The 57255-nt window shown below is 67.7% G+C and carries 51 protein-coding genes and 2 tRNA genes (2 of these 53 running past the window's edge); 26 read left to right on the forward strand and 27 right to left on the reverse strand.

All coding sequences use genetic code 11. The features are described 5' to 3' along the window. The 5 genes in view from trpD to lexA are tightly spaced (at most 58 nt apart) and all read left to right on the forward strand, a layout consistent with a single transcriptional unit that may run on beyond the window. Positions 1-664, forward strand: partial view of an anthranilate phosphoribosyltransferase gene (gene trpD / locus ACLBWH_RS02560; RefSeq protein ID WP_447796535.1) — the 3' portion only. Its footprint begins 332 nt before the window's first position; 664 of the gene's 996 nt are visible here — the last part of the coding sequence; the start codon falls outside the window, past its left edge; the stop codon is at positions 662-664. Then, positions 661-1437, forward strand: coding sequence for an indole-3-glycerol phosphate synthase TrpC (gene trpC / locus ACLBWH_RS02565; protein WP_447796537.1), 777 nt, complete (start codon positions 661-663; stop codon positions 1435-1437). The genes trpD and trpC overlap by 4 nt, the downstream gene beginning before the upstream one ends. Continuing rightward, positions 1434-1901 carry a cyclic pyranopterin monophosphate synthase MoaC gene (gene moaC / locus ACLBWH_RS02570; RefSeq protein ID WP_447796539.1) on the forward strand — a complete coding sequence of 156 codons (468 nt, stop codon included), beginning with the start codon at positions 1434-1436 and terminating at the stop codon, positions 1899-1901. Before trpC ends, moaC begins: the two co-directional genes overlap by 4 nt. A gap of 4 nt (positions 1902-1905) precedes the next feature. Then, positions 1906-3087 carry a molybdopterin molybdotransferase MoeA gene (locus ACLBWH_RS02575; RefSeq protein ID WP_447796540.1) on the forward strand — a complete coding sequence of 394 codons (1182 nt, stop codon included), beginning with the start codon at positions 1906-1908 and terminating at the stop codon, positions 3085-3087. 58 nt (positions 3088-3145) lie between these two features. Beyond that, positions 3146-3835 carry a transcriptional repressor LexA gene (gene lexA, locus ACLBWH_RS02580; protein ID WP_322847824.1) on the forward strand — a complete coding sequence of 230 codons (690 nt, stop codon included), beginning with the start codon at positions 3146-3148 and terminating at the stop codon, positions 3833-3835. A 431-nt stretch (positions 3836-4266) separates the two neighbouring features. Here lexA and ACLBWH_RS02585 read toward each other — a convergent pair whose 3' ends face one another. Further along, a complete protein-coding gene (locus ACLBWH_RS02585) occupies positions 4267-5538 on the reverse strand; it encodes a methyltransferase family protein (protein WP_447796543.1) in 1272 nt (423 codons plus the stop codon). Positions 5539-5667: 129 nt separating this feature from the next. Here ACLBWH_RS02585 and ACLBWH_RS02590 point away from each other — a divergent pair. Next, positions 5668-5741 (forward strand) — tRNA-Gly (locus ACLBWH_RS02590). A gap of 54 nt (positions 5742-5795) precedes the next feature. Here the strand turns inward: ACLBWH_RS02590 and ACLBWH_RS02595 are convergent. From ACLBWH_RS02595 to ACLBWH_RS02610, 4 genes are all read right to left on the reverse strand, one after another. Further along, positions 5796-6581, reverse strand: coding sequence for an SDR family NAD(P)-dependent oxidoreductase (locus ACLBWH_RS02595; RefSeq protein WP_447796544.1), 786 nt, complete (start codon positions 6579-6581; stop codon positions 5796-5798). A gap of 27 nt (positions 6582-6608) precedes the next feature. Further along, positions 6609-7790, reverse strand: coding sequence for a zinc-dependent alcohol dehydrogenase (locus ACLBWH_RS02600; protein ID WP_447796545.1), 1182 nt, complete (start codon positions 7788-7790; stop codon positions 6609-6611). Continuing rightward, complete coding sequence (locus tag ACLBWH_RS02605; RefSeq protein WP_447796547.1) at positions 7787-8362, reverse strand: SRPBCC family protein; 576 nt, start codon at positions 8360-8362, stop codon at positions 7787-7789. The genes ACLBWH_RS02600 and ACLBWH_RS02605 overlap by 4 nt, the downstream gene beginning before the upstream one ends. Before the next feature lie 165 nt (positions 8363-8527). After that, positions 8528-8613 (reverse strand) — tRNA-Tyr (locus tag ACLBWH_RS02610). A 152-nt stretch (positions 8614-8765) separates the two neighbouring features. Here ACLBWH_RS02610 and ACLBWH_RS02615 point away from each other — a divergent pair. Together ACLBWH_RS02615 and rlmB are read left to right on the forward strand one after the other, a co-directional pair. Beyond that, positions 8766-10361 carry a M20/M25/M40 family metallo-hydrolase gene (locus tag ACLBWH_RS02615; protein ID WP_447796549.1) on the forward strand — a complete coding sequence of 532 codons (1596 nt, stop codon included), beginning with the start codon at positions 8766-8768 and terminating at the stop codon, positions 10359-10361. 33 nt (positions 10362-10394) lie between these two features. Further along, positions 10395-11138, forward strand: coding sequence for a 23S rRNA (guanosine(2251)-2'-O)-methyltransferase RlmB (gene rlmB / locus ACLBWH_RS02620; protein WP_447796551.1), 744 nt, complete (start codon positions 10395-10397; stop codon positions 11136-11138). Between the two features lie 147 nt (positions 11139-11285). Here the strand turns inward: rlmB and ACLBWH_RS02625 are convergent, their stop codons facing one another. Continuing rightward, a complete protein-coding gene (locus ACLBWH_RS02625) occupies positions 11286-11603 on the reverse strand; it encodes a 2Fe-2S iron-sulfur cluster-binding protein (protein ID WP_179508309.1) in 318 nt (105 codons plus the stop codon). Between the two features lie 57 nt (positions 11604-11660). On the opposite strand from ACLBWH_RS02625, the gene ACLBWH_RS02630 reads away from it, so the two are divergent. From ACLBWH_RS02630 to treA, 9 genes are all read left to right on the forward strand, one after another. Continuing rightward, a complete protein-coding gene (locus tag ACLBWH_RS02630) occupies positions 11661-12296 on the forward strand; it encodes a DNA-3-methyladenine glycosylase family protein (protein ID WP_447796553.1) in 636 nt (211 codons plus the stop codon). Positions 12297-12523: 227 nt separating this feature from the next. Then, positions 12524-13831, forward strand: a complete 1308-nt coding sequence (locus ACLBWH_RS02635) for an Nramp family divalent metal transporter (RefSeq protein ID WP_447796555.1) — start codon at positions 12524-12526, stop codon at positions 13829-13831. A 79-nt stretch (positions 13832-13910) separates the two neighbouring features. Continuing rightward, a complete protein-coding gene (locus ACLBWH_RS02640; RefSeq protein ID WP_447796557.1) occupies positions 13911-16343 on the forward strand; it encodes a glycogen/starch/alpha-glucan phosphorylase in 2433 nt (810 codons plus the stop codon). After that, positions 16340-18505 carry a 1,4-alpha-glucan branching protein GlgB gene (glgB, locus tag ACLBWH_RS02645; RefSeq protein ID WP_447796559.1) on the forward strand — a complete coding sequence of 722 codons (2166 nt, stop codon included), beginning with the start codon at positions 16340-16342 and terminating at the stop codon, positions 18503-18505. Before ACLBWH_RS02640 ends, glgB begins: the two co-directional genes overlap by 4 nt. 45 nt (positions 18506-18550) lie before the next feature. Continuing rightward, the gene (gene glgC / locus ACLBWH_RS02650) at positions 18551-19813 is read left to right on the forward strand and encodes a glucose-1-phosphate adenylyltransferase (protein WP_322849378.1); all 1263 of its coding nucleotides are present in this window, start codon (positions 18551-18553) and stop codon (positions 19811-19813) included. Further along, on the forward strand, positions 19810-21225 hold the full coding sequence (gene glgA, locus ACLBWH_RS02655; RefSeq protein WP_447796560.1) for a glycogen synthase GlgA: 1416 nt from the start codon (positions 19810-19812) through the stop codon (positions 21223-21225). The genes glgC and glgA overlap by 4 nt, the downstream gene beginning before the upstream one ends. Further along, a complete protein-coding gene (locus ACLBWH_RS02660; RefSeq protein ID WP_447796562.1) occupies positions 21222-22841 on the forward strand; it encodes an alpha-D-glucose phosphate-specific phosphoglucomutase in 1620 nt (539 codons plus the stop codon). Before glgA ends, ACLBWH_RS02660 begins: the two co-directional genes overlap by 4 nt. Then, positions 22838-24730 carry a glycogen debranching protein gene (locus ACLBWH_RS02665; RefSeq protein ID WP_447796564.1) on the forward strand — a complete coding sequence of 631 codons (1893 nt, stop codon included), beginning with the start codon at positions 22838-22840 and terminating at the stop codon, positions 24728-24730. The genes ACLBWH_RS02660 and ACLBWH_RS02665 overlap by 4 nt, the downstream gene beginning before the upstream one ends. Beyond that, positions 24727-26265 (forward strand): alpha,alpha-trehalase TreA, encoded by a 1539-nt coding sequence (gene treA / locus ACLBWH_RS02670; RefSeq protein WP_447796566.1) that lies wholly within the window; start codon positions 24727-24729, stop codon positions 26263-26265. Before ACLBWH_RS02665 ends, treA begins: the two co-directional genes overlap by 4 nt. A 3-nt stretch (positions 26266-26268) precedes the next feature. Here the strand turns inward: treA and cyoD are convergent, their stop codons facing one another. From cyoD to ACLBWH_RS02745, 15 genes are all read right to left on the reverse strand, one after another. Next, complete coding sequence (gene cyoD, locus ACLBWH_RS02675; protein ID WP_322849383.1) at positions 26269-26658, reverse strand: cytochrome o ubiquinol oxidase subunit IV; 390 nt, start codon at positions 26656-26658, stop codon at positions 26269-26271. After that, positions 26655-27278, reverse strand: coding sequence for a cytochrome o ubiquinol oxidase subunit III (gene cyoC, locus ACLBWH_RS02680; RefSeq protein WP_322849384.1), 624 nt, complete (start codon positions 27276-27278; stop codon positions 26655-26657). The genes cyoD and cyoC overlap by 4 nt, the downstream gene beginning before the upstream one ends. Then, a complete protein-coding gene (cyoB, locus tag ACLBWH_RS02685; RefSeq protein ID WP_447796568.1) occupies positions 27275-29281 on the reverse strand; it encodes a cytochrome o ubiquinol oxidase subunit I in 2007 nt (668 codons plus the stop codon). The genes cyoC and cyoB overlap by 4 nt, the downstream gene beginning before the upstream one ends. A gap of 2 nt (positions 29282-29283) precedes the next feature. After that, positions 29284-30177, reverse strand: a complete 894-nt coding sequence (cyoA, locus tag ACLBWH_RS02690) for a ubiquinol oxidase subunit II (protein ID WP_447796569.1) — start codon at positions 30175-30177, stop codon at positions 29284-29286. Between the two features lie 299 nt (positions 30178-30476). Next, positions 30477-30809 (reverse strand): GCN5-related N-acetyltransferase, encoded by a 333-nt coding sequence (locus ACLBWH_RS02695; protein ID WP_447796571.1) that lies wholly within the window; start codon positions 30807-30809, stop codon positions 30477-30479. A gap of 3 nt (positions 30810-30812) precedes the next feature. Further along, complete coding sequence (lpdA, locus tag ACLBWH_RS02700; protein WP_447796573.1) at positions 30813-32213, reverse strand: dihydrolipoyl dehydrogenase; 1401 nt, start codon at positions 32211-32213, stop codon at positions 30813-30815. 128 nt (positions 32214-32341) lie between these two features. Then, positions 32342-33586, reverse strand: coding sequence for a 2-oxoglutarate dehydrogenase complex dihydrolipoyllysine-residue succinyltransferase (odhB, locus tag ACLBWH_RS02705; protein ID WP_447796575.1), 1245 nt, complete (start codon positions 33584-33586; stop codon positions 32342-32344). A 47-nt stretch (positions 33587-33633) separates the two neighbouring features. After that, the gene (locus ACLBWH_RS02710; RefSeq protein ID WP_447796576.1) at positions 33634-36606 is read right to left on the reverse strand and encodes a 2-oxoglutarate dehydrogenase E1 component; all 2973 of its coding nucleotides are present in this window, start codon (positions 36604-36606) and stop codon (positions 33634-33636) included. Between the two features lie 156 nt (positions 36607-36762). Beyond that, complete coding sequence (gene sucD / locus ACLBWH_RS02715) at positions 36763-37647, reverse strand: succinate--CoA ligase subunit alpha (protein ID WP_293877422.1); 885 nt, start codon at positions 37645-37647, stop codon at positions 36763-36765. Between the two features lie 58 nt (positions 37648-37705). After that, the gene (locus ACLBWH_RS02720; RefSeq protein ID WP_447796578.1) at positions 37706-38002 is read right to left on the reverse strand and encodes a GIY-YIG nuclease family protein; all 297 of its coding nucleotides are present in this window, start codon (positions 38000-38002) and stop codon (positions 37706-37708) included. Between the two features lie 48 nt (positions 38003-38050). Beyond that, positions 38051-39013: a malate dehydrogenase gene (gene mdh / locus ACLBWH_RS02725; RefSeq protein WP_137899374.1), complete on the reverse strand. Its 963-nt coding sequence runs from the start codon at positions 39011-39013 to the stop codon at positions 38051-38053. 131 nt (positions 39014-39144) lie between these two features. Continuing rightward, positions 39145-40245, reverse strand: coding sequence for a cell division protein ZapE (gene zapE / locus ACLBWH_RS02730; RefSeq protein WP_322849392.1), 1101 nt, complete (start codon positions 40243-40245; stop codon positions 39145-39147). Positions 40246-40365: 120 nt separating this feature from the next. Beyond that, the gene (locus tag ACLBWH_RS02735; RefSeq protein ID WP_322849393.1) at positions 40366-40812 is read right to left on the reverse strand and encodes a PaaI family thioesterase; all 447 of its coding nucleotides are present in this window, start codon (positions 40810-40812) and stop codon (positions 40366-40368) included. 10 nt (positions 40813-40822) lie between these two features. Further along, on the reverse strand, positions 40823-41608 hold the full coding sequence (locus ACLBWH_RS02740; RefSeq protein ID WP_038659584.1) for a succinate dehydrogenase iron-sulfur subunit: 786 nt from the start codon (positions 41606-41608) through the stop codon (positions 40823-40825). 80 nt (positions 41609-41688) lie between these two features. Further along, entirely contained in the window at positions 41689-42270 is a 582-nt protein-coding gene (locus ACLBWH_RS02745; RefSeq protein ID WP_322849394.1) for a ClpP family protease, read from the reverse strand. Between the two features lie 99 nt (positions 42271-42369). Between ACLBWH_RS02745 and ACLBWH_RS02750 the strand changes: the two genes are divergently transcribed. Further along, positions 42370-43377: an SDR family oxidoreductase gene (locus ACLBWH_RS02750; protein WP_447796582.1), complete on the forward strand. Its 1008-nt coding sequence runs from the start codon at positions 42370-42372 to the stop codon at positions 43375-43377. Further along, on the forward strand, positions 43374-43610 hold the full coding sequence (locus ACLBWH_RS02755) for a hypothetical protein (protein WP_322849396.1): 237 nt from the start codon (positions 43374-43376) through the stop codon (positions 43608-43610). Before ACLBWH_RS02750 ends, ACLBWH_RS02755 begins: the two co-directional genes overlap by 4 nt. 4 nt (positions 43611-43614) lie before the next feature. Here the strand turns inward: ACLBWH_RS02755 and galA are convergent, their stop codons facing one another. After that, positions 43615-46080 (reverse strand): beta-galactosidase GalA, encoded by a 2466-nt coding sequence (gene galA, locus ACLBWH_RS02760; RefSeq protein WP_447796584.1) that lies wholly within the window; start codon positions 46078-46080, stop codon positions 43615-43617. 456 nt (positions 46081-46536) lie between these two features. Here galA and ACLBWH_RS02765 point away from each other — a divergent pair, with 456 nt between their 5' ends. Beyond that, positions 46537-46779, forward strand: a complete 243-nt coding sequence (locus ACLBWH_RS02765; RefSeq protein ID WP_179508589.1) for a hypothetical protein — start codon at positions 46537-46539, stop codon at positions 46777-46779. A 75-nt stretch (positions 46780-46854) separates the two neighbouring features. Here ACLBWH_RS02765 and ACLBWH_RS02770 read toward each other — a convergent pair whose 3' ends face one another. From ACLBWH_RS02770 to ACLBWH_RS02790, 5 genes are all read right to left on the reverse strand, one after another. Continuing rightward, positions 46855-47124, reverse strand: coding sequence for a hypothetical protein (locus ACLBWH_RS02770; protein ID WP_447796586.1), 270 nt, complete (start codon positions 47122-47124; stop codon positions 46855-46857). A 204-nt stretch (positions 47125-47328) separates the two neighbouring features. Beyond that, positions 47329-47910: an acyltransferase gene (locus tag ACLBWH_RS02775; RefSeq protein ID WP_447796588.1), complete on the reverse strand. Its 582-nt coding sequence runs from the start codon at positions 47908-47910 to the stop codon at positions 47329-47331. A 418-nt stretch (positions 47911-48328) separates the two neighbouring features. Continuing rightward, positions 48329-48928, reverse strand: a complete 600-nt coding sequence (locus ACLBWH_RS02780; RefSeq protein ID WP_447796590.1) for a hypothetical protein — start codon at positions 48926-48928, stop codon at positions 48329-48331. Positions 48929-48937: 9 nt separating this feature from the next. After that, positions 48938-50098 (reverse strand): M48 family metalloprotease, encoded by a 1161-nt coding sequence (locus ACLBWH_RS02785; protein ID WP_447796592.1) that lies wholly within the window; start codon positions 50096-50098, stop codon positions 48938-48940. Between the two features lies 1 nt (position 50099). Continuing rightward, positions 50100-50846, reverse strand: coding sequence for a hypothetical protein (locus tag ACLBWH_RS02790; RefSeq protein WP_447796704.1), 747 nt, complete (start codon positions 50844-50846; stop codon positions 50100-50102). 230 nt (positions 50847-51076) lie between these two features. On the opposite strand from ACLBWH_RS02790, the gene ACLBWH_RS02795 reads away from it, so the two are divergent. The 6 genes from ACLBWH_RS02795 to trpB form a co-directional block, all read left to right on the forward strand. Next, complete coding sequence (locus ACLBWH_RS02795) at positions 51077-51784, forward strand: endonuclease/exonuclease/phosphatase family protein (RefSeq protein ID WP_447796593.1); 708 nt, start codon at positions 51077-51079, stop codon at positions 51782-51784. Then, positions 51784-54078, forward strand: a complete 2295-nt coding sequence (locus ACLBWH_RS02800) for a patatin-like protein (RefSeq protein WP_447796595.1) — start codon at positions 51784-51786, stop codon at positions 54076-54078. The genes ACLBWH_RS02795 and ACLBWH_RS02800 overlap by 1 nt, the downstream gene beginning before the upstream one ends. A gap of 218 nt (positions 54079-54296) precedes the next feature. Beyond that, a complete protein-coding gene (locus ACLBWH_RS02805) occupies positions 54297-54641 on the forward strand; it encodes a lipopolysaccharide assembly protein LapA domain-containing protein (protein ID WP_322849405.1) in 345 nt (114 codons plus the stop codon). Next, on the forward strand, positions 54638-55309 hold the full coding sequence (pyrF, locus tag ACLBWH_RS02810; protein ID WP_322849406.1) for an orotidine-5'-phosphate decarboxylase: 672 nt from the start codon (positions 54638-54640) through the stop codon (positions 55307-55309). The genes ACLBWH_RS02805 and pyrF overlap by 4 nt, the downstream gene beginning before the upstream one ends. 183 nt (positions 55310-55492) lie before the next feature. Then, the gene (locus tag ACLBWH_RS02815; protein ID WP_322849407.1) at positions 55493-56128 is read left to right on the forward strand and encodes a phosphoribosylanthranilate isomerase; all 636 of its coding nucleotides are present in this window, start codon (positions 55493-55495) and stop codon (positions 56126-56128) included. Beyond that, positions 56125-57255: the 5' portion of a tryptophan synthase subunit beta gene (trpB, locus tag ACLBWH_RS02820; RefSeq protein WP_322849408.1), read on the forward strand. It continues 102 nt past the right edge of the window; the window shows 1131 of its 1233 coding nt (coding positions 1-1131); its start codon is at positions 56125-56127; its stop codon lies beyond the right edge, outside the window. Before ACLBWH_RS02815 ends, trpB begins: the two co-directional genes overlap by 4 nt.

A 57255-nucleotide genomic window follows, 5' to 3' on the forward strand; every position in this document is an offset into this window, starting at 1 on the left:
CGCGTCGTCCAAGGCCGGCGCCGCCGACACGCTGGAGGCGATCGGCCTCGACATGACCGTCGCCGGCGCCACCGCGGAGGGCAGCCTCGCCGATCTCGGCATCGCCTTCCTCTTTGCCGCCAACCATCATCCGGCGATGGCGCGGATCACCCCGATCCGCCGCCGCATCGGCAAGCGCACGATCTTCAACCTGATGGGGCCGCTCGCCAATCCGGCGCATGTCACGCATCAGCTGATCGGCATCGCCCGCCCCGATTACGCCGGCCTCTATGCCGAGGCGCTCGAACAGCTCGGCACGACCCGCGCCGCGGTGATCTCCGGCGAGGAGGGGCTCGACGAACTCTCCACCGCCGGCCCGAGCATCGCGGTCAACGTCGGCAGCGCGACGCTGCCGCGCACGATCGTGCCGGAGGATGCGGGCCTGCCGCGCCATCCGCTCGCCGCGATCCGCGGCGGCGACCCTACCTATAACGCCGCCGCGCTGCGCCGCCTGCTCGCCGGCGAGGCGGGCGCCTATCGCGACGCGGTGCTGCTCAACGCCGCCGCCGCACTGGTCGTCGCCGACCACAGCCCCCATCTCACCGCCGGCGCGCATGCCGCCGCGGCCGCGCTCGACGACGGCCGCGCGGGCGCGCTGCTCGACGCCTGGATCGCCTACCGATGACCATCCTCTCCCGCATCATCGAAACCAAACGTGCCGAGGTCGCCGCGCGCAAGGCGACGACCAGCCTCGCCGACCTCGACACGCGCATCGCCGCGGTGACGAAGCCGCGCGGCTTCCGCGCCGCGCTCGACGCCAAGCCGGGCCATGCGCTGATCGCCGAGATCAAGAAGGCGAGCCCGTCCAAGGGGTTGATCCGCGCCGATTTCGATCCCCCCGCCCACGCCCGCGCCTATCAGGCCGGCGGGGCCGCCTGCCTCTCGGTGCTCACCGACGAACAATGGTTCCAGGGTTCGGACGAGTATCTCATCGCCGCGCGCGCCGCCTGCGAGCTGCCGGTGATCCGCAAGGACTTCATGGTCGATCCGTGGCAGGCGACCGAGAGCCGCTCGATCGGCGCCGATGCGATCCTCATCATCGTCGCCGCGCTCGACGACAATCAGATGGCGGAAATCGAGGGCTCGGCGCTCGACTGCGGCATGGACGTGCTGGTCGAGGTCCACGACGCGCACGAGCTCGACCGCGCGCTCAAGCTCAAGTCGCGGCTGATCGGCGTCAACAACCGCGACCTGCGCGATTTCTCGGTCGATTTCGCCCGCACCTACGAACTGGTCGACAAGGCGCCCAAGGGCTGCACCTTTGTCGCCGAGAGCGGGCTGGAAACGCCTGCCGACCTCGATGCGATGGCCGAACATGGCGTGCGCTGCTTCCTGATCGGCGAGGCGCTGATGCGCGCCGACGATGTCGAGGCGGCGACGCGGGCGATGATCGGTTGACCCGCCTGACCCACCTCGACGCCGATGGCGCGGCGCATATGGTCGATGTCGGCGACAAGGCGGTGACCAGCCGCCACGCCGTCGCCACCGGCCGTATCGCGGTCGCGCCCGATGCGCTCGCCGCGATCCGCGACGGTGCGGCGAAGAAGGGCGACGTGCTCGCCGTCGCCCGCGTCGCCGGCATCATGGCGGCGAAGAAGACCGCCGAGCTGATCCCGCTCTGCCACCCCCTTCCCCTCACCCGCGTCACGGTCGATCTGGAGCTGGACGACACCGGCATCACCGCCACCGCGCTTGCCAAGACGGACGGCAAGACCGGCGTCGAGATGGAGGCGCTCACCGCCGTCTCGGTCGCGCTGCTGACCATCTACGACATGGCGAAAGCGATGGACCGCGGTATGACGATCTCGGGCATCCGCCTGCTCGAAAAGGCCGGCGGCAAGTCCGGCGACTGGCGCGCCTGACGCCATGGCCTTGCTGCCGATCGCCGAGGCGCAAGCCCGCCTGTTCGCCTCGGCGGCCCCGGTCGCCGTCGAGGACGTACCACTCGGCCAGGCCCACGGACGCTGGGCCGCCGCCGACGTCGCCGCCCACCGGACGCAGCCGGCGACCGATCTGTCGGCGATGGACGGCTATGCGATCCGCTTCGCCGACCTCCCCGGACCCTGGAGGCTGATCGGCGAAAGCGCCGCCGGCCGTCCCTTCGCAGGCCCGGTCGGTCCGGGCGAGACGGTCCGCATCTTCACCGGCGCGGCGATGCCCGCGGGCGCCGATACGGTGATGATCCAGGAGGAAGTCGCCGCCGACGGCACGACGATCCGGCTGACCGGCGAAGGTCCGCCGAGACTGGGCCGCAACACCCGCCGCCGCGGCCTCGACTTCACGACCGGCGACCGGCTGATCGCGCAGGGCGAGCGGCTCACGCCGGCGCGGATCGCGGTCGCGGCGACCGGCGGGGTGGCGATGATTGCCGTCCATCGCCGCGTGCGGGTCGCGATCTGCGCCACAGGCGACGAACTCGTCGAGCCCGGTCAGGGGAACACCCCCGACGCGCTGCCCGAATCGAACCGCGCGATGCTGGCGGCGCTGCTCGCCGACCTGCCGATCGATCTCGTCGACCTCGGCATCCTGCCCGACGATCTCGGCACGCTGCGCGACGTCTTCGCCGGCGTCGACGCCGACCTGCTCGTCACCACCGGCGGTGCCTCGGTCGGCGACCACGATCTCGTCCGCCCGGCGCTCGAAGCCGCCGGTGGCGCGATCGATTTCTGGCGGATCGCGCTGCGTCCCGGCAAGCCGATGATGGCGGGGCGGCTCGCCGACACCATCCTGCTCGGCCTGCCCGGCAATCCGGTGTCGGCCTTCGTCACCGCCTTGCTGTTCGTCAAACCGCTGATCGCGCATCTGGCCGGCGCCGCCGACCCGCTGCCGCGCACGACGATGACGATCCTCGGCGAAGACCTGCCCGCGAACGGTCCGCGCACCGACTATCTGCGCGCCGAGCTGCGCGATGGCCGGGCCTATGCCTCGACCATTCAGGACAGTTCGATGCTGCTCACGCTCGCCCGCTCGCACTGCCTGATCGTGCGGCCGATCGACGCACCCGCCGCCAGCGCGGGCGACTCGGCAGAAATCCTCGTCATCGCTTGACGGGCGCCATCCTGTTCCCTAGAAGTTCCGCGTCTGTTCCGACGGGGAAGGTCCGCTCATGCTCACGCGCAAGCAACACGAGCTCGTTTGCTTCATCAACGACCGGTTGGAAGAAACCGGCATCTCGCCTTCGTTCGAGGAGATGAAGGAAGCGCTCGACCTCAAATCCAAATCGGGCGTGCACCGCCTGATCAGCGCGCTCGAGGAACGGCATTTCATCCGCCGCCTGCCCAACCGCGCCCGCGCGCTCGAAGTGCTGCGCATGCCGGAACGCTCGGAGCGCAAGCCTGCACCGGCGACGCCCGCGCCCGCCCCGGCCCCCGCGAAGACCGGCAACGTCCGCGCCGCGGCGACGCCGGCGAACGACGTCATCGAGATCCCGCTGCACGGCCGCATCGCCGCCGGTGTCCCGATCGAGGCGTTCGAGGGGAGCTCGATGCTCGCGGTGCCCGCCGCCCTGCTCGGCTCGGGCGAACATTATGCGCTGGAAGTATCTGGCGATTCGATGGTCGAGGCGGGCATCCTCGACGGCGATTACGCGCTGATCCGGCGGACCGAGGTCGCCCGCGACGGCGAGATCGTCGTCGCGCTGATCGACGACAGCGAGGCGACGCTCAAATATTTCCGTCGCGAGGGCGCGATGGTCCGGCTCGACCCGGCCAACCGCGCCTACGAACCGCAGCGCTACGTGCCGTCGCACGTTCGCGTACAGGGCAAATTGTCGGGCATCCTGCGCCGCTACGATTGAGCCGGACGGGGGGCGAACGCCTTGCGGACGTGCCCTCCTGTATCCATCGGCTGCACCGAAGCATTACCCCCTTTCCGTCACCCCGGGCTCGACCGAGACCTCTGCGAAAGTCGTCCCAGTGCTCTTGCGAAAGCAGGAGCCCAGGGTTGCGCGCAGTTCCGGCTGTCACTCTGCTGGACCTAAGGCCGATCGACATTCAACTCGTGGACGATGCCAAGTCCTCCCCCGCCAGGGAGTGCCGGGTTGAACGGCCCCCGGCCGTTCAAGGTCATGCCGGGGGCATGACCGACCCGGCACTGTGGCGCGGCGAAGCCGTGACGGAGGGGGAGGTAAGCGACCACTCTTGTTGCGTGTCCTCCCCTCCGTCATGCCTCCGGCATGCCACCTCCCCCTTGCGGGGGAGGAATTCTAAGGCTGGCTATCGATCCGACCTAGCGCCCGACCAGCCAGCGGCCGAAGCGCGGTACGGCGCCGTGGCGGGTCATCCAGTCGCTATAGGCGCGGTAGACCGGATCGAGGCCGAGGTGGCGTTCCTCGGTGCGGGCGCGCCAATAATAGATGCCGGTGACCACGCCCATCAATGCGGTGGCGCGCACCGCGTCGATCAGGCTGCCGGTGGTGAGGATCGGCAGGGTCGACAGCCACCAGAACAGGTTCTTCGACAGATAGGCCGGATGGCGCGACCACGCGTAAGGCCCGTGCGTCAGGATGCCGCGGTGGGTCAGGTTGGAGAAGCGCGGCCCGAACGCGACCGTCGCCCAGGCGTAAACCGCGGTCAGCAGCGCGAGGATCGCACCCCATATCGCCGACACGGTCGGATGGCCGGCGAGCCAGAATGTCCAGTCCTGCGTCCCCGGATGATAGTCGAGAGGGCCGCCCGACTCCATCAGGATGAACGGCGGATAGCAGATCAGCGCGGCGGTCCATGCGGCGGCATAGGGGTTGGCGCTGCGGATGTGCGCGTCGAGCGGGCGCAGCGTCAGGACATAGCCGACGGTGGCGAAGCTGACGTCGATGACGAACATCAGCCCGATCAGCCATTGCACCAGCGCGACGGGATCGCGGAGGCTCGCCCGGTCGATGTGGATGAAGCCCGCCCAATTGCCGGGGAGCACCGCGAGCATGAAGGCGAGGAAGAACGCCTTGACCGTCCAGGCGCGGAGATGGCCGTAGATCGCCTCGGGTACGACGCCGGGCTGGCCGGTCAGCCACGCGCCGAGGTGCCAGGCGCCGTCACGCGGCTCGACGAGATATCGGTCGATCCAGAGCACATACGGCACGGCGAGGATCGCGACGATCGGCATGACCCAGCCGAAACACCACATGGCGAAGGCGAAATTGCCGTCCCAATAGAAGCGCCCGATGCCGTAGAGGAAGGCGATACCGCCCCAGGTGAGATACAGGCCAGCGAGCTTGGTCAGGCTGACGTCGCGGCGCTCCGCCAGCGGACGTGGATCGTGCCAGTCGATGCCGGTGCTGGCGCGACGATGCACCTTGTCGACCAGCAGCGACCAGCCGATCATGGGCAGCGCGCAGGCGACGAGCGCGACCAGCGCCGCATAGGGGCCATCCATGCCGATCGCGAGCGCCGCCGCCAGCCACGCGAACAGCCCGGCGATGCCAGCGAGCCCGACGCCATGACCGACGGCAGACGCGGGACGCTGGTCGGCCGATGCGGGGACCTGTTCGGGATCGTGCTCCATCCCGGCGACTTAGCGCGGCAACGGTAAGCAAGCCATGAACCACGACGGGATGCGATCTTGGGTCTTGACCCCGTATGCCGCGCGACGATAAGCCGCGGCTCGATCGACGCCCGCGGGCCGTCAGGTCGTGCGGGTATAGTACAATGGTAGTACAGCAGCCTTCCAAGCTGAATACACGGGTTCGATTCCCGTTACCCGCTCCACGCCCTTGAACGCCGACGGCTGCGGCCGATCACCGGCCACAGCCGCCGTCACGATCAATGGTCGGCGGTGCCGGGTTCCGCCATCTTGCGATGCTGTTCGGCGAGCACCGCATTGGGCGTGACATTGGCGACGGCCGACTGGATCTTGTTCTTCCAGCCGGACACGATCGCTGCTTTGCCTTCCATCAGCGCGTCCCAGCCGTCGGCGGCGACCTTGGCGGGATCGTCCTTCTTGGGATCGCTGCCGACATCGGTGTCGAGCATGTCGCCGCGCGCGAAGAATTCGGTGTCGGTCGGTCCCGGCATCAGATTGGTGAGCGTGACGCCATCGGCATCCTTGATCTCGTTCTGCAAGGCGGCGACGAAGCTGTCGAGGAACGCCTTGGTGCCGTTGTAGACCGCCTGGAACGCGCCGGGAATGTAACCCGCGATCGAACCGGTCACGAGCACTTTGCCGTCGTTGCGCGCGACCATGTCGCGCAGCACCTTCTGCAAGAGATAGGCGGTGCCGGTGATGTTGGTATCGACCACCGCGCGCCAATCCTCTACCGATTGGTCGAGGAAGGCATGGCCGAGACCGCGGCCGGCATTGGCGCAGAGCAGGTCGATCCGCCGCCCGCCTGCCGCTTCTAGCAGCCGATCGACGCCTTCCGGGGTCGACAGGTCCGCCTCGAGCGCCTGAACGTCATGCTCGTATTGGCGGAAGTCGGCCGCTGCCGCCTCGATCAGCGGCTCGTCGGCGACGACGAGGATGTCGTAGCCGTTGCGCGCGGCGAGCGAGGCCAGTTCGAAGCCGATGCCCGTCGAGGCACCGGTGATGATCGCGAATTTGTCAGCCATATGCGGTATCCTTGGATGGAAAGACGATCAGGCGACCATGCCGGGCTTCAGCACGATCTTGGTGGTTTCGTTCTGATGGTTCTTGAACAGGTCGTAGCCCTTGGGCGCGTCGGTCAGCGGCATGCGGTGCGAGATCAGGAACTCGGTGTCGATCTTGTCTTCCATAATCGCGTTGAGCAGCGCCGGCATATAATGCTGGACGTGGGTCTGGCCGGTCTTGAGCGTCAGCCCCTTCTCCATGAACGCGCCGAGCGGGAATTTGTCGACGAAGCCGCCATAGACCGCCGGCATCGAGACGCGGCCACCCTTGCGGCAGGCGATGATCGCCTGACGGATCGAATGCGGCCGATCGGTGCCGAGGAAGGTCGACGCCTTGATCTGGTCGATGATGTTGTCGACGAACATGCCGTGCGCCTCCAGCCCGACCGCGTCGATCACCGCATCGGGGCCGATGCCGCCGGTCATCTCCATCAGTGCCTCGTAGGTGGCGCTTTCCTCGAAGTTGATCGTCTCGGCGCCGAAGCGCTTGGCGAGTTCGAGGCGGTGGGGGAAATGGTCGATCGCGATGACGCGCTCGGCGCCCATCAGGAATGCCGATTGCACCGCGAACAGCCCGACCGGGCCGCAGCCCCAGACCGCCACCGTATCGCCCGGCTCGATCTGCGCATATTCGGCCGCCTGCCAGCCGGTCGGCAGGATGTCCGACAGGAACAGCACCTTGTCGTCGGAGACGCCGTCGGGGATGACGATCGGGCCGACGTCGCTGAACGGCACGCGGACATATTCCGCCTGGCCGCCGGCATAGCCGCCGGTCATATGGCTGTAGCCGAACAGGCCCGACATCTCGTGGCCGTACAGCTCCTGCGCGATGTCCTGATTGTCGGCGGGCAGACCGTTGGGGCAGGCCGAATATTGATGCTTGCCGCAATGGTAGCAGCTGCCGCAGGCGATGGTGAACGGCACCACGACACGCTGGCCCTTCTTCAGCGTCGACTTGGCGCCGACCTCGACCACTTCGCCCATGAATTCGTGGCCGAGGATGTCGCCGGCCTGCATCGTCGGGATATAGCCGTCGTAGAGGTGGAGATCGGAACCGCAGATCGCGGTCGAGGTGACCTTGATGATACAATCGCGATCGTTGACGATCTCGGGATCGTCGACCGTGTCGACGCGGACGTCATGCTTACCGTGCCATGCGAGCGCTTTCACAGGCCCATCTCCTCGAACTGCTTGGGGTTCATCGCGGGCGTGGCGATCTCGCCGGTCTCCATAAGCTGCTTGAAGCGGCGCAGGTCGCGGCGGGCCTGGATCGCAGGCTCGCGCTGGAACATCTTGGCGATAAGCTTGCCGACGACGCCGCCGGGCGGGTCATACGCGATCGTCGCGGTCACCACCGTGCCGCGCGGGCCGGCGTCGCGGAACTCGATGCGGCCCGAATTGGCGACGTCGGCGCCGGGTTCGGAGGTCCAGGCGATCAGCCGGTCCTGCTCTTCCTGCGTGATCCGCGCGTCCCATGCGACGGTCGCGCCGGCAGGTGCTTTGACCACCCAATGCGAAAGCTTGGCGTCGACGACATCGATCGACACCACATTCTCCATGAAATGCGGCAGGTTGGTGAAGTCGCGGAAAAAGTCGTAAAGTTCGCGCACGGGCCGGTTGATCGTCACCGATCGTCCGGCCACCGAACTGCCCTGCCCCTCGATCAGCGAGGCGGTGGTGGCGTCGGCAGCATCGCCGTGCTTGTAGGTCGTGGAGGGCGCGTCATCGCGTCGGTCGGTCATGCTGGTCTCCCTTCGCAAGACCGCTCCAACCCGTCGAGAGTCGCACCCGTTCCTATCGTTACGCGTGTGGATTCAAATAGATAAAGCTGATTTTACCACGCGGCGCAGGGCGTTTCCGATCGGCTGCGGCGCTGGGTGCAGGCCCTCCCCGCCGAAGCGGGGAGGTGGTGGACAGGGCTGGATTCGAACCAGCGTACGCTTGCACGGGCAGATTTACAGTCTGCTGCCTTTAACCACTCGGCCACCTGTCCAGATGGGCCGCTTCGCTGAAGCGAGGCGGCCTATTGGCGAAGCGAAACGCGGCTGTCAACGCGCCCGCGGCGGTTTTTCGCATCGCCCTCGCCGGCTTGCGCGAACCGCGACCGCCGCCTAGCACCGGCCGCAACGTTCGCCGGGGACCTTCATGCGCCACTTCCTGCTCGCCACCGCCGCCCTTTGCATCGCACTGCCCGCCGCGGCGCAGGACCGCGCCGGGCTTGCCGCGATTATCGATCAGGGCACCAACCACAGCCAGGTGGTGCAGACCGCGCAATATCTCACCGACGTGATCGGCCCGCGGCTCGCCAATTCGCCGGGCGCGCGCGCCGCCGAGGCCTGGACGCAGGGCAAGTTCCGCGAATGGGGGCTGCGCAACGTCCGCAAGGAAGGCTTTGCCTTCGGCCGCGGCTGGGGAATCGAGCGCGCCAGCGTGCGGATGGTGACGCCGCGCGCTGTCCAGCTCACCGCGATTCCCGTCGCCTGGACGCCGGGGACCAACGGCACGCTCACCGCGCCGGTGATCGTCGCGCCGATCGCGCGCGAACGCGACTTCGCGAAATATCGCGGTCAGCTCCGCGGCAAGATCGTGATGGTCACGCTGCCCCGCGCCGCCAAGGACCCGACCGAACCCGACTTCCGCCGCCTGACCGGCGACGACATCGCCAGGCTCGACCAGTTCCAGCAGCCCGATTACGACCCCGCCAACATCAATCGCCGCGCCAAGCGGCTCGATTACACCAAGAAGCTCGACGCCTTCCTGAAGGCGGAGGGCGCGGTGGCGATGGCGACGATGTCGTATCGCGACGGCAAGCTGGTGCATGGCGAGGGCTATCTGTTCGGCACCGGCGATACCGCGACGCTGCCCGCGGTGCAGATCGCGCAGGAGGATTATCTGCGGCTCGCCCGGCTCGCCAAGATCGGCCCGGCGCCGACGCTGGAGATCACCAGCGACGTCCGCTTCGACGACAGCGACGCCAACGCCTATAACGTCATCGCCGAGATCCCCGGCACCGACGCCAAGGCCGGCTATGTCATGGCCGGCGCGCATCTCGACAGCTGGGTGGCGGGCGACGGCGCGGCGGACAATGGCGCCGGATCGGCCGAGGTGATGGAGGCGGCGCGCATCCTCGCCGCGAGCGGCGTGCGGCCGAAGCGCACGATCCGCTTCGTGCTGTGGGGCGCGGAGGAGGAAGGCCTGCTCGGCAGCCTCGCTTATACCAAGGCGCATCTCGCCCGCCGCGGCGCGCCGGCGGACCAGCCGGCCGGCGTCGATTATGGCTTTGCCGATCGCTGGCCGATCGTGCCGCTGCCCGGCCACGGCGAACTCGCCGCCTATTTCAATATCGACAACGGTTCCGGCAAGCTGCGCGGCCTGTATGCCGAGAACAATCCGGCGGTGGTGCCGATCTTCCGCGAATGGCTCGCGCCGCTCGCGTCCATGGGCGCCGCAAACGTCGTCGCGCGGCAGACCGGCGGTACCGATCACGTGCTGCTGCAGCAGGTCGGCATCCCCGGCTTCCAGTTCGTCCAGGACCCGCTCGATTACGGCAGCCGCGTCCACCATTCGTCGGTCGACACGTTCGACCATCTGAAGCCCGAGGATCTGCGGCAGGGATCGATCGTCCTCGCCTCGGTCCTGCTTTCCGCCGCCAACGCCGACACGGCGCTGCCCCGGCCGCCGCTGCCGACGCAGCCGGTGGTCACTGACCCCTTTGCCTATAGCGATGCCAATGATGACTGATGCCATGACCTCAAATTCTGCGAGCGCCCGCTGATGGCGCGCCGTGGCCACCGCCCGTCGACGGGCACCGCCAACCGGCCCAAATTCTGGGGCCGGCATCCGGTGACGGCAGCGCTCGCCAACCCGAACCGCGTCGTGCGCAAATTGTGGGGGACGCGCGAGGCGCTCGCCTCGCTCGACATTCCGGCGTCGATGCCGGTGGTCTATGCCGATGTCGCCGATCTCGGCCGGCTGGTGCCCTCCGACGCGCCGCATCAGGGCCTCATCGCCGAGGTCGAGCCGCTCGAGGACAATTGGCTCGCCGATCTGCTGATCGAGGGCAAGGACGACCAAAGGCCGCTCGTGGTGCTCGATCAGGTCACCGATCCGCACAACGTCGGCGCGATCCTGCGCTCGGCGGCGGCGTTCGACGCGCTCGGCATCGTCACGCAGGACCGCCATGCGCCGCCCGAAAGCGGCACGGTCGCCCGCGCGGCGTCGGGGGCGCTGGAGACGGTGCCGTGGGTGCGCGTCGTCAACCTCGCACGCGCGCTGGAGGAGATCGCCGAGGCGGGGTTCTGGCGGATCGGGCTCACCGGCCATGCCGAACAGACGCTCGCCGAAGCTTTGGGGACGCAGCGCATCTGCATCGTACTCGGCGCCGAGGGCGAGGGCATGCGCCAGAATACCGAGGCGCATTGCGACGAACTCGCCAAGCTGCCGATCAGCGAGAAGGTGGAGAGCCTCAACGTGTCAAACGCCGCGGCGATCGCGCTGTACGCAGTGGCGGCGCGGTAGACGCATTTGCCTTGATCGTCATTCCCGCGAAGGCGGGAATCCCTACACGCTGACGCTGCGGCTCAAGCCGGGTCAGAGGGTATGGATCCCCGCCTTCGCGGGGATGACGGTAGGGAATTAGACTACGATCCTAAGGCGAGATACCGATCAATCCTCCCCCGCGATCGTCACCTTCAGGCCGTCGAGTGCCGGCGTCATCTGGATCTGGCACGACAGGCGCGAGGTCGCGTTGCGCTCGTCGCTCGAATCCAGCAGGTCGTCCTCGTCCGGCCCCATCGCCGGCAGCTTGTCGGCAAACGCCGGATCGACGTGGACGTGGCAGGTGGCGCAGCTGCAGCAGCCGCCGCATAGCGCCAGCAATTCGTCGATGCCGGCGTCGCGGATGACCTCCATCACCGACAAACCGGCCTCGCCGTTGATTTCGCGTTCTTCCCCCTCGCGCGTGACGACGATAAGCTTGGGCATGACAGTCTCCGATACAGTTGCCGACGGCCATGCCGCGCGTTGGGTCAAGGATCAAGCATGGGCCTGAGCGCCGAACAGATTCGCACGGCGATGGATGCACTTGCATTGACGGAGCCGGCCTTCGCCGCCGGCCTCGCCCGCGTCGGCTATCCGCCGCCGCGGTTGCGCGAGCGCGGCTATGCGACGCTGTTGCGCACGATCCTCGGCCAGCAGGTGAGCGTCGCGTCGGCTGCCGCGGTGTATCGCAAGCTCGAGACGTTGGTCGGCGATCCCGGCGATCCCCACACCATCCTCGCGGCGAGCGACGAGACGCTGCGCGCCGCCGGCCTGTCGCGACAGAAAGCGAGCTATGCGCGCAGCCTCGCCGAGGAGGTGACCAGCGGGCGGCTCGATCTCGATCATCTGCCCGCGGACGACGAAGAGGCGATCGCGCAGCTCGTCCGGGTCAAGGGGATCGGCCGGTGGTCGGCGGAAATCTATCTGCTGTTCGCCGAGGGGCGCGAGGATGTCTGGCCGGCGGGCGACCTTGCGGTGCAGATCGAGGTTGGGCGGCTGCTCGGCCATAACGACCGGCCATCGGAGAAACTGACGCGCGCGCTCGCCGAGGCATGGCGGCCGCATCGCGGCGCGCTGGCGATCTTCACTTGGCACCATTATGGTGCGGGTCCCGATGTGGACGCGGCGCCGGTTTAGCGCGGGTGGATGTCCAGCTTACGGACTGCGGTAATTCCTCCCCCGCCAGGGGGAGGAATTTTCTGCAAAGCCCCTGACGTCGCCACGTCCTCACACATGGCGGGGGTGTGGACGGGCGCAAGTGTCTGATCCGCCGCCTCTCCCTCGTCCGATAGTTGCAGCCGATTGATCCAGCCGGCGCGCTCGCACCTTGCCCGCGCGCGCCGCTTCCGCCACACACCGGCGCCATGACGCCACCCGCCTCTGCCCCAGCCGTGTCCCTCAGCGGCAGCCACCGCAGTATCGCGGTGCCGGTGGGCGGCGCGGGGTGGCGGCGGTTGGCGGCGTTCATGGGACCGGGGTTCCTCGTCGCGGTCGGCTATATGGACCCGGGTAATTGGGCGACCGACATCGCCGGCGGATCCGCCTTCGGCTATACCTTGCTGTCGGTCATCCTGCTGTCGAACCTGATGGCGATCGTGTTGCAGGCGCTGTCGGCGCGGCTGGGCATCGCCGCCGGGCTCGACCTCGCGCAGGCGTGCCGGGCCTATTATTCGAAGCCGGTGTCGATAATGCTCTGGCTGCTCGCCGAGATCGCGATCATCGCCTGCGACCTCGCCGAGGTGCTGGGCACCGCGATCGCGCTGCAATTGCTGTTCGGCATCCCGCTGGTCTGGGGCGTGATCGTCACCGCGCTCGACGTGTTCCTGATCCTCGCGCTGCAACGCTACGGCTTCCGCAAGATCGAGGCGTTCATCGTCGCGCTGCTGCTGATCATCGCCGGCTGCTTCGCGTTCGAGCTGTTCAGCGCGCGGCCCGACATGGGCGCGGTGCTGGCGGGCTTCGTGCCGTCGCCGGGGATCGTCACCGATCCCGCCAAACTCTATCTGGCGATCGGCATCCTCGGCGCGACGGTGATGCCGCACAATCTCTATCTCCATTCCTCGATCGTCCAGACCCGCGCGTTCGACCCGAGCGATGCCGGCAAGGCGGAGGCGGCGAAATGGGCGACGATGGACAGCACGGTCGCGCTCGGCCTCGCCTTCTTCATCAACGCCGCGATCCTGATCGTCGCCGCGGCGGTGTTCCATACCGCCGGCCGTACCGAGATCGCCGAGATCGACGAGGCCTATCGCCTGCTCGCGCCGATGATGGGCGTCGGCGCGGCGAGCATCGTGTTCGGCGTCGCGCTGCTCGCCTCGGGACAGAATTCCACCGTCACCGGGACGCTCGCCGGGCAGATCGTGATGGAGGGGTTCCTCAACCTGCGGCTGCCGGTGTGGCTGCGGCGGATGGTGACGCGGCTGCTCGCGATCGTGCCGGCGGTGTTCGTCGTCGGCCTGTCGGGCGACGGCGGCGCGACCAAGCTGCTGGTGCTGAGCCAGGTGGTGCTGAGCCTGCAATTGCCGTTCGCGGTCGTGCCGCTGGTGCTGTTCACCGGCCAGTCGCGGGTGATGGGGCGGTTCGTCAGCCCGTGGTGGCTGCGCACGCTCGCCTGGGGCATCGCGGCGATCATCATCGGGCTCAACCTGACCTTGCTCGTCGGCATGCTCTGACGCCGGATCGGCCGTTTTCGCGGGTGACTTTCGCGGACCGGCATCGTCTACTGCCTCCTCCTCTTGCTTCGGACATGCCGTGACAGACAGCCAAGCCGCCGCACCGACCGACCCCCGCCCCGCGCTCGCCTCGGCGATCGTCGACACGCTCGTCCACCGGATCGGCAAGGACGCGCAGGCGGCGCGGCCGCACGACTGGCTCGCCGCGACGATCCTGACCCTGCGCAACGAGATCATCGAACGCTGGATGGAATCGACCAAGGCGGCGCATGCCGCCGGAGCGAAGCGGGTCTATTACCTCAGCCTCGAATTCCTCATCGGCCGGCTGCTGCGCGACGCTTTGTCCAACCTGCGCCATAACGACGAGGTCGCCGACGCGCTCGCCAGCCTGGGCGTCGACCTCGCCGCGATCGAGGAGATCGAGCCCGATGCCGCGCTCGGCAACGGCGGGCTCGGGCGGCTGGCGGCGTGTTTCATGGAGAGCCTCGCCAGCCTCGACCTGCCCGCTTACGGTTATGGCATCCGCTATGTGAACGGCATGTTCCGCCAGCGGCTCGACGACGGCTGGCAGGTCGAGCTGCCGGAGAATTGGCTCGCGCACGGCAATCCCTGGGAGTTCGAGCGGCGCGAGAGCGCCTATTTCGTCGGCTTCGGCGGCGAGGTCACCGCGACCGCCGCGGGCCAGATCCACTGGTCGCCGGCCGAGGCGGTCGAGGCGGTCGCGGTCGACACGCCGATGGTCGGCTGGCGCGGCAAGCGCGTCAACACACTGCGATTGTGGAATGCGCGGGCGTTCGACCCGATCAAGCTCGACCGGTTCAACGCCGGCGATTTCGAGGGCGCGCTCGCCGGGCAGATGCGCGCCGAGACGCTGACCCGCGTGCTCTATCCCAACGACAGCACGCCGGCGGGGCAGGAATTGCGGTTGCGGCAGGAGTATTTCTTCTCCTCCGCATCGATCCAGGACATCGTCCGCCGGCACCTGCAATATTTCGGCGATATCCGCACTTTGTCCGACAAGGCGGCGATCCAGCTCAACGACACGCACCCGGCGGTCGCGGTCGCCGAACTGATGCGGTTGCTCACCGATTTCCACGAACTGTCGTTCGACGAGGCGTGGGACATCACCCGGGCGACCTTCGGCTATACCAACCACACGTTGCTGCCCGAGGCGCTGGAAAGCTGGCCGCTGCCGTTGTTCGAGCGGTTGCTGCCGCGGCACATGCAGATCGTCTATGCGATCAACGCTAGGCTGTTGCGCGAGGCGAGCAAGGTCGATGGCATCGACGGCCGTGCGATCGCCGCGATCAGCCTGATCGACGAGGGCGGCGAGCGGCGCGTCAGGATGGCGAACCTCGCCTTCGCCGGCAGCCACAGCGTCAACGGCGTGGCGGCATTGCACACCGAATTGATGAAGAAGACGGTGTTCGCCGATCTTCACACGCTCTATCCCGACCGCATCAACAACAAGACCAACGGCATCACCCCGCGCCGCTGGCTGCAGCAGTGCAACCCGGGCCTCACCGGCCTGCTGGTCGAGGCGATCGGCGAGGATTTCCGCGACGACGCCGCCAAGCTGACCGCACTCGCACCCTTCGCAAATGATTCATCGTTTCGGGAGCGTTTCGCCGCCGTTAAGCGTTCCAACAAGGTGACGCTCTCGACCTACATCAAGGACAGCATGGGGCTGGCGCTCGACCCCGATGCGATCTTCGATGTGCAGATCAAACGCATCCACGAATACAAGCGCCAGTTGCTCGGGATCGTCGAGGCGGTGGCGCTGTACGACCAGATCCGCAGCCATCCCGAGCGCAATTGGGTGCCGCGCGTCAAGCTGTTCGCCGGCAAGGCGGCGTCGAGCTATCACACCGCCAAGCTCGTCATCAAACTGGCGAACGACGTCGCCAAGCGGATCAACGCCGACCCCGCGGTCGGCGACCTGCTGAAGGTGGCTTTCATCCCCAATTACAACGTGAGCCTCGCCGAGCGGATCATCCCCGCCGCCGATCTGTCCGAGCAGATCTCGACCGCGGGCATGGAGGCGTCGGGCACCGGCAACATGAAGTTCGCGCTCAACGGCGCGCTGACCATCGGCACGCTGGACGGCGCCAATATCGAGATCAAGGATCATGTCGGCGACGACAATATCTTCATCTTCGGCCTCACCGCCGACGAGGTCGCCGAGAAGCGCGCGAGCGGCTATCGCGGCCGCGAGGTGATCGAGGGGTCGCGCGAGCTGGCGCAGGCGGTCAACGCGATCGCGTCGGGCGTATTCTCGCCCGACGATCCCGATCGCTACAAGGGGCTGATGGACGGTTTGTACGAGCATGACTGGTTCATGCTCGCCGCCGACTTCGACGCTTATGCCGCCGCGCAGCGACAGGTCGACGCACGCTGGAGCGATGCCGATGCCTGGGGCCGGTCGGCGGTGCTCAACGTCGCCAACATGGGCTGGTTCTCGTCGGACCGGACGATCGGGGAATATGCGAAACAGATCTGGGGTGTGATGTGAAACCGCCGCGTGGCGCCATCGCCGCATTGCTGGAAGGGCGCCACGACGATCCGTTCTCGTTGCTCGGCACGTTCGCCGGGCCGGAAGGGACGTTCGCGCGCGCCTGGATCCCCGGCGCCGAGACCGCGGAAGCGCATGATTTCGCCGGGACGCCGCTGGGCGCGCTGACCCGGATCGAGGATGCCGGCCTGTTCGAAGGTCCGATCGCCGGTGCGCCGCAACCGATCAGATACAAGGCGCAGGGGTTCGGTGCGGAATGGTGGGTGACCGATCCCTACAGCTTCGGGCCGGTGCTCGGCCCGACCGACGATTATCTGATCGCCGAGGGCTCGCATTTCCGCCTGTACGACAAGATGGGCGCGCATCTGATCGAGCATCAGGGCGCGAGCGGCATGCATTTCGCGGTATGGGCACCCAATGCGCGGCGCGTTTCGGTGGTCGGCGACTTCAACGACTGGAACGATACGCGCCACGTCATGCGCCGGCGCAGCGACATCGGCGTGTGGGAAATCTTCCTGCCCGACGTCGGGGCGGGTCGCAGCTACAAATTCGCGATCGTCGGACCCGACGGCACGTTGCAGCCGCTGAAGGCCGACCCCTTCGCCTTCGCCGCCGAACTGCGGCCGAAGACCGCATCGATCACCACCGCGCCGCCCGCGCACGTCTGGGGCGACGACGCGCATCGCGAGACCTGGGCGAAGGTCGATCCGCGCCGGGTGCCGGTCAGCATCTACGAGGTCCATGCGGGAAGCTGGGACAAGGATGCGAACGGCTGGTATGTGTCGTGGGACGCGCTCGCCGACCGGCTGATCCCCTATGTCGTCGACCTCGGCTTCACCCACATCGAGTTCATGCCGATCAGCGAGCATCCCTATGATCCGTCATGGGGCTATCAGACGACGGGGCTCTACGCGCCGTCGGCACGGTTCGGCGATGCGGACGGGTTCGCGCGCTTCGTCGACGGTGCGCATCGTGCCGGGATCGGCGTGCTGCTCGACTGGGTGCCGGCGCATTTCCCGGTCGACCCGCACGGCCTCACGCGCTTCGACGGCACCGCGCTGTACGAGCATGAGGACCCGCGGCTCGGCTTCCATCCCGACTGGAACACCGCGATCTACAATTTCGGGCGGCGCGAAGTGCGCTCGTTCCTCATCAACAACGCGCTGTTCTGGCCGGAACGCTATCATGTCGACGGCCTGCGCGTCGATGCGGTCGCCTCGATGCTCTACCGCGACTATAGCCGCGAGGCGGGCGAGTGGATCCCCAATGACGAGGGCGGCCGCGAGAATTGGGAGGCGGTGAGCTTCCTGCGCGAGATGAACCGCGCGGTCTACGGCAAGGAAGACGGCGTCTTCACCGTCGCCGAGGAATCGACGAGCTGGCCGGGCGTGTCGATGCCCGCGTTCGAGGAGGGGCCGCGCGAGGCGCTCGGCTTCGGCTTCAAGTGGAACATGGGCTGGATGCACGACACGCTCCAGTATTTCGCGCGCGAGCCGGTGCATCGCCGGCATCATCACGGCGAGATCACCTTCGGCTTCGTCTATGCCTTCGACGAGAATTTCGTGCTGCCGCTGAGCCACGACGAGGTCGTCCACGGCAAGGGATCGCTGCTGACCAAGATGGCGGGCGACGACTGGCAACAATTCGCCAATCTGCGCGCTTATTACGCGTTCATGTGGGGTTATCCGGGCAAGAAGCTGCTGTTCATGGGGCAGGAATTCGCACAGCGGCAGGAATGGAGCGAGGAGCGCGCGCTCGACTGGCATCTCGGCCAGTCCGCGGCGCATGGCGGCGTGCGCAGGCTGGTCCGCGATCTCAACCGCCTCTACCGCGATACCCCGGCGCTGCACGCGCGCGATTGCGAGCCGGAAGGGTTCGAATGGCTGATCGGCGACGATGCCGCAAATTCGGTGTTCGCCTGGCTGCGCAAGGCACCGGGCGAGCGACCGGTGGCGGTGATCGCCAACCTGACGCCGGTGGCGCGGGCGCCGTATCGCATCCCCCTGCCCCATGACGGACGTTGGCGGGAGATCATCAATTCCGACGCGCACGATTATTGGGGATCGGGCCTCGGCAATCTCGGCGGGGTCGAGGCCAAGGACGGCGCGGCGTGGGTGACGCTGCCGCCGCTGGCGACGGTCATGCTGCAATTCGACGGCTGAGCGCGCGACGCGCGCACCGATAACGACGATATTTGGAGGGAGCCGATGGTAGACAGACGAGGACAGCCGCTTTCGCGCGACGCGATGGCATACGTGCTGGCGGGCGGGCGCGGCAGCCGGTTGATGGAGCTGACCGACACGCGCGCCAAGCCCGCGGTGTATTTCGGCGGCAAGAGCCGGATCATCGACTTCGCGCTGTCGAATGCGATCAATTCGGGCATCCGCCGGATCGGCGTCGCGACGCAATACAAGGCGCATTCGTTGATCCGCCATCTCCAGCGCGGCTGGAACTTCCTGCGCCCGGAGCGCAACGAGAGCTTCGACATCCTGCCCGCCTCGCAGCGCGTGTCGGAGTTCCAATGGTATGAGGGTACCGCCGATGCGGTGTTCCAGAACATCGACATCATCGAGACGTATAACGTCGAGTATATGGTGATCCTGGCCGGGGATCACATCTACAAGATGGATTACGAGATCATGCTCCAGCAGCATTGCGACAGCGGTGCGGACGTGACCGTCGCCTGTATGGAGGTGCCGCGGATGGAGGCGGTGGCGTTCGGCGTGATGCACGTCGACGAGACCGACCGGATCATCGACTTCGTCGAGAAGCCCGCCGATCCCCCCGCGATCCCCGGCCAGCCCGATATCGCATTGGCCAGCCTCGGCATCTACGTCTTCCGCACCAAGTTCCTGATCGAGCAGCTCAAGCGCGACGCCGCGACCGAGGGTTCGGCACGCGACTTCGGCAAGGACATCATCCCCTATCTGGTCGAGCATGGCGTCGCGCAGGCGCATCGCTTCTCGAAGAGCTGCGTGCGGACCAGCGAGGAGCCGGCGGCCTATTGGCGCGACGTCGGCACGGTCGATGCCTATTGGGAGGCGAACATCGACCTCACCGATATCATCCCGCAGCTCGACGTCTACGATCACGAATGGCCTCTCTGGACCTATTCTGAGATCACCCCGCCGGCGAAGTTCGTCCATGACGAGGACGGGCGGCGCGGTTCGGCGGTGTCGAGCCTCGTGTCCGGCAATTGCATCGTCTCTGGCTCGGCGATCCACCGCAGCCTGTTGTCGACGGGCGTGCGGGCGCACAGCTTCTCGTCGCTCGACGAGGCGGTGGTCCTCCCCTATTGCCATATCGGCCGCAACGCGCGGTTGAGCCGCGTCGTGATCGACCGCGGCGTCGTCATCCCCGACGGGCTGGTCGTCGGCGAGGACCCCGAGCTGGATACGCGCCGGTTCCGGCGGACCGACAAGGGCATCTGCCTGATCACCCAGCCGATGATCGACCGCCTCGATCTGTGACGCTCTCCGTCCTCTCGGTCGCCTCGGAGGCGTTCCCGCTGGTCAAGACCGGCGGGCTCGCCGACGTGGTGGGCGCGCTGCCCGATGCGCTGGCGCCGCATGGCGTCGCGACGACGACGATGATCCCGGGCTATCCGGCGGTCGGCAAGGCGGTGAAGGGGGCGAAGGTCGTGCGGCGCTGGCGCGACCTGCTCGGCGTCGAGGCGCGGCTGCTCAGCGCGCGGATCGGCGAGCATCCGCTGCTGGTGCTCGACGCGCCGGCGCTGTTCGCGCGTCCGGGCGGGCTCTACGACAAGCCCGACGACTGGCAGCGCTTTGCGGCGCTGGCGCGGGCGGCGGCGGAGGTGGCGCAGGGCTATGACGTGCTCCACGCGCACGACTGGCAGGCGGCGCTGGCGCCGGCCTATCTGCGCTACCGGCGCACCGCACAAAGCCGTACCGCCAGCGTGATGACGGTCCACAACATCGCCTTCCAGGGCCAGTTCGGGGCGGAGGTGTTCGCCGGGCTGGATTTGCCGGACGAGGCCTATGCGATCGACGGCGTCGAATATTACGGCGGTGTCGGCTTCCTGAAGGCAGGGCTGGAGGCGGCCGATGCGATCACCACGGTCAGCCCGACCTATGCCGCGGAGGTCCGCGAGCCGCGGTTCGGCATGGGGCTGGAAGGGCTGATCGAGACGCGGCGCGACCGCGTGCACGGCATCGTCAACGGCATCGATCCCGCCGTGTGGAACCCCGAGACGGACACCGCCCTGCCGAGCCGCTTCACCGCGCGGGCGCTCGGCCGGCGCAAGGCGAACAAGCGCGCGGTCGAAAAGGTGTTCGGGCTCGACAAGGGCGACGGCCCGCTGTTCACCGTCATCAGCCGGCTGACGTGGCAGAAGGGCATGGACGTGCTCGTCACCTGCCTCGACGAACTGGTCGCCGGCGGCGCGCGGCTGGCACTGCTCGGCTCGGGCGATGCGCATCTGGAGGCGGCGCTGCTCGCCGCGACGGCGCGCTATCCGGGGCGGATCGCGGTGACGATCGGCTATGACGAGCCGCTGTCGCACCTGTTGCAGGGCGGCGCGGACGCGATCCTGATCCCGTCGCGCTTCGAGCCGTGCGGGCTGACGCAGCTCTACGGCCTCGCCTACGGCTGCGTGCCCGTCGTCGCGCGCACCGGCGGGCTCGCCGACACGGTGATCGACGCCAACGAGGCGGCGCTCGCCGCCGGCGTCGCCACCGGCTTCCAGCACGGCGAGGCGAGCCATCATTCGCTCGGCCACGCGATCCGCCGCGCCATTGCCGCTTACGCGCGCCCCGATCTATGGTGCGCGATCCAGCGCAACGGGATGCGCGCCGATTTCTCCTGGTCGGAAAGCGGCCGCCGCTATGCCGACCTCTACAAGAGCCTGACAGGAACCGCATGATCCGTACCGTCGCCAGCCAAGCCTATTCCGACCAGAAGCCCGGCACGTCCGGTTTGCGCAAGAAGGTCACCGTCTTTCAGCAGCCCGATTATGCCGAGAACTTCGTCCAGGCGGTGTTCGACGTGATCGACGGCAAGGACGGCGCGACTTTGGTGATCGGCGGCGACGGCCGCTTCCTCAACCGCGAGGTGATCCAGAAGGCGATCCGCATCGCCGCGGCGAACGGCTTCGGCCGCGTCGTCGTCGGGCGCGGCGGGCTGCTGTCGACCCCGGCGGCGAGCAACATGATCCGCATCCGCAAGGCGCTGGGCGGGCTGGTGCTGTCGGCGAGCCACAATCCCGGTGGGCCGACCGAGGATTTCGGGATCAAATACAATATCGCCAACGGCGGTCCGGCGCCCGAACAGGTCACCGAGGCGCTGTACGAGCGGACGAAGACGATCGATCGCTGGCTGACGGTCGATGCTGACGACCTCGATCTCGATACCTTGGGCGAGGTGACGGTCGGCGACATGACGGTCGAGGTGGTCGACCCGGTCGCGGATTATGCCGCGCTGATGGAGCAACTGTTCGACTTCGACGCGATCCGCGCCGCCAAGCTGACGATGGCGTTCGATGCGATGAGCGCGATCACCGGGCCCTATGCGACCGAGATCCTGGAGAAGCGGCTCGGCTTCGCGGCGGGCACGGTGCGCAACGGCGAGCCGCTGGAGGATTTCGGCGGGCATCACCCCGACCCCAATCTCGTCCACGCGCACGAATTGTACGAGACGATGATGGCGGCGGATGCGCCGGATTTCGGCGCGGCGTCGGACGGCGACGGCGACCGCAATCTCATCATCGGGCGGGCCCGGTTCGTGACGCCGTCGGACAGCCTTGCGATGCTCGCGGCGAACGCGCATCTCGCGCCGGGCTACAAGGCCGGCCTCAAGGGGATCGCGCGGTCGATGCCGACCAGCGCCGCGGCGGATCGCGTCGCGGAGAAGCTGGGCCTGCCGATCTTCGAGACGCCGACGGGGTGGAAGTTCTTCGGCAACCTGCTCGACGCCGGCATGGCGACGATCTGCGGCGAGGAGAGCGCGGGCACCGGATCGGATCACGTCCGCGAGAAGGACGGGCTGTGGGCGGTGCTGCTGTGGCTCAACATCCTCAGCGTTCGCGGCGAGTCGGTCGACGCGATCGCACGCGATCACTGGGCGACCTATGGCCGCAACTATTACGCCCGCCACGATTACGAGGGCGTCGAAAGCGCGCGCGCCGATGCGCTGATGGCCGAGCTGCGCGGCAAGCTCGGCACGCTGGCGGGGACGGAGGTCGCCGGGCTGAGAATCGCGGCGGCGGACGATTTCGCCTATACCGATCCGACCGACGGCTCGGTGAGCCGCAACCAGGGCGTGCGCATCCTGTTCGAGGGCGGCAGCCGCGTGGTGTTCCGCCTGTCGGGCACCGGCACCAGCGGCGCGACGTTGCGGGTGTATCTGGAGCGCTACGAGCCCGCGGGCGGCGATCTCGATCGCGAGACCGGCGAGATGCTGGCGGATATCGTCGCGGCGGCGGATGCGATCGCCGGCATCGTGCAGCACACCGGACGGACCGAGCCGGACGTCATCACGTGAGCGACGCGCCCGCGCTGGGCGCGATCTTGTACGATGGCGGAGTCCGGTTCGCGGTGCGCTCGGCGACGGCGGTGACGCTGTGCCTGCGGGTCGGCGCGGTCGAGCGGCGGGTGGCGATGGCCGGTGCCGACGGCATCTGGTCGGTGGACGTGCCGGGGATCGAGGCCGGCCAGCGCTACGGGTTCCGGGCGGCGGCCGATCCCGCCAAGCTGCTGGTCGATCCCTATGCCATCGAGCTGGACCAGGCGTTCATTTATGATCCGCAGCTCGGTCAGCCGGGAACCGAGACGGGCGTGCTGGTGCCTTGGGGCGTGGTGGTCTCGTCCGATTCCGCGCGCCGTACCCCGGCGGAGGCCGGGGTCCAGTTGGGGGACGGCAGCGACTTGCCACCGAGGCCTTCCCAACTGGGCCCCGGCCTCCGCCGGGGTTTCGAAGGGGATGAGGCCGGCGCCCTCCCCCCGCCGCTCTTCACGCCCGGCGGCTTGATCTACGAGCTCAACGTCCGCGGGTTCACGATGCTGCATCCCGAGGTGCCGGAGGCGCAGCGGGGGACGATCGCGGCGCTCGCGCATCCCGCAGTAATCGAGCATCTGCAACGGCTGCGGGTGAGCGCGATCGAGCTGATGCCGATCGTCGCATGGATCGATGAGCGGCATCTCCCGCCGCTCGGGCTGCGCAACGCCTGGGGCTATAATCCGGTGGTGCCGATGGCGATCGATCCGCGGCTGGCGCCGGGCGGGATCGCCGAGCTGCGCGAGACCGTCGCGGCGCTGCGTGCGGCGGGGATCGGCGTGATCCTCGACCTCGTCTTCAATCACACCGGCGAGAGCGATGTTTACGGGCCGACCCTGTCGCTGCGCGGTTTGGACGAGCGGCTGTATCATGCGCATGCCGACGACGGCACGCTGATCAACGACACCGGCACCGGCAACACGCTCGATTGCTCGCGACCCGAAGTGCGCGCGCTGATCCTCGCCAGCCTGCGGCATTTCGCGCGGCTCGGGGTCGACGGCTTCCGGTTCGATCTGGCGCCGGTGCTGGCGCGCGGGCCGGGGTTCGATCCGCACGCGCCGATCTTCGCCGAGATCGCCGCCGACCCCTTGCTCGCGAGCCGCATCATGATCGCCGAGCCGTGGGACATCGGGCCGGACGGGTATCAGCTCGGGCGTTTTCCGGCGCACTGGCTCGAATGGAACGACCGCTATCGCGACGATGTCCGGCGCTTCTGGAAAGGCGACGGCGATGCGGGCGCGCTGGCGACGCGGCTCGCCGGATCGGACGACGTGTTCGGCGGCGGCGACACGCGCAGCGTCAATTTCATCGCGGCGCACGACGGCTTCACGCTCGCCGATACCGTCGCCTATGCCGAGCGGCACAATCACGCCAACGGCGAGGACAATCGCGACGGCCACGGCGACAACCATAGCTGGAACAACGGCGTCGAAGGGCCGAGCGACGATCCCGCCGTCGTCGCCCGTCGCGATGCCGACCGGCGCGCCTTGCTGGCGACGCTGTTCGCGTCGCGCGGCACGATCCTGCTGACCGCGGGCGATGAATTCGGGCGGACGCAGGGGGGCAACAACAACGCTTATGCGCAGGACAATGCGATCGGCTGGGTGGATTGGGCCGGGCGCGATCGGGCGCTGGAGGATTTCGCCTGCGCGCTGGCGGCATTCCGCGCGGCGGCGGGTCTGGATCGCGTCGCGCCCTATGACGTGCCCGACTGGCGGCGGCTGGACGGTGCACCGATGCGGCAGGATGATTGGGCCGGCGCCGACGGCTTCGCGCTGCGCTTGCCCGACGGCGAGCGGCGCGTCACATTGCGGGTCGATCGCCGGGCGCGGCGCGTGACGCTGGGCCATGGCACGCTGTTGGAGAGTCGCGCATGATCCGTCCCTTGATGCTGTCGCTCGCCGGCCTGCTCGTCGCCGCCGCACCGCTGTCGCCGGCGCAGCGCTTCGGTCCGCTGTTCCGCGACGTGCAGATGCGGCAGGTCTTTCCGGATTCGAAGACCTTCGCCGATGCCGAGCCGCGGCGGGGCGATGCTGCGATCCTCGCCGATTATCGTCGCTGCGACTGCAAGGACGATGCCGCGCTGAAGGCGTTCGTGCTCGCCAATTTCACCTTGCCGGTGACGCCGGCGGCGCCGCCGCCGTCGCGCAAGCTGGGGCTCGCCGAGCATATCGACGTGCTGTGGCCGCAACTGACGCGGACGCTGCCGACCGTGCCGGCGGGATCGTCGGCGCTGCCGCTGCCCAAGCGCTTCGTGGTGCCGGGCGGGCGATTCCGCGAGATGTATTATTGGGATAGCTGGTTCACGATGCTCGGGCTGCAAGTGTCCGGGCGGCAGGATCTGGTCGAGGACATGGTCGCCGACTTCGGCAGCCTGATCGATCGCTACGGCCGCATCCCCAACGGCACGCGCAGCTATTATCTCAGCCGCTCGCAGCCGCCGTTCTTCTACCTGATCGCCGGCCTGTCGAAGGACACCGCGACGCTGGCGCAGCGCACGGCATGGATGCGCGCCGAGCATGATTTCTGGATGGCGGGGGCCGCCGGGCTGCGGCCGGGCGGCGAGAACGCGCGCGTGGTGCGACTGACGGACGGGTCGCTGCTCAACCGCTATTGGGACGAGCGCGACGATCCCCGCGACGAGAGCTATCGCGAGGATGCGTCGCTGGTCGCGGCGACGCCGGGGCGCGATGCGAAGGCGATGTACCGCGACCTGCGCGCCGGCGCGGAGAGCGGCTGGGACTTCAGCTCGCGTTGGCTCGGCGACGGGCGGACCCTGGCGACGATCCGGACGACGCGGATCGTGCCGGTCGATCTCAACAGCCTGATGTACGGGATGGAGCGCAGCATCGCCGACAATTGCCGCCTGCTCAAGGATGCCGGCTGCGCCGCTACGTATGCGGCGGCGGCGGATGCGCGGGCGAAGGCGATCGCGGCGCATCTGTGGAACGCCGCGGGCTATTATGCCGATTACGACCTCGACGCGCGCCGCGTCGCCGACGGTCGGACCGCGGCGATGGCTTACCCCCTGTTCGTCGGCCTCGCTTCGGCGGAGCGGGCGAAGGCGACCGCGCAGGCGCTCGCGCCGCTGGTCGGCGAAGGCGGGCTCGGTACGACCGCGGTCAAGACCGGGCAGCAATGGGACGAGCCCAACGGCTGGGCGCCGCTGCAATGGATCGCGATCCAGGGCCTGCGCCGCTATCGCGAGGATGTGCTGGCGAAGCGGATCGCGACCAACTGGCTGGCGACGGTCAGCCGCGAATATGCGGCGAGCGGCAAGCTGCTCGAAAAGTACAATGTCGTCGAGCGGCTGCCGGGTGGCGGCGGCGAATATCCGCTGCAGGACGGCTTCGGCTGGACCAACGGCGTGACGCGCGCGCTGCTCGCGGCGGGGGATGCCCCGCCGCGCTAGGCGCTACATCGGCGGCATGTCCGCCGGCATCAGATTGTGGTCGAGGTGCGCCATGATCCAGATCGAGCCGATCAGCACCAGCCCGACGATCAGCACGCCGAATGCCAGAGCAAGCACGTTGTTGGTATTGTCCGGCCCGCTGGTGACGTGGAGGAAGAACACGAGGTGGACGCCCATCTGCGCGATCGCCAGCGCGATCAATGCCACCGGAATGCCGGGACCGTAGATCACCCCGCTATGCACCGCCGCGAACGAGGCGATGCTGAGCACCGCTGCCAGTACGAAGCCGGCGACATAGGTCATCACCTTGGCGCGGATGTCGCCCGTTTCGCTGCTGCCCTCACCGGGCGCGCGATCGTCGTCCAGGTCGCTCCTGTCGCTCCGGTCGCTCATCGCGCCACTCCCAGCAGATAGACGGTGGTGAACAGCGCCACCCAGATGATGTCGAGCGCGTGCCAGAACAGGCTGAAACAGGCGATGCGGCGGACGATCTCGTCGCGAAAGCCCTTGGCCTGCACCTGCGCCATCATCGTCGTCAGCCAGACGAGGCCGAGCGTGACGTGCAGGCCGTGGCAGCCGACGAGCGCGAAGAAGGCGGACAGGAAGGCGCTGCGCTGCGGCCCGTTGCCCTCGCCGATGAGATGCAGGAACTCATAGGCTTCGAGGCCGAGGAAGCCGGCGCCGAGCAACGCAGTCGCCGCCATCGCGATCTGGAACCAGGCGCGGTTCTTCGCTTCCACCGCGATCCCCGCCATGCCGCAGGCGAAGCTGGAGGCGAGCAGCAAGGCCGTCTCGGCGCCGACCAGCGGCAGCTCGACGATGTCGCGCGCTGCGGGGCCGCCGGCCGTCGCCTTGGCCAGCACCGCATATGCGGCGAAGAAGCCGGCGAACATGATGAAATCGGTGAGCAAGAAGATCCAGAAGCCGTAGGCGACGACGATCCGCTTGGGCGCGGGACCGCGTTCGCTGGGCGCCGTCTCGCCGCGGCCGAGCTTGTGCGGATCGCCGCTCATGCCGGCTGGTCCGCGGGGATGTCGAGCAATTCCGCCTTGGCGGCGCGGCGATCGCGATCGAGCCGTTCGGCCTCCGCGGCGCTGATCTCGGTTTCGTTCTCGTCGCGCCACGCGAAGACGACGAAGGTCGCCCAGGCACCGAGGAAGCCCAGTCCGAACAGCCACCAGATATGCCAGACCGCGGCAAAGCCGAGCGCGGTGGTGAAGAAGGCGGTGACGACGCCGGTCGGCGAGTTGCGCGGCATGTGGAACGCCTCATAGTTCGGCCGCTCCGACAGTTCGCGGTTCTCGCGCGCGGTCGACTTGATGCCCCAATAGGCTTCCTCGCCCTTCACGTCGGGCAGGACCGCGAAATTGAACGGCGGCGGCGGCGAGGTGGTGATCCATTCCAAACTGCGGCCGTCCCACGGATCGCCGCTGGTGTCGGCGAGGTCCTTGCGGTTGCGGATCGAGACGTAGAGCTGGATCACCTGGCACGCCATGCCGCCGGCGATCATCAGCGCACCGAAGGCGGCGGCGATCAGCCACGGCTGCCAGCCCGGCACGTCGTAATGCTGCATCCGCCGCGTCATCCCCATCAGCCCGAGCACGTAGAGCGGCATGAAGGCGACGTAGAAGCCGATCACCCACAACCAGAAGGCGCGCTTGCCCCAGCGTTCGTCGAGCGTGAAGCCGAAGGCCTTGGGAAACCAGTAATTGTAGCCGGCAAAGGCGCCGAACAGCACGCCGCCGATGATCACGTTGTGGAAGTGCGCGACGAGGAACAAGGAATTGTGCAGCACGAAATCGGCGGGCGGCACGGCGAGCAGCACGCCGGTCATGCCGCCGATCACGAAGGTGATCATGAACGCCACCGCCCACATCATCGGCACGTGGAAACGGATTCGGCCGCCGTACATCGTGAATAGCCAGTTGAAGACCTTCACCCCGGTCGGCACCGCGATGATCATCGTCGTCACGCCGAAGAAGCCGTTGACGTCGGCGCCCGCACCCATCGTGAAGAAGTGATGCAGCCAGACGATGAACGACAGGATGCAGATCACCATCGTCGCGACGACCATCGACCGATAACCGAACAACGGCTTGCTCGAAAAGGTCGAAACGACCTCGCTAAAAACGCCGAACGCCGGCAAGATCAGGATATAGACCTCCGGGTGTCCCCATGCCCAGATGAGATTGACGAACATCATCTGGTTGCCGCCGGCATCGTTGGTGAAGAAGTGGAAGCCAAGATAGCGGTCGAGCAGCAGCATCGCGAGCGTCGCGGTAAGGATCGGGAAGGCGGCGACGATCAGCAGGTTGGAGGCGAGGCTCGTCCAGCAGAACATCGGCATGCGGGTATAGCCCATACCCGGCGCGCGCATCTTGAGGATGGTGGTGACGAGGTTGACCCCCGACAGCAAGGTGCCGACGCCCGAAATCTGTAGCGCCCACAGATAGTAATCGACGCCGACGCCGGGCGAGAAGCGCAGCTCTGACAAGGGCGGATAGGCGAGCCAGCCGGTCTTGGCGAATTCGCCGATGACGAGGCTGAGGTTGATGAGCAAGGCGCCGCTCGCGGTCAGCCAGAAGCTGACGTTGTTGAGGGTCGGGAAGGCGACGTCGCGCACGCCGAGTTGCAACGGCACGACGAAGTTCATGAGGCCGATGACGAACGGCATCGCCACGAAGAAGATCATGATCGTGCCGTGCGCGGAGAAGATCTGGTCGTAATGTTCGGGCGGCAGATAACCGGGATTGCCGTAGGCGATCGCCTGCTGGCTGCGCATCATCGCCGCATCGACGAAGCCGCGCATCAGCATCAGCAACGCGAAGATGCAATACATGACGCCGATCCGCTTGTGATCGACCGAGGTGATCCACTCGTTCCAGATATAGGGCACGTGACCGGCGCGCCACGTCCAGACCAGCACCGCGAGGATGCCGCTGCCGACGACAGCCGCGGCGATCAGCGGGATCGGCTGGTCCCAGGGGATCGAATGCCAATTGAGCTTGCCGAACATGCTCAATTCTCCCGCCCGCCGTTGTCGACTTCATGCACCGGCGCGCCCGCTTCCCGCACGGCGGCGGCGAAGAAGCCCGCCGGGACGCTGCCGTAAGCGAAGGGCTTCACATTGCCCCGCTGACGCGCGAGCGCGTGATAGCTGTCGCCGTTTAGTGCAGGCCCCCGCCCCTTCGTCCCCGCCGCCCAAGCCGCGAATTGCTGCGGCGGTACGGCGTCGACGACGAAGTCCATGTCCGAAAACCCCTCGCCGCTATAATGCGCGGACAGGCCGGGGAATTGGCCGGGCTTGTCCGCCATCAGGTTCAGCTTCGCCTCCATGCCCGACATCGCGTAGATCTGGCTGCCCAGCCGCGGCACGAAGAAGCTGTTCATCACCGTCGCGGAGGTGATGCGGAAGTCGATTGGCGTGCCGGCGGGGACGATCACGCGGTCGACGGTGGCGATGCCCTGTTCGGGATAGACGAACAGCCATTTCCAATCGAGCGCGACGACCTGGATGACGATCGGCTTCTGCTTCGACGCGAGCGGGCGGCGCGGGTCGAGTTCGTGCGCTGCGATCCAGCCCATCCCGCCGAGGAAGATGATGACGAGCAACGGCACCGACCAGACGAGCAGTTCGAGCTTGCCGGAATAGGCGAAATCGGGGCGGCGTTTGGCGCGGGCATTGCCGGCGCGGAACCACCAGGCGAAGGCGATCGTCGCGACGATCACCGGGACGACGATACCGAGCATCACCGCAAGCGAATTGATCAGCAGCGTCTTCTCGCCAGCGGCCACCGGGCCGGCGGGATCGAGCAGCGCGGGCGCGCAACCGCTCAACCCGAGCGCGGTCGAGGCGATGGCGATCGGTTTCAACATGCGGTCGACGGCAAGCAGATCATCGGGTCCCTTCACGGAGCCGTTGTGACGGTTCTCCTTGATGGGGCCAACGGATGGGGGTGCGGGTGGTTTCGTCGGGTGACGAACTATTGCCGGTGGCGGATGTGTGGAAGATTTCTGCGCCCCGCCCACGGTGCTCCTGCGAAAGCAGGAGCCCAGGAGTCTTGGGCGCCGTAAGACGTTGTATTGCTTGGCCCTAGGCTCCTGCTTTCGCAGGAGCACAGTGCTGGTTACCGGAGAGGCAGACGTTCGCCGACGTGCGAACCAATGCGGGGTGACGGAGTGGCTCAAGACGCACGTTCGCGCCGTCACGCTTACAGCATCGGTGGAGCCGCAGCCTTCTTCTCGCGCCGCCACGCCAGCGACTGGCGGTTCAATGCGGCGAGGTCGACCGTTCCGTCGATCGCCCCCTGCCCGAGCGACACCGCACGCTCCAGCAGGTCCGCCGCGATGAACCGATATGCCGGGCGCGCGCGGACGGCGTCATACCACACCCCGCCGACCGCGGCGTCGAGCAGGATGCGCTGGAAACAATGATCGGCGCGCACCGGCCACGAACGAAGACCCGCGAGACCGGGCAGGGTCTCGCGGGTCAGCGTCAGCCATGCGGCTTCGAGCGCGGCGCGGTGGGTATCCGCGCCCGCCATCGATCAGATGTGGATCGGCTTGCCGGTCACCGCCATCGCCGCTTCCTTCATCGCCTCGGAATGCGTTGGGTGGGCGTGGCAGGTGTAGGCGATATCCTCCGACGTCGCGCCGAACTCCATCGCCTGCGCGGCCTGCGCGATCATCGTGCCGGCGACGCTGGCGATCGCCCAGACGCCGACGACGCGATCGGTCTTGGCGTCGGCGATGATCTTCACGAAGCCGTCGGGCTCGTGATTGGTCTTGGCGCGGCTGTTGGCCATCATCGGGAACTTGCCGACCTTGATCTCGCCCTTCGCCTTGGCGGCTTCCTCGGTGAGGCCGACGCCGGCGAATTCGGGCAGCGTGTAGACGACGCTCGGGATGATGTCGTGATTCACGATGCCGGTCAGGCCGGCGATGTTCTCGGCGACCGCAATGCCTTCGTCCTCGGCCTTGTGCGCGAGCATCAGGCCCGGCGCGACGTCGCCGATCGCCCAGATGCCGGGCACGCTGGTGGCGAAATCATGGTCGATCTCGACCTGGCCACGCGCGTTGACCGAAAGGCCGGCGGCTTCGAGGTTGAGGCCGTCGGTATTCGGCTTGCGACCGATCGCGAGCAGCACCACGTCGGCCTCGATCGTCTGCGCCTCGCCGCCGGCGGCAGGCTCGACGGTCAGCGTCGCGGCATCGCCGTTGACCGCGACGCCGGTGACCTTGGTCGACAGCTTGAATTCGAAACCCTGCTTCTTGAAGATCTTCTGCGCTTCCTTGCGGACGTCGCCGTCGAAGCCGGGCAGGATCTGGTCGAGATATTCGACGACGGTGACCTTCGCACCGAGCCGGCGCCAGACGCTGCCGAGCTCTAGGCCGATCACGCCGCCACCGATGACGACGAGATGCTGCGGCACCTTGGCGAGTTCCAGCGCGCCGGTGCTGTCGACGATCACCTTCTGGTCGACGGTGACGCCGGGCAGCGGCGTGACAGACGAGCCGGTGGCGATGACGATGTTCTTGGCGCGGACGGCCTTACCGTCGATCTCGACGCTGTCCTTGCCGGTGAAGCTGGCGCGACCCTTGAGCCATTCGACCTTGTTCTTCTTGAACAGATATTCGATGCCGCCGGTCAGCTGGTTGACCGCATCGCGGCGCTGGCCGTGCATCGTGTCGAGATCGAGCTCGGCGGTGACCTTAATGCCCATCTTGGCCATCGTACCGTTCGAGGCGGCATCGAAGAATTCGGACGCGTGCAGCATCGCCTTCGACGGAATGCAGCCGACGTTGAGGCAGGTGCCGCCGAGCGTCTCGCGGCTCTCGGCGCAGGCGGTCTTGAGCCCGAGCTGCGCGGCGCGGATCGCGGCGACATAGCCGCCGGGGCCGGCACCGATCACGAGGACGTCATAGTCGTATTGCTGTTCGTCAGCCATTTCAGGTCTCCTCCCCGGCGCAGGCCGGGGTCCAGTTGGGGGACATATGGGAAGAGCGTGGCGCTTCGTCACCGCCGCCTTCCCAACTGGGCCCCGGCTTTCGCCGGGGTGAGTTGGTGTTCGGCCTCTTACAGGTCGATCAGGATGCGGGTCGGGTCCTCGATCGCGTTCTTGAGCGCGACGAGGAAGGTCACCGCCTCGCGGCCGTCGATCAGGCGGTGATCGTAGGACAAAGCGAGGTACATCATCGGGCGCACGACGACCTGGCCGCCGACCACCACGGGGCGCTCCTCGATGCGATGCAGGCCGAGCACCGCCGCCTGCGGCGGGTTGATGATCGGGGTCGACATCAGCGAGCCGAACACGCCGCCGTTGGAGATGGTGAAGGTACCGCCCTTCATCTCGTCCATCTTGAGCGTGCCGTCCTTGGCGCGGCGGCCGAAGTCGCCGATCGTCTTCTCGATGCCGGCGACGGTCAGGTCCTGCGCGTCGCGGATCACCGGCACGACAAGGCCGTTCGGCGCGCTGACCGCGACCGAGATATCGGCATAATCGTGATAGACGATCTCGTCGCCCTCGATCGAGGCGTTGACCGACGGGATGTCCTTCAGCGCCATCGTCGCGGCCTTCACGAAGAAGCCCATGAAGCCGAGGCGGACGCCGTGCTTCTTCTCGAAGAGATCCTTGTACTTGGCGCGCGCCTCGATCACCGCGGTCATGTCGACGTCGTTGAACGTCGTCAGCATCGCGGCGGTGTTCTGCGCTTCCTTGAGGCGCTTGGCGATCGTCTGGCGCAGGCGCGTCATCTTGACGCGCTCTTCCTTGCGACCGCCCGTGGCGGCAGCGGCGGGGACCGGCGCGGCGGCGGGGGCCTGCGTCGCGGGCTTCGACGCGGCGGCGGCGGCGACGTCTTCCTTGGTGATGCGGCCGTCCTTGCCGGTGCCGGTGATCGACGACGGATCGAGGCCATATTCGAGCACCGCACGACGCACCGACGGCGACAGCGCCGCGGGCGAATCGCTCGACGCTTCAGGCTGCGCGGCGGGCGCCGGCGCGGCGGTCGGTGCCGGCGCGGCGGCGGGAGCCGGAGCCGCCGCGGGAGCGGGCGTGGCTGCCGGAGCGGCGGCCGCGCCGTCACCCGCCTCGATCGTCGCGAGCATCGCGCCGACCTCGACCGTGTCGCCGACCTTGACCGCATGCTGGCCCATCACCCCGGCGACCGGCGAGGGCACCTCGACCGAGACCTTGTCGGTTTCGAGGCTGGCGATCGGCTCGTCGACCTTGACGGGGTCGCCGGGCTGCTTGAGCCATTCGCCGACGGTGGCTTCGGTGATCGATTCACCCAGAACGGGCACGGTAACTTCGGTTGCCATCTCTTGCATCCTTCTCCCCGCGGAGGGGTCTCAATCGGGGAACGTTGTTAGCTGCTGGGGGACTGGGTCGGCCGGGCGGTCGTCGTCGAACCCTCGCTGCGGGTGCGGCGGATTTCCTCGCGGACGTTGTGGCCGAGCGCATCGGCGACCAGCGCACCCTGTTCGGCGGTGTGACGCTTCATCAGGCCGGTCGCCGGCGAGGCGGAGGCCTGACGGCCGGCATAGCGCGGCCGCTTGACCGCGCAATCGGCGGCCTTGAGCGATTCCTCGATCAGCGGCTCGACGAAGAACCAATAGCCGTTGTTCTTCGGCTCTTCCTGCGCCCAGACGACATCCTCGAGCTGCGGCATCCGCGCGATCCGGCGGGCGAGCGCGTCGCCGGGGAACGGATAGAGCTGCTCGACGCGAACGATCTGCGTCCCGGTATCGCCGGCGGCGTTGCGCGCCTCGATCAGATCGTAGGCGACCTTGCCGGTGCACAGCACCAGCCGCTTCGTCTCGGCATCCGCCGCACCGTTGGTGTCGGACAGGATGCGCTTGAAGTGGCTGTCGCCCTGGAAGTCGGCCGCAGCCGACACCGCCAATTTGTGGCGGAGCAGCGACTTGGGCGTCATCACGATGAGCGGTTTACGGAAGTTGCGATGCATCTGCCGGCGCAGCAGGTGGAAATAGTTCGCCGGCGTGGTGCAATTGGCGACCTGGATATTATCCTGCGCGCACGACTGGAGGAAGCGCTCGGGACGTGCCGAGCTATGCTCGGGCCCCTGCCCTTCGTAGCCGTGCGGCAGCAGCATCACGAGGCCGTTGGCGCGCAGCCATTTGGATTCGCCGCTGGTGATGAACTGGTCGATCATGATCTGCGCGCCGTTGACGAAATCGCCGAACTGCGCCTCCCACATCACCAGCGTCTTCGGGTCGGCGAGCGCATAGCCATATTCGAAACCGAGCACGCCATATTCGGAGAGCGGGCTGTCGAGCACTTCGAACCGGCCGTGCTCGACGGTGGTCAGCGGTACGTATTTATGCTCGTCGGTCTGGTCGACCCAGACGGCGTGGCGCTGCGAGAAGGTGCCGCGGCCCGAATCCTGACCCGACAGGCGGACGCCATAGCCCTCCGACAGCAGCGAGCCGAAGGCCAAGGCCTCACCCGTCGCCCAGTCGAAATTCTCGCCGGTCTTGAACATCTGGCGTTTGGCATCGATCACGCGCGACAGCGTCTTGTGGATCTGGATGCCCTCCGGCACCGTCGTCAGCGTGCGGCCGAGCGCGTCGAACAGCTTGAGCTCGATCCCCGTCTCGACGTTGCGGCGCTCGCTGCCGCCGTCGGTCGGCGCCGACAGGCCCGACCAGCGGCCGGCGAACCAGTCCGCCTTGTTCGGCTTGTAGCTCGCGCCCGCCTCGAACTCGCCTTCCAGCAGGGTGGTGAACTGGTGGACCTTGTCGTCCAGCCACGCCTGGTCGATCACGCCTTCGGAGATCAGGCGCTTGGCGTAGATCTCGCTGACGCCCGGGTGCTGGCGGATGACATTGTACATCAGCGGCTGGGTGAAGCCGGGCTCGTCGCCTTCGTTATGGCCGAAGCGGCGGTAGCACCACATGTCGATGACGATGTCGCGGTGGAACTTCTGGCGGAATTCGATCGCCATCTTGGTGGCGAAGGTCACCGCCTCGGGATCGTCACCGTTGACGTGGAAGACTGGCGCCTGCACGCCCTTCGCCACGTCGGACGGATAGGGCGACGAGCGCGCGAATTGCGGCGACGTCGTGAAGCCGACCTGGTTGTTGATGATGAAGTGAACGCAGCCGCCGGTGTTGTAGCCGCGGATGCCCGAGAAGCCGAGGCATTCCCAGACGATCCCCTGCCCCGCGAACGCCGCGTCGCCGTGGATCAGCACCGGCAGCGAGGCCACGTGATCGGTCAGGTCGTTGGCCAGCGTCTGAATCGCGCGGGTCTTGCCGAGCACGACCGGATCGGCCGCCTCGAGGTGCGACGGATTGGCGACCAGCGACATATGCACCTTGTGACCGTCGAACTCGCGGTCGGTGGAGGTGCCGAGGTGATATTTGACGTCGCCCGACCCGCCGATCTCGTCGGGGTTGGCCGAGCCGCCGGCAAATTCGTGGAAGATGACGCGCAGCGGCTTCGCCATGACGTTGGCGAGGACGTTGAGCCGGCCGCGATGCGCCATGCCGAACACCATCTCACGCACGCCGGCCTGGCCGCCGTATTTGATGACGCTTTCGAGCGCCGGGATCATGCTCTCGCCGCCGTCGAGGCCGAAGCGCTTGGTCCCGACATACTTCTTGCCGAGGAACTTCTCCCACTGCTCGGCCTCGATGACCTTGCTGAGGATGGCGCGCTTGCCGTCGGTGCTGAACTCGATCGCCTTGTCCTTGCCCTCCATGCGGTCCTGCAGGAAGCGGCGCTCCTCGACGTCGACGATATGCATATATTCGAGGCCGACGTTGCCGCAATAATTGCGGCGCAGCGTGTCGACCAGCTCGCGCACGGTCGCCCATTCGAAGCCGAGCGTGCCGCCGAGGTAGATCGGCCGGTCGAGATCGGCATCGGTGAAGCCGTGATATTCGGTACGCAGATCCTCGGGCATGTCGCGATTCGACCGGCCGAGCGGATCGAGGTTGGCGGCGAGATGGCCGCGAACGCGATAGGTGCGGACCAGCATCTGCGCGCGGATCGCGTCGCCTGCCGCCTTGATAACGTCGTCCTTGGACGGGGCGGCCGCAGGCGCCGCGACGGGCTTGCCGCCCTTGGCGGGCTTGGGCGCCGGCTCCATCTGCGTCGGGTCGAGGCCCGCGGTCAGGTCGTCGGTGGTCGATAAAGGCCAGCGCTTGTTGGTCCAACTCGGGCCACCGGTGCCCGCCTCGAGACCCTCGAAGAAGCCACGCCAGCCGAGATCGACCGACGATTGGTCGGCCTGATATTTGGCGTAGAGCGCTTCGATGAACGCAGGCGACACGCCGGATGCGATGTCGCTGAAATCCTGACCTTCGTAGCCCATGGTCTTCTTCCTTTACCCTTCTCCCATCGGGAGAAGGAGGGGCCCGCCCGCGTCAGCGGGTGGGAGGATGAGGGCGAGTGTGGCACGTCGCCCTCACCCTTCCGCCGTCCTTCGGACGGCTCCCTCCCTCTCCCGGCGGGAGAGGGAGATATCGTGTCAGCCGTTCAGCACTTCCAGCAGCGTCGAGCCCAATTCCGACGGGCTCGCCGCGACCTTGATGCCGGCGGCTTCCATTGCCGCGATCTTGCTCTCGGCGTCGCCCTTGCCGCCCGACACAATCGCGCCGGCGTGGCCCATGCGACGGCCCGGAGGCGCGGTGCGGCCCGCGATGAAGCCGGCCATCGGCTTCTTGCGGCCACGCTTGGCCTCGTCGATCAGGAACTGCGCGGCCTGCTCCTCGGCATCGCCGCCGATCTCGCCGATCATGATGATCGACTGGGTCGCCTCGTCGGCGAGGAACAGTTCGAGCACATCGATGAAATTGGTGCCGTTGACCGGATCGCCGCCGATGCCGACCGCGGTGGTCTGGCCGAGCCCGGCGTTCGAGGTCTGGAACACCGCCTCATAGGTCAGCGTGCCCGAGCGCGACACGACGCCGACCGACCCCTGCTTGAAGATCGAGCCCGGCATGATGCCGATCTTGCATTCGCCCGGCGTCAGCACGCCCGGGCAGTTCGGCCCGATCAGCCGCGACTTGGAGCCCGACAGCGCGCGCTTGACGCGGACCATGTCGAGCACCGGGATACCTTCGGTGATCGCGACGATCAGCGGGATCTCGGCATCGATCGCCTCGAGGATCGAATCGGCCGCGAAGGGCGGCGGCACGTAGATCACCGACGCATCCGCGCCGGTCTTCGACTTGGCTTCGGCGACGGTGTTGTAGACCGGCAGGCCGAGATGCTCGGTCCCACCCTTGCCCGGCGTCACGCCGCCGACCATCTGCGTGCCATATTCCAGCGCCGCCTTGGTGTGGAAGCTGCCGGTTTCGCCGGTCATGCCCTGGGTGATGACCTTGGTGTTCTTGTTGACGAGGATGCTCATCTAGGTTCTCTTCCTCATTGTTCCCCGGCGAAGGCCGGGGCCCAGTTGGGAAAGCGGATCAGTTTGGCGACAGCGTTTCGAACAGATCATCCCAACTCGGGTTCATCCCTTCGATCTCTTTCACCTTCCAGGCCCGTTTCCATTCCTTCATCTGCAGTTCGCGCTGGCGAGCAGCTTCGATGCTGTCGTGTGCCTCGTACCATACGAGCCACTTGCAACCGTATCTTTTGGTGAACCCCTCGACGATCCCTTCGCGATGCTCCCAAACCCGTTTGGGGAGATCGCTGGTCACGCCGATGTAGATGGTGCCGTAGCGCCCGCTTGCCATGATGTAGACGTAGCCGGGCTTATCCACCTTGGGGTTCTCCCAACTGGACCCCGGCCTTCGCCGGGGAACAGCCTGTTAGTTCAGCGAGCTATCGATGCCCTTGCACGCCTCGAGCAGTTCCTTGACCGCATCGACCGAGACGGTGAGGTTCGCCTTCGCTTCGTCGTCGAGCGCGATCTCGACGATCTGCTCGACGCCGCCGGCACCGATCACCACCGGCACGCCGACATAGAGGTCGTTCACGCCATATTGGCCGTCGACATAGGCCGCCGCGGGCAGGACGCGCTTCTGGTCGTAGAGATAGGCCTCGGCCATCGCGATGCCGCTGGTCGCCGGGGCGTAATAGGCCGAGCCGGTCTTGAGCAGGCCCACGATCTCGCCGCCGCCGCCCCGCGTGCGCTTGACGATCGCGTCGATCTTGTCTTGCGTCGAGCGACCCATCTTGATCAGGTCGGGAACCGGGATGCCCGAGACGGTCGAATAGGAGATGACCGGGACCATCGTGTCGCCATGGCCGCCGAGCACGAAGCTGGTGACGTCCTTGACCGAAACCTGGAACTCGTCGGCGAGGAAGTGGCTGAAGCGTGCCGAGTCGAGCACGCCGGCCATGCCGACCACCTTGTTGTGCGGCAGACCCGAGAATTCGCGCAGCGCCCAGACCATCGCGTCGAGCGGGTTGGTGATGCAGATCACGAAGGCGTCGGGGGCGTTGGCCTTGATGCCCTCGCCGACCGCCTTCATCACCTTGAGGTTGATGCCGAGCAGATCGTCGCGGCTCATGCCGGGCTTGCGCGCGACACCGGCGGTGACGATGATGACGTCGGCGCCGGCGATGTCGGCATAATCGTTCGAGCCGGTGATCTTGGCATCGAAGCCTTCGACCGGGCCGCACTGGCTGAGGTCGAGCGCCTTGCCCTGCGGCACGCCTTCGACGACGTCGAACAGCACGATGTCGCCAAGACCCTTCAAAGCCGCGAGGTGCGCGAGCGTGCCGCCGATGTTACCGGCGCCGATCAGCGCGATCTTCTTGCGAGCCATCCAATCCATCTCCGTTGGCCCCAATTCGGGGCGGGGCGTGATTGGCCACGCCGACTACGCCCGTTTTGCGCGCCCGGCAACCGATAAACGCCATCGGTTAAGAGTTTATATGATAATGGTTCGCAACTGCATTAAGCTGCGCCATGGCCCTGCGCGAGGTAGTCCTCGGAGCGCATTTCCTCCAGCCGACTGACCGTCCGCTGGAATTCGAACCTGCCGTCGCCTGCCGGATACAGCGCATCCGGCTCGGCATCGGCAGCGGCGAGCAGCTTGACCTTATGCTCGTATAGCGCGTCGATCAGCGCGACGAAGCGCGCCGCCTCGTTGCGGTTCTCCGGGCCGAGCCGCGGGATGCCGACAAGGATCACCGTATGATAACGGCGCGCCACCGCGATATAGTCGGCAGCACCGCGCGCCTCGCCGCACAGCTTCTTGAACGAGAAGACGGCGACGCCTTTCAACGTCTTTGGGACGTGGAGCGTGCGGCCCTGTATTGCGATATCCTCCGACGGGATCGGCTCGGTCACCTCGTGATCGGTCAGGCGGAAGAAGGCGGCGGAGAGGTTCCGCGTCGCCTCCGCGCCGTTGGGGACGAGCCAGGTGTTCTGCTGACCCAGCCGGTCGCGGCGATAATCGATCGGGCCGTTCAGGGTCACCACATCGAGGCGGCTTTCGATCAGCGCGATGAAGGGCAGGAAATGCTCGCGGTTGAGCCCGTTCTTGTAGAGATCGGCGGGTGCGCGGTTGGAGGTGGTGACCATCGTCACGCCGGCTTCGAGCAAGGCGGTGAACAGGCGGCTGAGGATCATCGCGTCGGGCGAGTTGGTGACCATCATCTCGTCGAAGGCGAGCAGCCGCGTCTCCTCGGCGAGCGCGGCGGCGACGGGGGCGATGGGGTCGCCGGCCTCCTTGCGGCGCTCGATCGCGATGCGGCCGTGCACTTCGAGCATGAACTCCGAGAAATGCACGCGGCGCTTCTTGCCGACGGCGACGTTGGCGAAGAACAGGTCCATCATCATCGACTTGCCGCGGCCGACATCGCCGAACATGTACACGCCGCGCGGCGTGCCGCCGCCGCGCCCGGTGAGGCGGCCGAACAGGCTCTTCTTGCGCGGCGCTTCGAGCGCGGCGGCGAGTTCGTCGAGGCGGGTGGCGGCGGCGCGCTGCTCGGCGTCGGGGCGAAGCTCCCCGGCGGCGACGAGCGCGTCATAGGCGTTGAGGACTTTGGTCATGCGATGTTCCTGCGGCGCCGTGGGGCGCCCTATCCTGCAATTATAGGCGTGGCGCCCCCGCCCTCGCCGATCGCGAGGGGAGAGATGCCGAGGGCGGGTGCGATCGGTGAATGGTCGGGGTCAGGCGGCGGCCTTGCGCAGCGTGCCGGTGAAGCTCGCGATCGTTCGCGCCTCCTGCACGACGAGCCCGCGCAGGAAGAGCATCCGGCCGGTTTCACGCAGCAACTCGATGCGCGCTTCCAGCGGCACGTCGATCGCGCCGCCATCGATGAACTGCGCCGACAGATCGACCGTCACAGCGCCGCCTGCCCCGAGTACGCCGAACGCGCGCGACGCGGCGAACAGCGCGACATCCATGAAGCCGAGCAGTGCGCCGCCGTGGACGTTGTCGCGCATATTGGAATGGTATCGCCTGGGCAGCATGCGGACGCGGGCGATCTCGCCCTCGACGCGGACATGCAGCGGCTCGATGAAGGCGTTGAAGCGGGACACGTCCCGGACCTGCCAGCGCGTCCAGCCGGGCAGGTCCGGGTCGTCGTCATCGACGAAGGCCGGGGACTCCGTCACGCCCCCCGCCTTACAGGATGCGCTCGGCTTCCATCTTCTTGATCTCGGCGATCGCCTTGGCGGGGTTGAGACCCTTCGGGCAGGTGTTCGCACAGTTCATGATCGTGTGGCAGCGATACAGGCGGAACGGATCCTCGAGCTGGTCGAGCCGCTCGCCGGTCATCTCGTCGCGGCTGTCGGCGAGCCAGCGATAGGCCTGGAGCAGGATCGCCGGCCCCAGGAACTTGTCGGCGTTCCACCAATAGCTCGGGCAGGACGTCGAGCAGCAGGCACACAGGATGCACTCGTAGAGGCCATCGAGCTTCGCGCGATCCTCCGGCGACTGCAACCGCTCCTTGCCCGAGGGGGGCGGGCTGACCGTCTGCATCCACGGCTTGATCGAGCTGTATTGCGCGTAGAAATGCGTGAAGTCGGGGACGAGGTCCTTGATGACGTCCATCGCCGGAAGCGGCGTGATCTTCACCTCGCCCTTCACGTCCTCGATCGCGGTGGTGCAGGCGAGACCGTTGCGGCCGTCGATGTTCATCGAACACGAACCGCAGATGCCCTCGCGGCACGACCGCCGGAAGGTAAGCGAGGAATCCTGCTCCGCCTTCATCTTGATCAGCGCGTCGAGCACCATCGGACCGCATTCGTCGAGGTTGATCTCGAACGTGTCGTAACGCGGGTTCTCGGCGGTATCGGGATCGTAGCGATAGACCTTGAAGGTCTTGATGCGCTGCGCGTCACCGGTCGCTTTATGAACCTTGCCCTTCGCCTTGACCTTGCTGTTCTTGGGCAGGGTGAACTCGGCCATCGCCGCAACGCTCCTCTATATGCTGCGTTGCGGCTATGCCTTTCGTCGGGCGAGTGCAACCCCCGAGAGATAGGTCGCGATCAGATCACATCAAGAACAAGACCGCGCTGCCGCGCCTCCTCGGCCTCGATATACCAATTGGATGGCGCCTTGCTGCGCAGCTCGTCCAGCGTCACCGACGAGCCGCGGACGATCTCGCGGAAGCCCTCTTCCTGGATCTTGATCGACTCCTCGATCTCGTGGAGCTTGGCCTTGAGCACCGCAGGCAAGGTGGTGAGCGGGCCGGAGAGCTGGACCGTGCTGGTCATCAGCCGCTCGTGCAGCATCAGCCGGGTGCCGCGGGTGAGGAAGCGCTTCTCGACCGGGAAGGCCGCCATGAAGGTGGCGCCGGCGGAATAGACCGCGACCTTGCCGAGGAACAAGGTCTCGCGGCCGGTGTAATCGCGCAGCAACTGGATGTCGTCGCCCATCGCGCGGCCCATCTCGGGGTCGCCGCCGAGCGTCGTGATCGAGACGACGAGCGGTCCGTCCTGCGGCGCTTCGGCGAGCTGCGTCTTGAAGCGGGCGTACATCATGTCGTCCACGGTGCCGTGGAGCTGGATGTGCGGGAAGGCGAGCAAAGGGTATTTGCTGGCGACGTTTTCACGGGCGAAGTCGGTCATGCCGCGGCGAACCCTTGTGATCGGTCGAGGTTCCCAACCATCGCGGAACCCGCTGCGGTGCTGGGGCGCTTGTGGCGCGACCCGATGAAAGATTGCTCCATGAAACCAGCGCTCAAGCCCCTTTCCGAGCAGGTGATCGTGATCACCGGGGCAAGTTCCGGAATCGGCCTCGTCACCGCGCGGATGGCGGCGGAGCGCGGTGCCAGGGTGCTGCTGGTCGCGCGCGACGAGGCGGCGTTGCGCGACGCGGTGCAGGGCATCGTCGCGGCGGGCGGGACGGCGGACGCTTATGCCGCCGACATCGGCGATGCGGATGCGATCCGCGCCGCGGCGGCGCATGCCAACCAGCGGTTCGGGCGGATCGACACCTGGGTCAACGATGCCGGCACCGCGATCTACGGCAAATTGGTCGAGCTGCCCGACGACGAGCATCGCCAGCTGTTCCGGACCAATTATTTCGGCACCGTCCATGGCTGCCTCGCCGCGATCCCGTATCTGACCACGTCGCGCGGTACGCTGATCACGGTCGGGTCGGTCGCGTCGGATATGCCGAGCCCGATCATGGGCGCTTATGCCGCGAGCAAGCACGCGACCAAGGCCTATATCGACGCGCTGCGGATGGAGCTGGCCAGCGACGGCGTGCCGATCCAGGTGACTCTGGTCAAGCCGGCGGGGATCGACACGCCGATCGCGCAGCATGCCGCCAATCACGAGCCCGGCGAGGCGCAGATCCCGCCGCCGGTCTATGCGCCCGAGCTGGTCGCGGACGCGATCCTGTTCTGCGCGACGCATGCCAAGCGCGACATCACCGTCGGCGGCGCGGGCCGCGCGCAGGCCTTGTTCGCGGCGCATTTCCCTACGTTGTTCGACCGGCTCGCGCCGCTGGCGGCGACGATGTTCGTCGATCCGAAGAAAGAGCAGCCCGCGCCCAGCAATCTGTTCACCACCACCGATACCGGTCGCGTCCATTCGGGCGAGCATCCGGCGGCGCGGCAGACCAGCCTGTATACCGCCGCGGCGAAGCGTTCGGGGCTGACCAAGACGCTGATCGCGGCCGCGGCGATAGGTGCCGGAGCGTTTCTCTATCGTCGGAAGGATGCGGCATGAGCGACATCGAATGGCAGATGAGCGCGGTCCTCGCCAACGTCGATCGCGGCGGCAACGAGGTTCCCGAAGTGACCAACCTCGCCGATGCGGTGCGGGCGTGGCTGGCGCTGGACAACGGGTTGCAGAATGACGCGGTGCTGCGGCCCGAACGCGCGGTGGAAGTGGATGGGGAACCGGTCGCGGTGTTCGCCGGGCAGGCGATCCGCGGACTGGCGGCGCGGCTGACCGGCTGAGGCGCTAGCCCCGGTCCGCGCTCCCGATCAGCGCCAGCATCGTCGGGGCAAGGCCCTCGCCGCGGGCTTCAAGGCGGATCGGGCCGCCCTTCGGCCCCGCCTGGATCAGCGCCATCGCCAAGCCGTTGAACGCCGATCGCGTCGTTGCGTGATCGGGTTCCAGACTGCGCGGATCGCCGTTGCCGACGCCGAGCAGCACGGCATCGCCGGTCAGCGCGAAGGCGATACGGTTGCTGGCGGTCGGCACCTCGCGACGCTCGGCATCGAGGATGGCGGCGCGGACCACCGCGACCTCCCCCGGCGCGAGCTGCCGCCGGTCGCTCGACAGGCCGATCCGCGCTGGCGCACCGGTCGTCTGCCGCTCGGCGGTCAGGATGCGCCGACCGCCGCGAAAGCCGTGCGCGGTGATCCGACCCGGCTCGTAGGGCACCTGCCACGCGAGATGCGTGTTACGCGCCACCGTCTGCCGTCCGAGGCTGCGGCCGTTGACGAACAATTCGACCGCCTCGCAATTGCTGTGCACCCAGACCGCGACCGCCTGCCCCTCGCGGCCCGGCCAGTTCCAGTGCGGGAAGAGGTGCAGCACCGGCTCCGATCCCCACCATGCCCGGTAATAATGATAATTGTCCTTGGGGAGGCCGCACAGGTCCATCTGGCCGAAATGCGAGACATTCTCCGGCCAGCGTTCGAACGGCGTCGGCTCGCCGCGATAGTCGAATCCGGTCCAGACGAAGCCGCCGGCGAGGAACGGCCGCGCGTCGTAGAAGGACCACCATGTTTCGGCGGTGGTCGCCCAGACGGGAAAGTCCCGGTCGTAGGCGGGAACCAGCCCTTCCTTGTCGTTGCGGGCATATTCGCCGCGGGTCATCACCGTGCTGCCCGTCTCGGTGCCGATCATCGGCACGGTCGGATGCTTGGCGTGGAAGCCGTCGATCTCGGTCAGATAATAATTGCAGCCCATCACGTCGAGCACGCGCGATGCGCCCTGCCCCAGCCTGCCGTTGAACGCCTCGGTGACGGGGCGGGTGCCGTCGAGCGCGTAGACGCGGCGCTTCATCGTCTCGGCGATGCGGGCGCCGTTTTCGGTGCCGCGGTGGATCTCCTCGTTGCCGATGCTCCAGATGAAGACGCTGGGGTGGTTGCGCCCCTGCCGCACGACGCGATCGAGTTGCGACAGGCCCTCGGCATTGCTCGACATCTGCCGCGTCTCGCTCATCACGAGGATGCCGAGCCGGTCGCAGGCGTCGAGCACCGCGGGCGGGGGCGCGTGGTGCGTCGAGCGATAGGCATTGGACCCCATCGCCTTAAGCTGTTCGAGCCGCCAGACGTGCAGGCTGTCGGGCACCGCGAAGCCGACGCCGGCATGATCCTGATGGTTGCAGGTGCCCTTGATCTTCACCGGACGGTCGTTGAGGAAGAAACCGCGATCGGGATCGAAGCGGATCGTGCGGATGCCGAAGTGCGTCTCGTCACGGTCGACCGCGGCGTCGTCGATCAGGATTTCGCTGGTCAGCGTGTGGAGTTGCGGCGTCTCCAGCGACCAGAGCGCGGGATCGGCGAGCAGCGTCTGCTGCTCGGCGATCGTCTCGCCCCAGGCGGGCAGCGCGAGGGGGTCGGAGGTCAGCCGCGCGAGCACGCGCCCGTCCGGCCCGGCGATCGTCGAGCGCAGTCGCACGGTCGTGGCGGGGCCGTCGTTCGCGATCTCGGTGGCGATCGCGACCTGTGCGCCCGCCGCGGCGATCGTGGTGCGGACGGTCGCGCCCCATTGCCGGACGTGGACCGGCGCGGTCTTGACCAGCCGCGCGTGGCGGTAGAGGCCGGCGCCTTCATAGGACCAGGCTTCGCCGAGGCTGACGTCGCAGCGGACGAGCAGCACATTGTCCTCGCCCGGCTTGGCGAAGTCGGTGACGTCGATCTCGAAGGGCGTATAGCCGCTCTCGTTCGATCCGACGATGAAGCCGTTGAGGATGACGAGGCAGTCGCGCGATACGCCGTCGAACTGGAGCAGCAGGCGGCGCCCGGCGTCGTCCGGGGTCAGCTTGATGATGCGGCGGTACCAGCCGACGCTGGTCGCCGGCCACATCCGGCCGAGCGGCTTGAAGCCCTGATAGGCGCCGGTCTTGTCCTCGTCGCTGCCGGGCGCGCCGAACTTCTCGAACGGCAGGTCGACCGCCCAATCGTGCGGCAGCGACACGGTCGCCCAATCCCTGGCGTCGAACTTGGCCTCGGCGGCGGGCGTGCCGGCGTCGCCGGATTTGGCATAGGTGTCGTGGCTGCGGCCGAAGCCGAAGTCCTTGGCGGGATCGCTGGCGTGGCCGAGATGGAAGCGCCAGTCGGCGTCGAGCGGCTCGACGATGCGCGGGCTCGACGTGGGCGCCGCCGCGGCGGCGGGAGGTGCGACGGGTAGCAGCGCCGCGACGGCGGAGGCGCCGCCGGTCTTCAGGAGCGCGCGGCGGTGCGGGTGGCTCAAGAGGCATCCTTCCAAGGTGGTTAGGAGGCCATTCCAACATGCCGCCTTTACGCCGTCAAATATATTATACGATACCAGCTTCCTTAACTTCGCGCTTACGACGGCCCCTTCGATGGGAGCTGGGGCAATGTTCTGCCACGATTACAGCGGCTTGCCGACATGCCCTTTGTCGGGTCCGCAATGCCTGTCAGACGTCAGTGCCGTGGGTGGATTTGTATCAGGGCGTCCACGCAGGGCCCGTCCAGGAACATCGATATTTCTTTGATCAAGCCGTTGTATTTGCCTGCTTTAGATGAAGATCATGGGAGCCTGCGCGAACATTTTACGGGGCGGGTCCGACGGGTGGCGACACCGGCGCGCGCGGCGCCCGAGATTGCAAAATCGGCCGCATTAACCCAATGGTAGCCTCCTCGTGCCAGGGATGGCCGAGGGGTAACCCTACAATAGGAGATTAGCGTGATTCGTAAGTACCTCACCGCCGTTGCCGCCACGGCCCTCGTCGCTGCACCGGTCGCTGCGGCACCGGCCAACCCCGCTGCGAGCCTGTCGGTCGCCAAGTCGGTGCGCACCGGTTCGACCTCGGCCAAGAAGAACGAGCTCGCCGGTGGCGGCGTGATCATCGCCGTGCTGGCGGTCGCCGCCGTGGCAGCCGGCATCGTCGCCGTCGCTTCGGACGACGGCAAGGCCGACAGCAACTAAGATCCGCTGTCCGCGGTCGTCGCTTTCGCGCACGGCTGCCGGTCACGGCAGCGCCACGGGCGCTCGCAAAGGGGGCTACGGCCCCCTTTGTTGTGACTGCGGCCGCGACGCGTCCTCACGCTGGTCGGTCAGGCGCGCCGGGCCGCGGCCCCATCGCGCCATCAGCGTGCGGACCAGCCCGCCGCGACGAAAATAGGCATCGTGCCATTCGGCGGCGCGCCGCCGTTGCAGGCGCCGGTCGTAGCGGAGTGCGAGATAGAGGCTGGCGATCACCACCGCGATCGCGGCGAGGATCAGGGCATCGCTTGCGGAAAGATGTTCCCAATACATTCTCAAGCGCCCCATCGGGCGCCCTGCCGGCCCGGGAGTTGACGAGCCCGCCGGCAGGGCGTGGTACAGACATGCCGGTCGGGACGCTTGCGAGCAACCGCAATCGCCATAGCGACTTACGGCGGAATCCCGTTCCGAAACAGGTCAACTCGCGCCACGCGGCTTCGCTCCGCCCCGCGCAAGGCCGCCGTTCGCCGCGATCGCGGCCGGCGGCGGGCGTCAGGCGCGCTTCGTCGCCGGCACCACCGGCGCGGCGGCGGAGGTGTCGGGGACGGGCAGGTCCTTGACCCGACGGGCGCGGATGGCGCCGGTGGGACCGGCCATGTTGACGTACAGCCCGTTTGGCTCGGTATCCTCGACCACCATCGCCTTGGCGCCGATCTCGCAGCCTTCGCCGATCGTTACGCCGGGGTTGATCGTGACGTCGGTCATCACCCAGCTGCCCGCCTTGATCGTGATCGGCGAATCGATCGTCTCCGGCGACGAGCGCCGCCTGGGGTCACCGGTGTGATGATGCGTGCTGGTGGTGAAAGTGACGCCCGACGACACCCGCGCCCCCGCCTCGAAGATCAACGGCGCGGCGCCGTCGTAGCGGGCGAAGCAATTGAGCATCGCATCCGGCCCCATCACGATATCGGCACTGTCGAGCCAGCATGAATGACGGATGGTGGCGGTCGGGTGAATCCGGGCGCCCGCGAAGTTGAGCAGGCGCCGCCGCAAGGCGTCGGAAATGAATACGGAGCCCTGGATGCGCAGGATCAGGGCGCGCAGCTTCGTTCTTCGCCAACGAACCTGGGTCATCTTATGTCTCCCGGCACACTACGGTCGTCGTCACTTGCGACGGAACTCGGGCACGAATGCTGTCCTAACGCGACGGGCTCATTTTGTCATTAGTCAAATGCCCCGTCCGATCGGGATCGGACCTTTCTGGTACCCGAGCGATGATCTGGCGCGTCGCTCCACGCCCACGGAGGGATGCGAAACGCGGCGTTAACCTTCTCCCGGTATAGGCAGGAGCGGTCCGAAAGACCATGAAAGGGATTACCGGACTGACCCGCCCGCCCAGTATCTGGTGGGCTGGTCAGTCTACCCCCCTTCTCCGGCGCTACACCGCCCGATCGCCGATGCGCGGTCATGCCGATCGCGCGCCTGCCGGGCGACGGGACCGGTTCGGGGTGACGAAACCGATCGGGCACCGGCGCGAGCCTCGCTGCGTCCGTCATACCCTGGCGCTTTCGGCGACGCGGCGTGCCGCGGGGGCGCTGCGTTCGTAATAATGGAGCGCGGGGGCCTCGTAGGTGATCAGATAGAGGCGGCCGCGGATGATCGCGCCGAACGCCTCGCCGCGGCGGTGCAGTGATTCGTTCGAACGGATATAGCTGTAGGTGAAATGCACGCCGTTATTGCCGGCGAAGCGCGCCGGCTCGACGCGCTCGATCGTCATCGCCGCGATGCCGAGCGCGACGCGATAGCTGTTCTCCAGCAAGGTCGGGATGTCGGTGATCAGCATCGCCGCCGCCACGCGCGGCAGTGGCCGGGCCTTGCGATCGACCTCGCGGAACAGCGTCTTGCCGTCGGCGATGCCGCCATAGAAGGTCAGCGCGTCGAGCGGCGCGCCGTCGATCGTCCAGCGTTCGGCATAACGGCCGGGGCGCGCGGCGAGCCGGTTCCATTCGGCGTCGGGCTGGACGGTCAGCGTCGATCCGGCGACGGCGACGCGCTGCCCCGCGGGGATCAGCGTGTTGCCGGCGTGAACCGGCACCGCCAGACCAAGCGCGACGGCGGCGAGCGCGATGGAGGTGGAGCGGCGCAACGTCATCGGCAAGCCTCATAAAGCGATCAGGGTGGAGATCAGCGGCGCATCGCCCGCGTCGGGCTTGCGGCGGAGATAGTCGCGCAGCGCCGCCTTGCCGGGCTCGGCCTGGTTGCCGCGCAGCAGCGCGAGGCCGAGACCGCGATACGCCTCGGGCGGCGCATCGCCGTAGCCGATCGCGTCGCGATAGAAGCCGGCGGCGCTCACCAGATCACGGGGATGGCCGCGTTCGCGATAGAGTTCGCCGCGCGCGAAGAGCAGCGGCGTCGTCCAACCGTCCGCCGCCAGTTGCGCGAGCAGATATTCGCTGCCGCCGAAATCGTTGAGCTTGATCTGGTCGACGAGCAGGCGCGGCAGCCACGGCGCCAGCGCCGCGCGATATCGCGCCGCCTCGTCCGCGCCGTGGACGCCGATCTGCGCCGCGGCGGCCCGCAGATAGGTGGCGCGGGTAAGCTCGGTCGGATGCGTCGCGAAGAAGCCGGCGGTATAACGCTGGTCGGGCTTGCGATAGCGGCCGATCGCGGACGCGTCGGTCTCCGCCATGACCCGCACCCAGATGTCCGCCGCCGCCGATGCCGGATAGGGCGACGCCGCGAGATAGCGCAGGCCGAGCAGGTCCGCCGCCTTCTCCTGCGCGCGATCGAACCGGTAGAAGCCGCCGACCGTCGCCACCTGCAACGCGAAGCCGCCGCCGAGGATCGATGCCCAGGCGAGCAGGTCGTTGCCGCTGCGCCGATGGCGAAAGTCCGCGACGGAATGACGCAGCTCGAAATGGCCGAATTCGTGGCCGAGCATCGCCCCCAGTTCGGCCTCGCTGCGCAGCCGCAGCAGCGCACCCGACCATAATGTCATCATCCCGTTGGCATAAGTGGTCGCGTTGAACGCCGGGATGCGCACGATGTAGAGCCGGATCGCGTCGCAGCGATCGGCGCCGACGGTGCGACACAGGACGCCGCGGACGAAGGTGTTGAGCGCGGGATCGCGGATCACGTCCGGCGCATCGCGCAGCCGCCGCTCCTCGTCGTCGGCGAGCATCCAGGCGCCGCGCTCGTCGATGTCGCTCGGCTGATAGGCCGCGACATAAGGCGGCAACTCCCATGTCGGGTCGAACGCGGCGCGCACCGGCGTCGTGGCGGACATCGCGACGACGAGCGCGGCGGCGATCGGGCGGCGCATCTCAGGGCACCGCCGCGGCCGTCACCGGCGCGGCGGGCCTGCCTGGAAAGCCCGCGAGCAACTGCCGGACGCGCTTCGCCGCGCCCGCGGCGTCGCGGACGTCGCCGCCCATCTGCCAATCGGCGTTGAGCCATACCAGATCGCCGGTGCGCAGATCGACCAGCCCGGCGAACCCGCGATGGACCCCGGCGGTGACCGGCACCCGCGCAAGCGCGGCGACGACCTGCAACACCTTGCGTGCTGTCGAGCCGAAATGATCCTCGGTCGACACGAACAGCGCATAATCGGCGCCGGCGAGACCGGGCAGCTTCGCGACGTCGGGCCCCAGGCTCCAGTCGAACTGGCCCTTGCGCTTCTTGGTCGGCAGCCGGTTGCCGGCGAAGAACTGATATTCGATCACCGAGGCCGCCACCGTGTCGAACAGCGCCTGATATTCGGCGAGCGTCGCGGCGTCGGCGCCGCCGCCGACGGGATCGGCATAATCGGTCACCGCGTTGCCGAGCTGCCGCTCCGCCGCGCGCAGCGCCGAGCCGAGTAGGTCGCGGGCCTGCGCGGTCCAATCGGCATTGGGTTCGAACATTCCGGCAGTTGATTGCGCACCGACCAGGATCGATGGCCGCAGCAGCACGATATGCGCCGACCCCGGCGCCAGCGTGAAACCCGGTTTGATGCCGGACTTCTCCTGCGCCGACGCGGGCGACGCTCCGAACAGAAGACAGCCCGCCAGAATGATCCGCACAATCCGCAAGTTACCGCCCCCGGTCATCGAACCCCCGTCCTACTCGGAGACTTATCGTATCACGACGACCGTATTTTTGAAACTGCTATGGTCGATCGATGTTTTGCTTTATTCTCCTAGATAATAGGTAATTCGTTGTGTATTTCAGCAATGTATTGACTGGATTGCATTTTCCCCGACGTTGCGCGACCGATTGTCGGATCGGCACCAAATCGGCGTACGGGCGTTACGATCGCGCAATGGTTTCCCGCCACCTGAAAGTCGCCAGCTACAATATCCACAAGGGCGTCGGTCTCGACCGTCGCCGCAACCCGGAACGGGTGCTGGAGGTGCTGCGTGAAATCGACGCCGACGTCATCGCCTTGCAGGAGGCGGACCGACGCTTCGGCACGCGCGAATCGGTGCTGCCGTCGCATCTGCTCGACGAGCACAGCGACTGGAAGCCGGTCGAATTCGGCATGCGCGCGCTGTCGATGGGCTGGCACGGCAACGTCATCCTCGTTCGCAAATCGGCACGGGTGGTCGAGCGCGCGCCGATCCATCTGCCCTCGCTCGAACCGCGCGGCGCGGTGATGGCGGATATCGAGACGCATGCCGGGATGCTGCGCGTCGTCGGCATGCATCTCGATCTGTCGGGCCTGTGGCGGAGGCGGCAGGCGGCGGCGATCATGGCGCATGTCGAGACGGCGACGCTGCGCCACCCGACCGTGCTGATGGGCGACCTCAACGAATGGACCGCCGCGGCGGGCTGCCTGCGCGACTTCAGCCGCGACTATCGCATGGCGGCGACCGGGCCGAGCTTCCACGCGCGCCGGCCGGTGGGGCGGCTCGACCGGATCATGGTGTCGCAGGAGCTGACGGTCGCCGAATGTGGCGTCCATGCCAGCGCCGCGGCGCGCAAGACCTCGGATCACCTGCCGATCTGGGCGACGCTGGCGCCAGCCTGATGCGCGAGAAGGAGCTGCGCATCGCATTGGTCTGCTACGGCGGGATCAGCCTCGCGGTCTATATGCACGGCATCACCAAGGAGGTGTGGCATCTGGTTCGCGCCAGCCGCGCCTTCCATGCCGGTGACGCGCCGTCGGGCGGCAGCGAGACGGTCTATGCCGCGTTGATCGAGGAGATCGAGGCGCTCGCGGATATCCGGCTGCGCGTGCTCGCCGACATCATCGCCGGCGCCTCGGCGGGCGGGATCAACGGCATCTTCCTCGCGCAGGCGATCGCCTCGGGCCAGAGTCTCGAACCGCTCACCGACCTGTGGCTGACCTCCGCCGACGTCGAGGCGCTGATCGATCCCGATGCCGCGCCCGCGGGCCGCTTCTCCAAACTCTGGGCGCTGCCGCTCGCCTGGGTCGCGGCAGGGCGCAGCAAGGACAAGGTCGAGGCGCTCGACGCCGCGACGCAAGACGAGGTGCGCACCAAGCTGTCGCATTTCGTGCGCTCGCGCTGGTTCGAGCCGCCGTTCGGTGGCGCCACCTTTACCGGGTTGCTGCTCGACGCGTTCGCGGCGATGGCGCGGTCGGCGGCGGGGCCGCGGCTGCTGCCCGACGGCCAGCCGCTCGACCTGTTCGTCACCTGCACCGATTTCACCGGCCATCCCGAACGGCTGCGACTCAACTCGCCGCCCGAGGTGATGGAGACCGAGCATCGCGTCGTGCTCGGCTTCTCCGATCATGCCAGCGGCGGCGAGATCGGGGCGATGCCCGACCTCGCCTTCGCGGCACGCGCGACGTCGAGCTTCCCCGGCGCGTTTCCGCCGTTCACCGTCGGCGAACTCGACGAGGTGCTGGCGGCGCGCGGGATCGACTGGCCGGGACGCGCCGCCTTCCTCAAGCGCGCGTTGCCGCGCCAATTCGCCGCCAACCAGGTCGACAAAGCGGTGCTGATCGACGGATCGGTGCTCGCCAACGCGCCGTTCCGCCCGGCGATCGACGCGCTCAAGGAACGCCCGGCACGGCGCGAGGTCGACCGCCGCTTCGTCTACATCGACCCCTCGCCGGGCATCAAGATCCGGCTCGGCTCGGGCGGCGAGAAGCCCGGTTTCTTCCAGACGATCCTCGGCGCCCTGAGCGACCTGCCGCGCCAGCAGCCGATCCGCGACAATCTGGATGCGCTCGCCGAACGCTCCGGGCGGATCGACCGGATGCGCGGCATCGTCACCGCGCTGCGCCCCGCGGTCGAGGAGGAGATCGAGCAGCTCTTCGGCCACACCTTGTTCCTAAACCGGCCGACGCCGGCGCGGCTGGTCGCGTGGCGGCGGCGCGCGCAGACCGCGGCGGCGACGCGCGCCGGCTACAGCTACGCCGCTTACGGCCATCTCAAGCTCAGCGGCGTGGTCGAGACGATCACCGGGCTGCTCTATCAGGTCGGCGGCGAGCCCGGGCAGCAACGCTGGCGCCGCATCCGCGCGAGCATCGAGGCGGCGATCGCCGAGCGCGGCTTCGGCGGGGTGGCGCCGAGCTTCTCGGGCAAGGAGAGCGCGGCGACGATCGATTTCCTGCGCACCTTCGACCTCGGCTTCCGCATCCGCCGGCTGCGGCTGATGGCGCGGCGGCTGGAGGAGATCGAGGGCCAGCACGACGGTGCCGCGGGCGAGGCGAACGCGATGCGCGAGGCGATCTACGCCTCGCTCGCCGCCTATCTCGACCGCCAGCGCGCCGACCAGCATCCCGAACTCGGCCATCACGTCCGCCGCCTTCGCAGCGGCGATGCCGCGCCGCTGCTCGACGCGCTCGGCGTCGCGCTGGACCTTGCGACGCTCGACGGCGATACCGACGGGCGGCTGGCGCACGCCTTCGCCACGCTCGACCGGCCGACGCGGCGGGCGTTGCTGCTCGCCTATCTCGGCTTCCCCTATTTCGACACCGCGACTTTGCCGCTGCTGCAGGGCGAGGGACTCGACGAATTCGACCCGATCAAGGTCGACCGCATCGCCCCCGACGACGCCACCGCGATCCGGGCGGGCGGCGCCGAGGCGACGTTGAAGGGCATCCAGTTCAACAGCTTCGGCGCGTTCTTCAGCCGCGCCTATCGCGAGAACGACTATCTGTGGGGCCGGCTGCACGGCGCCGAGCGGATGATCGACATCTGCGTCTCGACCTTGCCCGCGCAGGTGCGGATGAAGCCCGGCCGCGTCGCCGCGATCAAACGCGCCGCCTTCCGCGCGATCCTCGACGAGGAAGAACCGCGGCTGACCGCGATCCCCGCGCTGATCGCGAGCCTGCGGGTGGAGGTGGGGTGACGCACCAAGTTCCTCCCCCGCAAGGGGAAGGTGGCAGCGCGGAGCACTGACGGAGGAGGAGAAAAGGGTGGAGGTCCGTCATCCATCTCCCGCCCCATCCTCGCCCTCCACCACCACGCTGACGGGTGGCGGTCCCCATCCCCCTTGCGGGGGAGGACTGGCCCCTCTGGCCATCGGCGCGCGCCCCGGCTACCTTCGGCGCTCCTCAGGAGTGTTGCATGCAGTTCCTCAAGATCCTGTTCTGGTTTCTGCTCGCGTTCGTCGCGGCGCTGTTCACCTATGGCAATTGGACCGGGGTCCAGATCAACCTGTGGAGCGGGCTGATCGCCGACGTGAACCTGCCGCTGCTGCTGCTCGTCACCTTCCTGCTCGGCTTCCTGCCGACCTATCTGTATCTCGGCACGGTGCGGTGGCGGCTGCGCCAGCGGCTCGCGGCGTGCGAACGGCTGCTGGTCGACCAGCGCGCGACGACGGTGATGCCCGCCGTGCCGGTCGCCCCCGCGCCGGTCGCGCCCGAGCCGGTCGCGCCCATCGAGCCGACGACCGACGGACGCCCGGCATGAGCCCGATCTACGTCGCCATCGACACCCCCGATCTCGCCCGCGCCAAGGCGATCGCCACCCGCACCCGCGCGCATATCGGCGGCATCAAGCTCGGCCTCGAATTCTTCTGCGCGCACGGCCAGCCCGGCGTGCGCGAGATGGCGGACCTCGGCCTGCCGATCTTCCTCGACCTGAAGTTGCACGACATCCCCAACACCGTCGCCAAGGCGGTGCAGGCGCTCAGCCCGATCGAGCCCGCGATCCTGACCGTCCACGCCAGCGGCGGCCGCGCGATGCTGGAGGACGCCAAGGCGGCGGCGCCGCTCAACACCAAGGTCGTCGCGGTGACGATGCTGACCAGCCTCGATGCGAGCGACCTCGCCGCCACCGGCATCGGCGGCAGCGCGCACGACCAGGTCCTGCGCCTCACCCAATTGGCGCATGAGGCGGGGATCGACGGCATCGTCTGCTCGGGCGCCGAAGTCGCCGCGGCGCGGAAGGCCTGGCCCAAGGGCTTCTTCGTCGTCCCCGGCGTCCGCCCCGCGGACGGTCCGACCGGCGACCAGAAGCGCGTCGTCACCCCCCGCGCCGCGCTCGACGCGGGCGCATCGATCCTCGTCATCGGCCGCCCGATCACCCAAGCGGAGGACCCCGACGCCGCCGCGCGCGCGATCGGCGCGACGCTGTAGGACCCGATCAACCCTCACCCTTCCCACCGCCTACGGCGGCGGGCCCCTTCCCTCTCCCGCCGGGAGAGGGAAAAGCCGCCGAAGGCGGCGAAGGGTGAGGATGACAGTGCCGGTGAATGCGATCGGCCTGTAGCTGCCGCCGAACCCTTGCACTTACCCCGCCGAACGCCGACACGCGCAATCATGCCCGTCCTCACCAAGATCTGCGGTCTCTCCACGCCCGAGACGCTCGACGCCTCGCTGCGCCATGGCGCCGGCCATGTCGGCTTCGTCTTCTTCCCGCCGTCGCCGCGTCACCTCGATTTCGCTCGGGCGGCGCAGCTCGCCGCGCGCGTGCCGTCGCATGTCCGCCGCGTCGGCGTGTTCGTCGATCCCGACGATGCGCTGATCGAACAGGCGGTCGCCAGCGGCACGGTCGACGCGGTGCAGCTCCACAAGACCGCCGCACCCCGTGTCGCCGCGATCCGCGCCCGCAGCGGCCTCGAAAGCTGGGCGGCGGTGGCGGTGAAGACCCGCGCCGATCTCGACGCCGCGCGCGGCTTCGTCGGGGCCGCCGACCGTATCCTCTACGACGCCAAGACTCCCGACGACGCCAAGCTGCCCGGCGGCATGGGGCTGCGCTTCGACTGGTCGCTGCTCGACGGCTTCCGCCACCCGTTGCCCTGGGCGCTGTCGGGCGGGCTCGATCCCGCCAATGTCGGCGAGGCGATCGCGCGGACCGGCGCGGAATTGGTCGACGTTTCCTCGGGGGTCGAATCCGCGCCGGGGGTCAAGGATATGGACAAGATCGGCGCCTTCCTTAAAGCGACGCAGTCATGAACGCCCCCAACACCTATCGCGCGCAGCCCGACGAGCGCGGCCACTTCGGCCAGTTCGGCGGCCGCTTTGTCGCCGAGACGCTTATGCCTTTGGTCCTCGACCTCGACCGCGAATATCGCGCCGCCAAGGCCGACCCGGCCTTCGCCGCGCAGTTCGACGATCTCATGGAACATTATGTCGGCCGCCCCAGCCCGCTCTATCACGCCGAACGGCTGAGCGATGCGGTGCGCGAGGGCGCCGGTGACGGCATGGGCGCGCAGATCTGGTTCAAGCGCGACGAGCTGAATCATACCGGCGCGCACAAGATCAACAATTGCATCGGCCAGATCCTACTCGCGATCCGCATGGGCAAGACGCGGATCATCGCCGAGACCGGCGCGGGGCAGCACGGCGTCGCCACCGCCGCGGTCTGCGCGCGCTTCGGCCTGCCCTGCGTCATCTACATGGGCGCCAAGGACGTCGCGCGACAGCAGCCCAACGTCTTCCGCATGAAGCTGCTCGGCGCCGAGGTCCGCCCCGTGACGAGCGGCGCGGCGACGCTGTCCGACGCGATGAACGAGGGGCTGCGCGACTGGGTCGCGAACGTCCACGACACGTTCTACATCATCGGCACCGCCGCCGGCCCACACCCCTATCCCGAGATGGTCCGCGACTTCCAGAGCATCATCGGCCGCGAGGCGCGCGAACAGATGCTCGCGCGGACCGGCCGCCTGCCCGATCTGCTCTGCGCGGCGATCGGCGGCGGATCGAACGCCATCGGCCTGTTCCATCCGTTCCTGGACGATCCGCAGGTGGGCATGCTCGGCGTCGAGGCGGCGGGCCATGGGCTGGAGGGTAGCGAACATGCCGCGAGCCTCGCCGGCGGCTTCCCCGGCGTGCTCCACGGCAACAAGACCTATCTGTTGCAGGACGAGGACGGCCAGATCGCCGAGGGTCATTCGATCTCTGCCGGCCTGGATTATCCCGGCATCGGCCCCGAACACGCCTGGCTGCGCGACATCGGCCGCGTCGAATATACCAGCGCGACCGACAAGGACGCGCTCGACGCCTTCCAGTTGCTCTGCCGTACCGAGGGGATCATCCCCGCGCTCGAGCCGGCGCATGCGATCGCCGCGGTGGCGGTGCGT

It is taken from the genome of Sphingomonas sp. M6A6_1c (assembly GCF_053345135.1).

Excerpts from the sequence above, each read along its gene's own strand:
- trpC (WP_447796537.1), top strand. The coding sequence starts at position 661 with ATGACCATCCTCTCCCGCATCATCGAAACCAAACGTGCCGAGGTCGCC.
- ACLBWH_RS02575 (WP_447796540.1), top strand. The coding sequence starts at position 1,906 with ATGGCCTTGCTGCCGATCGCCGAGGCGCAAGCCCGCCTGTTCGCCTCG.
- lexA (WP_322847824.1), top strand. The coding sequence starts at position 3,146 with ATGCTCACGCGCAAGCAACACGAGCTCGTTTGCTTCATCAACGACCGG.
- ACLBWH_RS02585 (WP_447796543.1), bottom strand. The coding sequence starts at position 5,538 with ATGGAGCACGATCCCGAACAGGTCCCCGCATCGGCCGACCAGCGTCCC.
- ACLBWH_RS02595 (WP_447796544.1), bottom strand. The coding sequence starts at position 6,581 with ATGGCTGACAAATTCGCGATCATCACCGGTGCCTCGACGGGCATCGGC.
- ACLBWH_RS02605 (WP_447796547.1), bottom strand. The coding sequence starts at position 8,362 with ATGACCGACCGACGCGATGACGCGCCCTCCACGACCTACAAGCACGGC.
- ACLBWH_RS02615 (WP_447796549.1), top strand. The coding sequence starts at position 8,766 with ATGCGCCACTTCCTGCTCGCCACCGCCGCCCTTTGCATCGCACTGCCC.
- rlmB (WP_447796551.1), top strand. The coding sequence starts at position 10,395 with ATGGCGCGCCGTGGCCACCGCCCGTCGACGGGCACCGCCAACCGGCCC.
- ACLBWH_RS02625 (WP_179508309.1), bottom strand. The coding sequence starts at position 11,603 with ATGCCCAAGCTTATCGTCGTCACGCGCGAGGGGGAAGAACGCGAAATC.
- ACLBWH_RS02630 (WP_447796553.1), top strand. The coding sequence starts at position 11,661 with ATGGGCCTGAGCGCCGAACAGATTCGCACGGCGATGGATGCACTTGCA.
- ACLBWH_RS02635 (WP_447796555.1), top strand. The coding sequence starts at position 12,524 with ATGACGCCACCCGCCTCTGCCCCAGCCGTGTCCCTCAGCGGCAGCCAC.
- glgC (WP_322849378.1), top strand. The coding sequence starts at position 18,551 with ATGGTAGACAGACGAGGACAGCCGCTTTCGCGCGACGCGATGGCATAC.
- ACLBWH_RS02660 (WP_447796562.1), top strand. The coding sequence starts at position 21,222 with ATGATCCGTACCGTCGCCAGCCAAGCCTATTCCGACCAGAAGCCCGGC.
- treA (WP_447796566.1), top strand. The coding sequence starts at position 24,727 with ATGATCCGTCCCTTGATGCTGTCGCTCGCCGGCCTGCTCGTCGCCGCC.
- cyoD (WP_322849383.1), bottom strand. The coding sequence starts at position 26,658 with ATGAGCGACCGGAGCGACAGGAGCGACCTGGACGACGATCGCGCGCCC.
- cyoC (WP_322849384.1), bottom strand. The coding sequence starts at position 27,278 with ATGAGCGGCGATCCGCACAAGCTCGGCCGCGGCGAGACGGCGCCCAGC.
- cyoB (WP_447796568.1), bottom strand. The coding sequence starts at position 29,281 with ATGTTCGGCAAGCTCAATTGGCATTCGATCCCCTGGGACCAGCCGATC.
- ACLBWH_RS02695 (WP_447796571.1), bottom strand. The coding sequence starts at position 30,809 with ATGGCGGGCGCGGATACCCACCGCGCCGCGCTCGAAGCCGCATGGCTG.
- lpdA (WP_447796573.1), bottom strand. The coding sequence starts at position 32,213 with ATGGCTGACGAACAGCAATACGACTATGACGTCCTCGTGATCGGTGCC.
- odhB (WP_447796575.1), bottom strand. The coding sequence starts at position 33,586 with ATGGCAACCGAAGTTACCGTGCCCGTTCTGGGTGAATCGATCACCGAA.
- ACLBWH_RS02710 (WP_447796576.1), bottom strand. The coding sequence starts at position 36,606 with ATGGGCTACGAAGGTCAGGATTTCAGCGACATCGCATCCGGCGTGTCG.
- sucD (WP_293877422.1), bottom strand. The coding sequence starts at position 37,647 with ATGAGCATCCTCGTCAACAAGAACACCAAGGTCATCACCCAGGGCATG.
- mdh (WP_137899374.1), bottom strand. The coding sequence starts at position 39,013 with ATGGCTCGCAAGAAGATCGCGCTGATCGGCGCCGGTAACATCGGCGGC.
- zapE (WP_322849392.1), bottom strand. The coding sequence starts at position 40,245 with ATGACCAAAGTCCTCAACGCCTATGACGCGCTCGTCGCCGCCGGGGAG.
- ACLBWH_RS02740 (WP_038659584.1), bottom strand. The coding sequence starts at position 41,608 with ATGGCCGAGTTCACCCTGCCCAAGAACAGCAAGGTCAAGGCGAAGGGC.
- ACLBWH_RS02745 (WP_322849394.1), bottom strand. The coding sequence starts at position 42,270 with ATGACCGACTTCGCCCGTGAAAACGTCGCCAGCAAATACCCTTTGCTC.
- ACLBWH_RS02750 (WP_447796582.1), top strand. The coding sequence starts at position 42,370 with ATGAAACCAGCGCTCAAGCCCCTTTCCGAGCAGGTGATCGTGATCACC.
- ACLBWH_RS02755 (WP_322849396.1), top strand. The coding sequence starts at position 43,374 with ATGAGCGACATCGAATGGCAGATGAGCGCGGTCCTCGCCAACGTCGAT.
- ACLBWH_RS02770 (WP_447796586.1), bottom strand. The coding sequence starts at position 47,124 with ATGGGGCGCTTGAGAATGTATTGGGAACATCTTTCCGCAAGCGATGCC.
- ACLBWH_RS02775 (WP_447796588.1), bottom strand. The coding sequence starts at position 47,910 with ATGACCCAGGTTCGTTGGCGAAGAACGAAGCTGCGCGCCCTGATCCTG.
- ACLBWH_RS02780 (WP_447796590.1), bottom strand. The coding sequence starts at position 48,928 with ATGACGTTGCGCCGCTCCACCTCCATCGCGCTCGCCGCCGTCGCGCTT.
- ACLBWH_RS02785 (WP_447796592.1), bottom strand. The coding sequence starts at position 50,098 with ATGCGCCGCCCGATCGCCGCCGCGCTCGTCGTCGCGATGTCCGCCACG.
- ACLBWH_RS02795 (WP_447796593.1), top strand. The coding sequence starts at position 51,077 with ATGGTTTCCCGCCACCTGAAAGTCGCCAGCTACAATATCCACAAGGGC.
- ACLBWH_RS02800 (WP_447796595.1), top strand. The coding sequence starts at position 51,784 with ATGCGCGAGAAGGAGCTGCGCATCGCATTGGTCTGCTACGGCGGGATC.
- ACLBWH_RS02805 (WP_322849405.1), top strand. The coding sequence starts at position 54,297 with ATGCAGTTCCTCAAGATCCTGTTCTGGTTTCTGCTCGCGTTCGTCGCG.
- pyrF (WP_322849406.1), top strand. The coding sequence starts at position 54,638 with ATGAGCCCGATCTACGTCGCCATCGACACCCCCGATCTCGCCCGCGCC.
- ACLBWH_RS02815 (WP_322849407.1), top strand. The coding sequence starts at position 55,493 with ATGCCCGTCCTCACCAAGATCTGCGGTCTCTCCACGCCCGAGACGCTC.